We start from the raw sequence: 56071 nt of genomic DNA on the forward strand, positions 1-56071 counted from the left end.
GCCAACGCACAGGCTGCAATGGAAGCGTCGGGCGGACGACCGGAATTTCTCTTTCCGTTCTATCTGTTCCTTCTCTGTCTGTTCTTTGCGTACATCTATCCAATCGCACTTCTGACAAGGAAACTGGAGAAAAGATATGCTGCATAATGAGATTATCGATGCACCCCCTCTGGTTTCTCTAAAGGATGTGCACAAGGCGTATGGCGATCTGGAAGTTATTAAAGGGATAAGTCTTGATGTTCGCAAGGGCGAGGTGATCTGCATCATCGGTCCGTCGGGTTCGGGCAAATCGACTCTCATACGTTGTATCAATGGCCTAAGCCCAGTGCAGAAGGGCTCGATAATCGTCGCCGGGCAGGAGGTGAACGATCCCAAGCTCGACAAGCTCGCATTGAGGCGAAAGGTGGGAATAGTCTTTCAGCAGTACAATCTGTTTCCGCATAAGACGGTTTTGCAGAACGTCATGATGGCGCCGATCAAGGTCCTGCGTGAACCAAAACAGGAAGTTGAGGAACGGGCGCGTGCTCTGATTGCAAAAGTCAAACTTACTGGTAAGGAAAACCAGTATCCCGGCCAGCTGTCAGGTGGTCAGCAGCAGCGCGTTGCCATCGCGCGAAGCCTGGCCATGCGTCCTGACGTTATGCTTTTCGATGAAGTTACCGCAGCGCTCGATCCTGAAACCGTCAAGGAAGTATTGGCGACGATAAAGGAACTCGCGTCCGACGGGATGACCTGCATTCTGGTTACTCATGAAATGGGCTTCGCACGCGAAGTGGCCGACCACATCTACTTCACGGATCGAGGTGTGATCGTCGAGCATGCTCCACCGAAAGAATTCTTTACCTCAGCCAAGGATCCTCGGACCCAACAGTTCTTAAGTCAGATATTCTAGCCGAATTACGACACGACAATCATCAGTAGCATCAGGAACATGCCAGGCCGAGCGCCAGGTATGAACGGGTTTCTATAAACCAAAAGGAAAAGCTATGTACCAGCAAGCCACCAACGGTGTCAAAAATGACCCACTGCTGCAGCCGCTGAAAATCAAGCATCTTGAACTTCGCAATCGCATCATGAGCACCAGCCACGCGTGTGGTTTGGAGATCAGCGGGCTACCGCTTGAAGCCTATCAGCGGTATCATGAAGAAAAGGCCAAGGGTGGAATAGCCCTGTCGATGTTCGGTGGATCCTCCAATATCGATATCGACTCCCCGAATGTCTTTCGGCAACTGAATGTTGGAACAGATGACATCATCCCACATTTTCAGCAGTTTGCCGAGCGTATGCATCGCCACGGCGCTGCACTCATGTGTCAGATAACCCATCTCGGTCGACGCGGCGAAAGTTATGGTGGCGATAGGCTGGCGATGATTGCACCGTCCCCTCTCCGGGAGACGCTTCATCGCAACATCCCCAGAGAGATGGACGACCATGATATTAATCGCGTTGTGAAGGCATTTGCCGCTGCGGCGGTACGATGCAAGGAGGGAGGGCTGGATGGCATCGAGACGCATGCCGGCGGTCACATGATCGGGCAGTTCCTGTCACCGATTTCCAATCGCAGAACTGATCGCTTTGGCGGTTCGCTCGAAAACCGAATGCGGTTTCCGCTGATGGTGCATGAGGCAATCAGAAAGGCCGTCGGTGATGATTTTGTCGTTGGTATCCGCATGGCAGTGGATGAGGGGCCCGATGGCGGCATGGGTTTTGAGGAATCTCTGAAAGTTGCGCAAGCACTTCGCGATATTGGCGGCATTGATTTTTTCAATGCGATTTATGGCATGATGGACACGACCCGTGGTCTGGCTGAGGACGCTATGCCAGGAATGGGATCGCCACTTGCGCCCTGGGTCGAGCCGGTCGGACGCTTCCGGCAGGAGCTCGATATTCCGGTATTTCATGCCGCACGTATTTCCGACGCTGCTTCCGCCCGATACGCTATCCGTGAAGGCAAAATGGATATGTCGGGCATGACCAGAGCGCAGATCGCTGATCCATACCTTGCAAGTAAAATAGCATCGGGACGGGAAAACGAAATCCGGCCATGCGTAGGTGCTACACATTGCCAGTCGCCGCATCGTCCTGCGTGCCTCCATAATCCGGCAACGGGCAGAGAAACGGTCCTGCCTCAGGTCTTTACAAAAACCGACAGCGGCAAACGTAGGGTCATCGTGGTCGGCGGAGGGCCCGCAGGCCTTGAGGCAGCCAGAATATGTGCGGAACGGGGTCATGAGGTTTCGTTGTTTGAAGCGGCACCCGATTTCGGCGGTCAGCTTCTTCTTGGCGCGAAGGGATCGTGGCGCGGTGACCTCATCGGTATCGTCGAGTGGCGGGTGGCTGAACTCAATCGTCTTGGTGTGTCGCTACAAACGAATGCCTATCTTGATGAAAATGAAATCCTGGCACTGAATCCAGATGTCGTCTTGCTAGCAACGGGCGGCATGCCGCAAATTGATCTTCTGCATGGCGGTGATCTATGCGTTTCTACCTGGGATATCCTGGCTGGTCAGTCCAGACTATCAGGTGAAGTTCTTGTCGTTGATGGTACCGGACGACATCCAGCCCCCTTGGCGGTCGAGAAGGCCGTTGGTGCAGGAGCCAGGGTACAATTCGTAACGATTGATGCCCAAATCTGTGAAGAACTGACTTATGCCGAACGGGTACGCTGGAAAAAACTATTTTTGAAATTCGGCCTGTATCCCAAAACTGAAACACGTTTGACGGCAGTCGACCGCCAGGACAACCGCCTGATCGCAACTCTTGTGAACGACATTACCCGGGAAACAGAAACAGTTGTGGTCGATCATGTTGTTGTGGAGCAGGGGAGTATTCCGTCCAACGAAGTTTTTGAAGCGCTTCGATCCAGTTCTTCAAACGACGGTGTGACCGACCTGCAGGCCATGGTTGATGCCAGACCGCAGCCCAACCACGAAAGACCTGGATTTGAACTTCACAGAATAGGAGATGCTCTGGCCAGCAGAAACATTCACTCCGCGATGTTGGATGCAATTAGAATATGCAGCTCGCTTTGAAAACTTTGGGAGCACACTCAGCGTCCGAATTTATCCAGCAGCTGATACCATGCGGCTACTGTACGGACAGCCGGCGCTCTCATAGAGAAAAATGGGATGTCTTCCGGTTTCTGGCGCCGCATCAGCGCCAGATCGGGCTTTTGGCCTTGCAAAAGATCAATCACGTAGCGTCCGAGAAGACTCGACATCGCGATTCCTGTTCCATTGTAGCCAAGCGAGAACCCGATATCCTTGTCGATCAACCCAATCTGCGGAAGACTGTTCATCGTCATAGCGACAAGCCCCGACCATTCATTGGCGATCCTGCAGTCTTTCAGCTGCGGGAAGATTTCAAACATTGCTCTCTCAAGGGTCGCGTAGGCGGCTGCCGAGTCATTTCTGCCAAATGCGCCCCTGCCGCCGAAAAGCAAGCAGTCCCCGCCTCGTCGAAACCAACGCATCATTCTCCGCGTCTCGCTGTAGCTCCGATTCTTGCAAAGAATTTCATCAAAAACAGAACTGGGCAACGCTTCCGTCGAGATGATCGCACTCCGGAACGGTATGATCGTCTTACGCACATTGCTGGTAGCGGTCGTGATGTCGGAATAGGCATTCGTTGCGATCAGAATCTGTTTGCAACTGATCGATCCGGTTTTGGTACAAACGAGTTTTGTCGAACCGTGTTTCACAATGCGAAGAGCGGGACTATTCTCATAAATGAGGCCTCCGGCCAGAAGCACGGCATTGGCCAAACCCCGACAGTAACAAAGAGGATGAATGGTGCCAGCGTGAGAGTTCAAAACTCCTCCGTAAAAGCGCGTACTTCCGGTCTCTGTCGCAACTTCACTAGCTCCAAGCACTGCGATGCTCGTATCGCCGAACATGTCCCTGATCGTCTTCGCTTCTTCCACGAGCGCCGCGAATGCGGTCTCGTTATGCGCACAGCGAATGTTCCCGGTTTTCGTCAGTTTCGCTTCCCGGATCTGAAACCGCTCGACATAGCTTTCAACGCAATCCATCGCTTCGTGACCGAGCACGTTCATGCGTTGAGCGATTTGCCGACCGTGAGTTTGCGCCATGGCGCTTAACGATACACGATACTTCGTCGATACCACGCCGCCGTTTCTTCCAGAGGCGCCGAAGCCGACTTCTTCTGCTTCGAGAACAACTGGTTTCAAACCAAGTTCAATCGCTCTTATGGCTGCAGAAAGGCCGGTATACCCACCTCCGATGATGACGACATCGGCGGAAATGTCGTCCTCCAATGCTTTGCAGTTCAGAGGTGGCGTTGCGGTCTCGCGCCACAAAGATCGAGGCAGATTGAGTTTTCGCATCTGGAAAATACCTGAGTTTACCTACAAGTTATTTTCTCTCGCTTTCGACAGCATCGGCGAGTTCTCGCAAGGTCGAAAAATGGAAATCCGGCACCGTGACTTCTTTGGGAACGGGTGTTCCACCGAAGCCCTTGAGGCCCTTTCGACGCTCGATCCAGCAGACCTTGTACCCGAGCTCCTTAGCGACGCCAATATCGTGATACTGGCTCTGGGCAACATGCAGGATTTCATCTTGCTTGAAACCAAATGCCGATTGGCGCCCAAGATTGTAGGAAAAGAAGCGTGGATCCGGTTTTGGATACTTGGCGTCGTCAGCAGTGACGCTGTCGTGAAACGGGTTGCCGAGTTTGTTCGAATTGGCGCTGAAGCCGACACGATCATAGTTGGTCATCGCAACCAGTCTAAAATGCCTACGCAATCGTCTGAGCGCTTCAGCGGAATCCTCGAATGCGGGAAAATCAAAAAAGTGGCTGTGGAATTTGTCACCTGCGGCGCTGTCGCCGGACAGTCCAAGTTCCTTCGCAGCGTAGAGATAAACGTCGCGCATGACCTCACTTGCGCGGCCAGGAAATTTCTCTCTTGCTTTCAGATAGGGCTGGAAAATCTGATCATCACTCAGCCTCTTCGCGGCCTCTCCGCCTGCGACGCGGAAACCATCCAGAATACCCTTCTCGAAGTCGATGCAGGTTCCGACGATATCAAAAGTCAGAACTTTAAAATTTTCGAAGGCCATGAAAGTTGTCTCTCCTGTTCCGGGCAAAAGCCAGTTGTCGGGCTACAGTGGGATGCTTTTGGTCCTTCTATCAATTCCAATAATAATCACCTCTGGGGTTACATTTTCTAATGTCACATATTCGACGACTCCTTCCCTCGCTCAACGCACTCGTCGCCTTTGAAGCGGCAGTCCGATGCGGAACATTTGCAAACGCGGCACGTGAGCTTGGAGTTACAAGTCCCGCAGTCAGCCGCACCATCGGGCGTCTGGAGCTTCATCTTGGAATGCAGCTTTTCAAGCGTACGCCGACGGGAGCAGAACTAACGGAACATGGAGGTGATCTTTTTGCGGAAGTCTCGAAGAGCTTTTCAAACATTGAACGTGTTTTGGCTGGACTAAGACAAAATGCGCAAACGAAGCGACGTACAGTGCGAATATCAGTCTCGGGGGCTTTCGCTACGCATTGGTTTATGCCGCGGATGAACCAATTCCAGGCGCTGTTTCCTGATGTAGACATTCAGTGGCAACTGATCATTGGGCCGCTCGATTGTCCGGTTAACGACGCCGATATCGCGATGCGGTTCGACCCGAAAGTGGATGACCGGTATCGAATTTTTCCACTTATGCCAGAGTTTCTGTTGCCAGTGCGATCTCCGGTTTTCGATTTCAATTCGACACAGTCCCAATCGGGTTTGCATCAGGTGATTACTCTTAGTGGGTCTCAGTTCAGATGGGCAGATTTGTATTCCGTTGATGCGCTGAAAGAGATAGCCCGTGAACTTCAATTCTCGGATTACAATGTCGTTGTACAGGCCGCGCTGATGGGACAAGGCAACGCAATCGGCTGGTTAAGTGTGGTGTCGACCCTGCTAGCCAACGGCTCGCTTGTTCCATCGCATCCTGTTGTCGTTTCAACAGGCCGACGCTGTGATCTGGTGACTTCGATCAAGCCGGATGAATGGATCATTCGCGATATTTGCGACTGGATTATCGATGAATATCGACGGGATGTGAATGAGATAAATAAGACATATGAAGGGCTGATCGACGAATTCTGAGATTTGCTCCGGTAGCGGCAATCCTGATTTTGCTGTCAAATTGAGCAAAAAATCGCGGCGTGTTTCTATCCAAAGCGCGTATGATGTGATCTTGACTGCCAATCAGGTCAAGCCAAGCAGTTCTTTCTTCCAAACTTTTTTCGCATGTTTTCATCATTAACGATGACGGAATGAAGTAGGGATGCCAAATTCCTCCATGAATTTGTCGTTTCTAACAAGCTTTTGCTTTGCTCCCTAACTCTGATCAGAAGTCCCGCATGGTCTTACCACAACCGCGCTGTCCTGCAATAATTCAAGGCGTAGGAGCGCTGCCTTGCAGATTAGCCGCTTTGATTGGAGAGGAGCGACAATCAAATGCCCGGTCGCGGCGTGGCGCATGACTTCGATCGGCACGCCGTAAATCACCTGCACCCCGCTTGGGCTCCATCACACCGGCGGGTCTTGTTTGGGCAATGAGGAGCGACCACTGTGCAGCGCGAAGATGGAATCGCAGAAGCGCGCTGCCATGACGGTGCGATGCCGTTCAATTCAATGGCTTTCTCCACCTTCGCTCGGTCGGTTTCGCCAAAGCGGTTTCATGTCCGCTTGGAAAATGCTCCGGCGAACATTCTGTCACGGGTATCTCACTAATTCACGATTTTCGTGAGCCTGGGAAAAGCAAATCGACAACCTTGGCAGCCGTCGGTTGCGGTTCATGGTTGGTAAGGCCCGGACGCTCGTGGGCTCCGATGAAGACATAATCTGGCTTTCCGGGCTGCTTGACCATAAAATCGATCCCGATAACGGGGATGCCGATTGTCTTCGCTGCCTGGTGAACAGGAGCAGTCACGCAGTGGGACGTACCGACGCCATCTGTTAAAACGATTTAAACAGGCTGGAGAAGGCCACTCAGATGGAATGTCAGCCGAGAGCGCACCTGTTCCCAGCCGTCAAATTATACCGTTCAAAAGCCCCAGGTCGTCAACAGGGACCTATCACGCACTTTCATCGGAACGAGAGGGCTATCACTGCCATCCAAATGGATGGAGACAGTGGAGCACAAGGCTATGTGAACTAATCTTGCTCGTGGATGATCCAAAACTTCTGCAGATCGGTAGGATTGCTCCACGCGGCGATAGCGTCGGGACGAATAAGGAAAATGTCCCCTGCCGCAAACGTCACGCTTCCTTCGTCAGGGTTGGACAAGGTAACCTCGCCGTTGCGCAGCATCATCAGTTCGGAAAAGGAATAGGTGATAGGATGGCGAGCATAAGGCGTAGTAGCCCAAATCCCCCAGGAAAGTGGATCGTCACTCTGGAATTCGTGACGATGGGTCGTAGGAGCGGGCGTTGTGAGCAGCGTTGCATTGGGCGCGCCACCGGGGACCATGGGATGGTCAAGGTCGAGTTTGGTGAATGACACTGGCGCGGTCCCCTGATGAATCGTGAGGATTACGCAATCGGCCGCCTGTGCCTTCCATGCAAAACTGGACGCGGGTAGGCTCGCGGCCTCACCCTTGGCCAGCACGATTTCGAAACCGTTACTGTCCACGAGCGATAAAGAGCCCTTACGAACCATTACAATAGAGGGGAACAGGCTTTTTGTCCCTTTTCCTTCTCCTGAAAGAACAGCGCGTCCGACGCCGAAGGGTTCAGTAGACTGTCCATTCAAAGTGAGGGCTTGGAAAGCTGCTTCCAAATCCGCGGCGCAAGAGGGCGCAATTCCCAGATTGATTACGTTTTTCAACAAGTTCAGTGCTTTCTGCAGAGGGTTTATTTCGATGCGAATCCAAGACTGTCCTTGACCCAATACCAGCGGATGCCAACATCCATGACGGGTTTGCGGATCGCGTGCCAGGAAAGGCGCGGTATCTGCGTGGTGGGATAAACCATGGGGCGGCCTTCGGCGATGTATTCGGCATACATCTTGCCAAAAGCGGTCGCCATCGCTACGCCTCGGCCGTTATAGCCAAGCATTGCGTGCAAACCTGGAGCGGGATTGTGAAGATGAGGCAGGCCATCCATCGTTAGCGCCACATGACCGGACCAGTGATAGTCGATGCCAATGCCATCCAGTTGCGGAAACAGCCTCACCATTCCGGCCTTCAGCGCTTCCATGAGTGCCTTCTTTTCGTTCATTCCCACGGCGCCGCGTCCGCCAATGAGAAAACGCCCGTCTACTGATTGACGCATATAAAAAGCAATCTTGCGCGTTTCGGAAAGTACCACACCCCCCGGCATGATTTCCCCGCGTTGCTTTTCTGAAAGGGGCTCTGTCGCGATCAGCATGCTTTGCACAGGAAGAATGCTTTGGGCGAGACCCGGCACGAGTTTGTCGGTGTAGGCGTTGGTTGCGACGAGGGCCTCTCTCGCGCGAATTGCTCCACGCGCCGTCCGTGTGACCCAATCGCCGTTTTCGTGCGTGAGAGACGTGACGGACGAATCTTCAAAAATCTGAACGCCGCGTGCCGAAGCGGCCCGCGCCAGCCCTCGGGCATAATCCAGCGGTTGTAAGGCGCCGGCGCGTGGATCACGCCATCCACCGAAATAGCGCTCCGTGCCGGAAAGTCTGGCAATCTGCTCGCGGTCCAATATCTCGACTTCGACGCCTTGCGCCTGCCATTGTCGGGCACGCTTGTGAACGGCAGCGGTTGCAAGCTGAGAATGTGCGGCCTGAATCCATCCGGCGCGAACGGGCGAGCATAGGATAGCGTGTTCGCGCACAAGGCTAAAGACAAGATCGGCTGCGCCGCCTACAAGATCGATCATGCGCTTGCCATGTTCGAGCCCATAGGTCGCAATAAGATCTTCCGGATCGTGCTTCAAGCCGGGGATCACCTGTCCGCCATTACGTCCAGATGCACCGAAGCCGACATGACGCGCCTCAAGGACCACGACCGTCTTGCCACGCTCGGCAAGGAACAATGCGCTTGAAAGACCCGTAAAGCCGCCGCCGATAATAACGACGTCCGCATCGTGTACGCCGTTCAGTTTGGGATGGTTCGGCTTTGCTTCGCCAGCTGCGTTCCACCAGAGCGAGCGCGAGAAGCTCTCAGGACTGCTTGCCATTTTCATCTTTCTCCAGCGTTTTTTGGCCTGCCAGGTGATTTCACTCGGGTTTGTTCACCCAGAGAACGAAAGCTTCCGCTTCACTATTATTGAAGAATCTGTGGCGGGTCGTTGAAGGCAGGGCAAATCCGTCACCTGCCGAAAGCAGATATTGAGCATCTTCAATCTGCAACGTGAAACTGCCCGAAATGACGTACCCCAGCTCCTCGCCGGAATGGGTATAGCACTCCTCACCAGAACTCCCGCCCGGAACGATCCGCACCGCGAAGGATTTCATGGTTTCAATGAGTTCTGGCGAGGCGCGATGCTTGATGACACCGCCGCCGTTCAACACTTCGGGCTGTTCGCCCGCCCGCAACACATAGGGATTGGCGCGCGCGGCTGCTGCGAACCCCTGCGGGTCAATGAGCTGCGCCGGACTCATGGAGAGCACATCGGCAATCGTGTAAAGGGTGCGCACAGTTGGCGACACCAGGCCGCGTTCAATCTGAGACAGCGCCCCTGTCGACAGGCCAGACACTTCCGACAGATAGCCAAGAGTGAGGCCCAGTGCCTGCCTGCGCGTACGGATACGTACTCCGATATCCCCCGCATCGTTCGGTGTGGGTTCGCTGATAGGGGCGATCCGCGATATCTCTGCCTTGTTCACTTTTGGCATCTTTTAATGGCTCTCGCTACGAACTTGAATGAATCGGGGTTGATTAGTGTTTAGTATTCTGCTTCATAATCTCCAGGGATTCAATAAACTAAAAAGAAAATCCATCCAGAACATGGAGGGGACATGTCAGAAATGGCTCACAAGGATACGCCCTACTGGTGGGAGGCCGCCCCGCCGCGCAGCGTCGGACAGCGTGCCATCGAGCCGGACTGCGATGTAGCCATAGTTGGCGCCGGTTATGCGGGCCTTTGCGCTGCACTTTATCTGGCGAGAGCCGGGCGCAAGGTTCAGGTTTTCGAGCGGGAACAACTCGGCTTCGGAGCTTCCAGTCGCAATGGCGGGTTTACCAGCGGCAATATTCGTCCCGATGACAAAACACTGATCCGCAAATTCGGTATGGAACGGGCGGTAAAGATTGCTTCTGAAGGCCATGAAGCACGCCGCTTCATGATCGATTTCCTGGCAAAGGAAGGTGTTGATGCGGATTTCAGGCTTGTGGGCCGATTCAGCGGAGCGATGACGCGCGCAGAATATGACGCCATGGCTCGAAGCGCCGAAGCTATCCAGCGAGCAACCGGTGTCGAATCCTATGCGGTTCCTTTTAGCGAGGTTCACCAGCATATCGCGACCGACCTCTATGCAGGGGGTAGCGTGCGCATGGATATTGGCGGCCTCCATCCAGCAAAGTTTCATTCAGAACTGGTACGGCTGGCGATTGCTGAAGGGGTATTGATCCACAGCGAATGTCGCGTGGAAGGCATCGATCAAGGAACTGGTAGAAAAACCGTAATAACTGCACGCGGTCGTGCTCGGGCGCGCGATGTCCTTGTTTGTACAAACGGATATACCGATCATTCGGACCGCTGGCTGCGTCAGCGATTGGTGCCGTTGCGTTCGCGAATAATCGCAACCGAGGATCTGGGCGAGGAACGTGTAAGCGAGTTGGTGCCAGGATTGAAAATGCTCACCGACACCCGGGCGATGACCTACTATTTCCGCCCATCACCGGATGGGCGACGCATCTTGTTTGGTGGCCGGGATGTTACGAGCCGCGGCGATCCAGATAGCGCTACGCAACGCAACTATAAAGAAATGTGCAAGATTTTTCCGCAGCTGGAAGGTGTCGGTATTTCGCATAGCTGGTTCGGCTATGTGGCCATGAATCGAGACATGGTTCCACGAATTTTTCAGCGTAGGGCAGTGCATTATGCAACAGGCTTCTGTGGTTCGGGTGTTGTCTGGGCGCCATGGCTCGGCTTCAAGGTCGCACAGAAAATATTAGGCGTTCCCAATAGCGCAAGCAGTTTTGACTTCCGTGCGCCGCAGTTTGTGCCGACCTGGCGTGGAAAAGCCTGGTTCATGCCGCTGGTTTTTGCCAGCCTTGAACGAAAGGATCGCAAGTTGGAAGCAACAGCATCCAATGAACGGGTGTTGAGAAACAGTGCCGGCTTCCAGGGTAGACGCAAGTGAGCAACGCCAACGCTGCCTACAACGGACTTCACTTTAACAAACGCGGGCTCAAAACCGCCGTTACGAGTAACAGGCTTATCGCTGCATTTAGGAAGGAGAATGCCATGCGTCTCAAGAAAATTTTCGGTTTGGCAGCTTTGGCGGTCGTCATATGTGCCGCGACGTCTGCCTTTGCTCAGGAAACAGTCAAAGTAGGTTCTTCACCTACCGGTTTGCCTTTTACCTTTGTGAACACGGAAACTAAGGCTATGGATGGCGTGTTGATCGATGTTGTCAAGGCCATCGAACCAGATATCGGTATCAAGGCGGAATTCGAGGCCGTGCAGTTTTCAGCGCTCGTGCCGTCGCTCACCGCGAACAAGATCGATATGATTGCTTCGGCAATGTTCATCACTGAAGAGCGCGCAAAAGTCGTGGACTTTTCCGATCCGGTCTATGGCTATGGTGAGGGCGTTTTCGTGCCGGTTTCCGATGACACGACTTACAAGACCTATGCGGATCTCAAGGGTAAGACCGTAGGCGTGCAGGTGGGGACCACCTTCGTCGACCTGTTCAAGAAGAGCGGCCTGTTCAGTGAGGTAAAGGTCTACAAAGGCATTCCCGATATCATTGCCGACGTGAATGCCGGGCGCATCGACGCTGGTTTCGGGGATGGACCGATGGCTGCCTATTACCTCTCTCAAGGCCGGTACCCCAAGGTGAAGATGGTCGAGAGTTATGAGGCTTCGGCCGGTGGCGAATTCGGTCTGGCTCTGCGAAAAGGCGACGAACGTATGTCCAAAATCAATGCAGCTATCGCTCGCATCAAGTCGGACGGCACGCTTCAGAAAATTCTTGCGAAATACGGACTGAAATAATTCCGATGTGATCATGGGGATGATCCCCATGATCAAAATTTCAGGTGTGCTCCGCGCGCGTCCAAGCAAAAGCTCTCCACGCTTTTCGGTCTGCGCCCGAAACGGGGCTACCGGCCGTAGCGCCTCATCCCCGTCTGATCGCGCCAGTTAAACAGAGTTAAAGCTAATGCAAAATTTCCTTATGGACATTCGCGAGTTCTTCCCGATCTTGCTGGAAGGCGTGAAATATACACTCCTCGTGACCTTGGGCTCCCTTGTCCTTTCTACCCTTCTGGGGCTTGTCTGGGCGTTGATGCGGGTGTCGGGAATTCGCTGGCTGTCGACCATTGCCGGGGCTATCGTCAATGTAATCCGCGGCATTCCTATCCTGGTGCAGCTGTTCTATATCTACTTCGTTCTACCGGAATTCGGCATTGCGCTTTCCGCTCTTCAGGCCGGTATCATAGGTCTCGGAATTGCCTATTCTGCCTATCAGGCAGAGAATTTCCGTGCCGGCATCGAAGCTATCGACCATGGTCAGACGGAAGCTGCTCAGTCCATCGGTATGGGCTGGTTCATGACGATGCGCCGCGTGATCCTCCCGCAAGCCGTTCGAGTGATCCTCCCGCCTTACGGCAACATCATGGTCATGCTTTTGAAGGACAGCTCGCAGGCATCGGCCATAACGGTTGCCGAACTGACCCTGCAAGGTCAGCTACTCGCTTCTTCGACCTTCAAGAATATGAGTGTCTATACGCTAGTTGCCATGTTCTATCTCTGCCTAAGCTTGCCGCTGATGATGGCTGTCGGGCGTCTTGAAAAGCTCTTTAGTAAAAGAAACGGACATTGATCATGGCGATGATTGAAATAAAGAACGTCACCAAATCCTATGGTCCGCTTCAGGTCTTAAAAGGCATCAGTGCTGAGGTGCAGAAGGGCGAAGTCGTCTGTCTGATTGGCCCTTCCGGCTCTGGAAAGTCGACGATGCTGCGCTGCCTGAACGGGCTCGAAACCTATCAGGGTGGCGACATTTTGATCGTAGGTCAGCGGGTTGACGCGAAGGATCGATCGATCCGCAATCTCCGCACACGTATGGCGATGGTTTTCCAGCGGTTCAACCTGTTTCCCCATCGCACGGCCCTCGAAAATGTCATTGAAGGACCGGTTTACGTCAAAGGCGAAAACCCAAGTGAAGCTCGTAAATACGGCCAACACCTGCTTCAGCGCGTAGGTCTAGGAGACCGGGCCGACCATTATCCGGGCCAGCTTTCGGGCGGTCAGATGCAGCGTGTTGCGATTGCCCGCGCCTTGGCGATGCGACCGCAGGCGATCCTTTTCGATGAGCCGACGTCTGCGCTCGATCCTGAACTGGTGGGCGATGTGCTCGATGTCATGCGCAGCCTTGCTGACGAGGGGCTCACCATGCTGGTCGTAACGCACGAAATGGGCTTCGCCCGCGACGTGGCTGACCGAGTACTTTTCCTTGATGGCGGCGTCATCGTGGAACAGGGTAATGCAAAGCAAGTGCTCGGCGCGCCACAGCATCCGCGTACGCAGGACTTCCTGCGTCGCGTTCTCAATCATTGATTTATATGGATGCGCGACGCGGGCTGCGTGTCGCGCAAGGGGAGGCGTTATGGCTTTCTATTGTTCCCTCGACGCGACCCGCACCGGGGTGATCCGCGATGTATTTGCGCGCGAATTGCCGGAAGTGGAGTTCCTGTCCGGGGAGTTGGATGCCGATGCTTCGGCAAGGGTACGTCATTTGTTATGTTGGCAGGTTCCTGAAGGACTGCTGGATCGGTTCCCCGCGCTCGAGATTATTTTCTCGAGCGGGGCGGGTGTAGAGCAATTTCTGGAAGCAGGTATCCCTTCTCATATCCGCATTGTCCGCATGACTGAGCCGGGTCTTGCACGCATGATGCAGGAATATGTGACACTCGCGGTGCTGGCACTATTCCGACAGTTGCCCAGTTATTTGCAACAGTGTCGTAACGAGGTCTGGCAGACCTTGCCTCAGCCGAGCGCGCGTCACAGCCGTGTAGGTGTAATGGGGCTTGGATATCTTGGGCAAGCTGCGTTGACGGCACTCAAGCCTTTTGGTTTTCCACTGTCCGGCTGGAGCCGAAGCGAGAAGAATATTGATGGCGTGCAGTGTTTCTCCGGCGCGGAAGGACTTAAAGCATTCACTGCGCAAACAGATATACTCGTCTGCCTGCTGCCGCTCACGGCAGAAACGGAAGGCTTGATCAATGCCGAATTTTTTGGCTGTTTGCCCACGGGGGCAAGCGTGGTTCTGGTCGGTCGCGGGCCGCAGACGGATTATGACGCGCTTCTCGCGGCGCTCGATAGCGGCCAGCTTTCCTCCGCCTTCATTGATGTAACAGCACCGGAACCGCTCCCGTCCGGACATCCACTCTGGTCTCATCCAAAGGTGATCGTTACCCCGCATATCGCTTGCATGACTGACAGCCAAGGTGCGGCAGACGTACTCGTTGAAAACCTGGAACGACTGCGTAGGAGCGAAGCGCTGTTCGGCGAGATCAACCGCGAGCGAGGATATTGAAGCATAGGATGCAGTGGCGGAGTGGACTTGCTTCGGAAAAGTGGAGAGGTTTTCATGAGTTGAAAGGAAACCTTTATGACGAAGCGAGGGTTATGTCGCAAATTTTTCATCAGGTTAAAAGCGGCATGATCTTCAGACGCAATTATGCTGCAAGCTCCGCAAAGACCTCGAATGGCGAGCGGTTGTCATTTGCGAACTGCTTCTTGCGGATCATATGTGCCACTTCGATGCCCGCGATTGTCGCTGAAGCCGAATGAAATGCCTTGAAGCCCAACATGTGTTTGGCAATTCGCTTGATAAACCGGTGATCCTGCTCAAGGATGTTGTTGAGATATTTAACCTGCAGGATTTCAATCATCTTTCTTTGACCGGTGATTTTCAGGATTGTGTTTACAGCTTGTGCTCCGGCCAGATTGGCTCCGCTTTTATCAATGACAATTTTGTCTGGAACACCGTTGGCTGCAATGGCTTTCTTGAAGAAACGCCGTGCAGCACCGAGATTTCGGCGTTCGGCGAGCATGAAATCAAGCGTTTGTCCGTCACAATCAACGGCTCGGTACAGATAGGTCCATTGACCACGAACCTTGATATAGGTCTCGTCAACACGCCATGACGCAAGCGTTCGACGTTTACGCTTCTGTGCCTGATCTGCGATCTGTGGCGCGTAACGGACAACCCAACGGTTCAATGTTGCATGGTCAACGCTCACACCACGTTCGGCCATAATTTCCTGCAGGTCACGATAGGACCCGGGATAGCGCACGTAGAAGAAAACGACGTAAAAGATGACACTTTTAGGAAAATGAGCCCCTTTGAAATCGATTGCCATACCCTGTCACCTCACTCAATTATGCGCTCCGAAGGGACAGTAGCGCAGCAGAAGTGAAAATTTCGCGACAGAACCGTCATCCGACATGTTGCTGTTTGGGCGACGGGATAGAGCGGCTCCAACCTTCCTGTTTTAACCGGAAACGCTCTATATTTTTCGGCGTGGAATCGTGCTCGAATAGATGTTCAACGACTGCAGATAGCGGTCCGCATTTGTCAGGGCTTCCACAGATTGGGAGCGGTTGCGGTTGGCCAGAAGACCACAAAGCACTTCGGAAACGGCCAGCGCAGGGGTCAATGTATGAAAGAAGGTTTGGCTCTCGGTCGAAATCAGTACGCTCTGATTCGCGATTGAGACCAGCGGCGAAACCTCGCTGTCGGTGATGGCCACAATCGACATGCCTTTTTGCCGGGCTGCTGCGGCAAGTTCCAGGGTCTGCAAGGCGTAAGGATTGATCGAGATGACAAACAGGGCGTCGTCGGATGTCGCGCGCATGAGTGCGTCGCCGCCAGTTCCGGCGGGGCCGTCCAGATGGATGGTTTTGTCGCCAAGCAATGTCATCACGTAATGAAAGTTCCAGGCGACGGAATGGCAGGATCGCAGTCCGAGAACATAGACGCGACGCGCTTTCAAAAGGTAGTCGGCTGTGGCGTTCAGTTGTCTGAGAGATTGCGGCTCACAGAGCCGGGCGATCTGGTCTGACAGCCCATGAAGCATACGGCGAGCAAGATCGTTAGTGCCCGCGCTTGAGTCGTCAACGTTGTTTTGAAGCGCACGGGCGGCGAAACCGTCTGCGCTGATGCGGATGACTTGAGCATGGTGGGAGCGTATTTCCTCATAGCTGTTCAGGCCTAGGAATTTGGTCAGGCGCGTGATCGTCGAAGGCTGCACGCCTGCATTGCGGGCCAGCTCCCGCATGGACACGAATGCAACATCCTGTGGATGTTCCAGGATGTATCGTGCAGCCTGCTGGAGCTGATGTGACATTTCGTCAAAGCGTGCAATGATGCGTGCCCGCAGAGGGTCTTCTTGCAACATTTGTATCGTCTTTCGTCCGATAGGGTTCGACAGAATTCAATGGTGTCGAGAAAAAAGTCAAATAATTTCGGAAAGTTATGTCGCTTTTTTCGAAGCCGCCAGGACGAGCTGAATGTTTCATAAATGCATAAAAAATACGTTTGTGCCTACAAAACAGACAATAAAACAAATGTTGCAATCCCGGGCAAAGCCTGCAACAAATGTGTCGAAACGCAGACCGATGAAAGTCTTTTAAGAACAATCGAGAGATACATGACAAGAATTCTCCACCGTTCCATCAGCGCCAGTTTGCCAAGGGCTGTAGCCGGACAGGGCATCTATATCACGGACAGTGAAGGGCGCAGCTACATCGACGGGTCGGGCGGAGCTGCCGTCAGTTGTCTCGGTCACGGCAATGCGGAAGTCGCTGGTGCCATGAAGGCGCAGATCGATCGCATCAGCTATGCGCATACATCGTTCTTCACGACCGATGCGGCTGAATCTCTTGCTGATCGTCTTGTCGCTGCAACGCCGGGCGGGCTGGATCGTGTTTATTTTGTCTCGGGTGGGTCCGAAGCGGTCGAGGCTGCTTTGAAAATGGCCCGCCAGTATTTCGTCGAAACCGGACAGCCCCAGCGTCGCCATATCATCGCCCGGCGCCAGAGCTATCACGGCAACACGATCGGTGCGCTCGCGACGGGCGGCAATGCGTGGCGTCGCGCGCAGTTCCAGCCCATCCTGCCCGAGACCCACCACGTATCTCCCTGTTATTCCTATCGCGATCAGGGCGCGCAGGAAGATGGGGCGGATTATGCGACGCGTCTGGCAGCGGAACTCGAAGCCAAAATCATTGAACTCGGCGCAGATGAAGTCATTGCTTTCGTTGCCGAGCCGGTTGTGGGCGCAACGCTGGGTGCGGTTGGCCCGGTCGCCGATTATTTCAAGAAAATCCGCGCCGTTTGCGACAAATACGGTATCTTGCTCATCCTTGACGAAGTCATGTGCGGCATGGGGCGCACGGGTACGCTTTTCGCGTTTGAGCAGGAAGGCATTGTTCCCGATCTTGTCACGATCGCGAAAGGCCTGGGAGGCGGCTATCAGCCGATAGGCGCGGTTCTTCTGTCCGAGCGGATTTACCGGGCTTTCGCAGACGGGTCCGGCATGTTCCAGCACGGCCATACCTATATCGGCCATCCCGTGGCGGTCGCTGCCGCCGACAAGGTCGTCGAAATCCTTTCACAAACCGACATCATCGACAATGTCGTCCGTATGGGCGACCGGTTGCAGGCCGGTCTTGAAGCCGCACTCGGACAAAATGCAAATGTGGGCGACATTCGAGGGCGAGGGCTGTTCAGCGGAATTGAGATTGTGGCTGACAGAGACACCAAGGAACCGTTCGATCCCACGAGGAAGTTGCACGCTAAGATCAAGCGCGAGGCCATGGAACGTGGACTCTTATGCTACCCGATGGGCGGCACGATTGACGGTATTCGTGGCGACCATATCCTGCTGGCGCCGCCTTACATCATTCAGCCTGAAGAGGTCGATCTGATCGTTGATCGGGTATCGGCAGCAATCGACGCTTCGCTTCGGAGCTGAAGGATGTCCCACCGCATCGTATTTGCCGGTTTCAATCTTGAGTCCGTCACGGCCGTACCGCAGATCGTCGGAATGCAGGATTTCGAACGCGTATGCGTTCGCGGGTCAGCTCTGATCGAGCAGTTTCGCGGCACGAATACCGTTCCCGGTGGCGTCATCAAGATTTGTGAGAATAACGGTGTCGAACTGATACCGTTGTTCCACACATTGCTTGGCGCATTGGGACCGGCTGCCGATGAGGCGATTGAATTCTATAAGAACGAGATTCTGGCTGGGCTGGATCGATCCGGCGATATCGACGGCATCATTCTGTTCCTCCACGGTGCCTGCTGGGCACCCGGATATGAAGATGTCGAGCGCTTCATCATCGATGCCGTTCGCGACAAAGTGCCGAATATGCCCATTGCCGTCGCCCTCGACTATCATGGCAATATCGACCGGGCGACCTTGCGCAATGCCGATATCGCCGTCGCCTATGGGCACTCACCGCATATCGATATGGGTGAGACGGGAGAACGGGCCGCCACTGCCCTTGTGAGAACGATCAAGACCGGCCTTCGCCCCGGTCTTGCCGTCGCACGTCCTGACATTGTGATTCCGTCGATCATGTCGGCGACCTCGTTGCAGCCTCTGGCAGCCATTATTGCGCAAGCACGTGCCACAGAGGCTGAGAGCGATTGCGATATTTCCGTCATGGCGGGGTTCTCCTATGCCGACAGTCCGAATACTGGTATGTCGGTTATCTGCATGGATTGGTCCGGCGAGATGGTAGCCCAGCGCAAGGCGGACCGGTTGTCGTCGACGCTTCATGAAAACCGTCGGGCACTGCTGGCTGCGGTGCCGGTCTCAGGCGTGGAAGCGGCGATTGCGGATGTCGAAAAACGACCGGCTCAAGGACGGCCCATTATTCTGCTCGAACATGCAGACCGCATGAACGATTCCACGCATGTTCTGCGTGCCTTGATTGACAAGAATGTGGGGCGTGTTCATGTCCCCTTTCTCCTCGATCCGCAGACGGCGCAAGAAGCCCATGCGGCCGGAGCCGGTGCCGGGATTGTTGCCAATCTGGCCGGCAAGACGGACCCTGCCACGGGCGGACCATTGCAGGTCGCTGCCAAGGTCGTCTGGAGCGGCCAGAAATCTTACCGCGTTTCCGGCCGTTATCAGAAAGGCTCGTCGGTCGATCTTGGACTAACTGCCCTGATCGATGTCGGACCAATCCGGATATCGGTGGTTTCCCATTTCGCCTTCGCGGTCGATGGCGATCCATTCTACATTTTCGATGAGCGTCCTGAAGACTACGATGTCATTCTCTTGCGTTCGAAAACCCACTTCCGCGATTTCTATGAACCGATCGCCGACCGCATCATTGTGGTCGATACGCCCGATCTCGGTCCGGCGGATGTGCGCCTGATCCCCTATCGACAGCTCGATACCTTGGATGTCTTTCCGTGGAATGAAGCTTCTTCCAACCATAAAAATAATCTCTCCAGAGGTGTAAAATGACTATTTATCACAAAGGCCTGCCCGCCATCGGCCTTCTGGCGGCAAGCATGTTCGGTGCACCGGCATTTGCCGAAACCACATTGACTGCGGTCATGCAGGCGCCGCTGCGGACACTCGATCCGGCGATCAGCACGGCCCAGATCGTCCGGACACACGGCTTCATGGTCTTCGATACCCTGCTCGGGATGGATGCCAATTATCAGCCGCAGCCGCAGATGGCCGACTATACGGTCTCCGACGACAGGATGACCTACACGCTTACGCTGCGGGACGGCCTGAACTGGCACGACGGGTCGCCGGTCACCGCCGAGGATTGCGTTGCCTCGCTGAAACGCTGGGCCGAGAATGACGGGGCAGGCCGCACCTTGATGGCGCATGTCGCCTCGATCGATGCGGCTTCCGACAAGCAGATCGTCATCAAACTCGCCAAGCCATTCGGTCAGGTTCTGGAACTGCTCGCCAAGCCTTCGCCGATCCCGCCGTTCATGATGCCGAAGCGTCTGGCCGAGACCCCCAAGGGTCAGCAGATTTCCGAAATGGATGGATCGGGTCCCTTCAAGTTCGTCGCCAGTGAGTACCGACCGGGCGATCAGGCCGTTTATGTCAAAAACACCGACTATAAGCCTCGTTCCGAACCGATGAGCTGGACCGCGGGCGGCAAGATCGTCAATGTCGATCGGGTGGTCTGGAAAGCCATGCCCGACATGCAGACTTCGATCAATGCGTTGCAGTCCGGCGATGTCGATCTCATAGAACAGGTGACGACCGATCTCGTGCCGCTTCTGGAAGCCAACAGCGATGTGAAGGTCGGCGTCATCAATCCGCTCGGCAATCAGGTTACGGCGCGTCTCAATCATCTGTTGCCGCCTTTTGACAAGCCTGCCATCCGACAGGCGGCAATCTATGCTCTCGATCAGGAGCAGCTTATGCAGACGGCCATAGGCGATCCCAAATATTACAAGCTCTGTGCATCTGACTATGGATGCGATGTGCCGCTGGCATCGGATGCAGGTTCGGAATTCATTTCCGGTACGCCCGAAGAGCGGATGGCCAAGGCAAAGGAGCTTCTCAAAAGTTCCGGTTATGACGGCACGCCGGTGCTGATGATGCAGCCCACGGACTTAACCGTGTTGAGCACCCAGCCCATTGTTGCCGCCGAGCGGCTGCGCGAGGCCGGTTTCAAGGTCGATATTGCATCAATGGATTGGGCAACGCTCCAGTCCCGCAAGAACAGCACGGCTGCGGTGAAAGATGGCGGCTGGAACATGTTCTTCACCTATTGGGGTGTGACTGGCATCTGGAATCCGCTTGTCAATGTTCTGCTGGATGGTACCGGCAAGGACGGAACGTCCTGGTCCGGTTGGCCGAAGAGCGATGAAATCGAAAAACTCCGTGCCGATTACCTTGTAGCTCCGACACTTGAAGAGCAGAAGGCAATTGCCAGCAAAATCCAACAGATCGCCTATGAAGATGCCTTCTACTACAACGCTGGTGAGTTTCAGTCGGTGGCAGCGTGGCGTGCTGAGTTGAAAGATCTGCAGTCGGGTCCGATCACGCTCTTTTGGGGAGTCACCAAGTAACCCAACCAGAAGGCCGGTACTGAACAGGCATAAGAGCCAACGATAGGGCGATCGGATGATTTATTATTTTGTGCGAAGAGTTTTGATGGCGATACCCGTCATGTTCTTCGTCGCGCTGTTTGTATTCCTGCTGCTGCGACTTACGCCGGGCGATCCGGCGCAGGCGATTGCGGGCGATCACGCGACGCTCGCCCAGATCGACGCGGTCCGCCAGACCCTTGGTCTGGATGCGCCGCTTGTCGAACAGTTTTTCACCTGGTCCGGCAATCTCATTCGCGGCGATTTCGGTGTATCGCTGATCTCGCAGCGACCGACGCTGGAAATGATCGGCCAGCGCATTGGTCCGACGCTCTCTCTGGCCGTTGTCGCCATGCTTCTGACCGTGGTGATATCTCTTCCGCTCGGTGTTTTGGCTGCCTGGCGCCATGGCGGCATTATAGACCGCGCGGTCATGTCGATTTCGGTTCTTGGTTTCTCGTTGCCGATCTTCGTGATCGGTTACATTCTGATCGCGATTTTCGCGGTGCACCTGAAATGGTTTCCGGTGCAGGGCTATAAGTCGATTTCCGATGGTTTCGGACCGTTTCTCTATCGCATCTTCCTGCCGGGATTGGCGCTTTCGTCGATCTATATCGCCCTGGTTTCACGAATGACCCGAGCCTCAATGCTCGAGGTTTTAAAAGAGGACTATGTTCGGACAGCCCGCGCCAAGGGTTTGTCGGAAGTGGTGGTGCTTTTCCGACATGCACTGCGCAATGCGGCAATCCCTATTCTCACGGTCGTCGGTAGCGGTTTCGCGATGATGATATCCGGTGTGGTCGTAACGGAAACAGTGTTCAACATACCCGGCCTTGGACGACTGGTCGTGGATGCGGTGCTCTCGCGCGATTATCCGCTGATTCAGGCGATTATTTTGCTCACCGCAGGCACCTATGTTCTGATCAATCTGATCATCGACCTTTCCTATGCTGTGACCGATCCGAGAATCCGCTATCAATGAGTGAAACCTTGACCTTAAGCTCCCTGACACCTCGTCGTCGATTGATCGAGAACGTCCCGCATTGGACCACGATAGCGGCGTTGATCGTACTCGTTGCAATCGTCGCTATGGCGATATTTGCGCCATTGCTGGCAAATTTCGAGCCCACAAAACTCAACCCCGCCATGCGGCTCAAACCCGCCTCTGCCGAATATTGGCTGGGTACCGATAGTTTCGGGCGCGACCTCTATTCCCGCGTTGTCTATGGTGCCCAGGTTTCCCTGCTGGTTGGCGCCGGTGTGGCAATCGGTTCGTTGGTGATCGGCCTTCCACTCGGCTTGATTGCGGGCTGGTTCAGAGGCGTCGATGCGGTTCTGATGCGCATGATGGACGGTTTGATGGCCATACCCGGCATTCTTCTGGCAATCGCCATTGTTGCATTGACCCAGGCGGGGCTGGTGACGGTTATCCTCGCCATTATGCTGCCCGAGATTCCACAGGTCGTGCGTCTCGTGCGCTCGCGTGTCATCGCCGCGCGAACCGAAACCTTCGTGCAAGCCGCGACCCTTCTTGGCACCCCGACGCCAAGGCTTATCCTGCGCCACCTGTTGCCGACGACGATTGCTCCGCTTATCGTTCAGGGCACCTACATCTATGCTTCGGCAATCCTGACCGAGGCCGCACTTTCATTCCTCGGCGTGGGCATCGGTACGGAAATCCCGACCTGGGGTAATATCATGGCCGAAGGCCGCCTCTATTTCGCGCTCAATCCGTGGCTTGTGTTCTGGCCGGCAATCGTGCTGTCGCTTTGTATTCTGTCTATCAATCTGCTGGGCGATGCGCTGCGTGATCGTCTCGATCCTAAAATGAAGGGGAGGGCCGGTTGATGGCTGAAATAGCACATAAGGGCTCGCCCGTACTCGCGGTTCGCGGATTGAAGGTCGCGACCAAGGGCAAGCGACCTTCTCCAATCCTGCATGGTATCGATTTTGACGTCTATCCCGGAGAGACCGTGTGCCTCGTCGGAGAATCCGGATCGGGCAAGTCGGTCACGTCCCTGGTGACGATGGACCTGTTGCCCAAGGAGGAGTTGCAGGTCGTCGCAGCGAAGTTTTGCTGAACGGAGAGGACATTCTCAAATCGAATGCCGCCCGGACGAAGGCCCTGCGTGGCGCAGAGATGGCTATGATCTTTCAGGAGCCGATGACCGCGCTCAATCCCGTTTTGACCATCGGTTTGCAGATGGATGAAGTCTATCGTGCGCATCGCAAGATGTCGCCGAAGGATCGTAAAAAGGCGGCTCGCGATGTTTTCGAGTCCGTGCATCTGCCCGACCCTGCCAGAATTTACGACAGCTATCCGCATCAGCTTTCGGGCGGCCAACGTCAGCGCGTCATGATCGCGATGGCGCTGGCGTTGAAACCCAAGCTTCTTATCGCTGATGAGCCGACCACCGCACTGGACGTTACCACCCAGAAACAAATCCTGTCGCTTATCCGGGAACTGCAGGAGGAGCAGAATACGGCGGTTCTGTTCATTACGCATGATATGGGCGTGGTGGTTGATATTGCGGATCGCGTCTGTGTCATGTGTCGCGGCGAGATGGTTGAAACCGGCCCCGTCCATGACGTTCTCGCAAGCCCACAACAGACCTATACGCGTGAACTCTTGAGTGCCGTCCCATCTTTGACCCCGCGCCCGATGCGGGAAAAGCAGGATGCCGGTAATGTCGTGGATGTCAAAGGCCTGGAAAAAATCTACGAGACCGGCAGTTTTCTGGATCAGTTGCGCAGAAAGCCGCCGCTTCAGATCAAGGCCGTCGTCGATGTGAGCTTTTCCCTGTCGCCGGGGAGAACGCTGGGCATTGTCGGCGAGAGCGGATCGGGTAAATCGACGGTTGCGCGTTGCCTTCTCCGCCTGGAGAACCCGACAGACGGTGCCGTCATGGTCAATGGAGAGGACATCGTTCCGCTGCGCGGCGATCGGGCGTTGTCCCGGTCGAGGCGCGCCGTCCAGATGATCTTTCAGGACCCGAACCGTTCTCTCAATCCGCGGCTTCGTGTTGATGAAAGCCTGATAGAGGGGCCGTTGAATATGGGAGAGACAAGGCAGAGCGCAATGCAGCGGGCCGCCGATCTGCTGCAGGTTGTTGGTCTTCCGAGTACCAGTCTGGAGCGCTTTCCACATCAGTTTTCCGGCGGGCAAAGGCAGCGTATCGCTATTGCGCGCGCATTGATGATGGAGCCGGATGTCATCGTTGCCGACGAAGCTGTTTCGGCATTGGACGTTTCAGTACAGGCGCAGGTGCTCGACTTGCTGGCGGAAATACAGCAGCGCTGTAATCTTGCAATCCTGTTCATTACGCATGATCTACGCGTGGCTGCCCAGATTTGCGACGATGTCATGGTGATGCAACGTGGCAAAGTGGTCGAATATGGGGCCGCGAACGAAATCCTCGCCAATCCACGGGAAGACTATACGAGAGCGCTTATCGAGGCAGCTCCCGGCCGTGATTGGGACTTTGCCGCAGGGCGGCGCATTATGGAAGTTGCATGATGATATCAGCCAGTCTTATTCAATTTGATGTGGTGCCGCTTGCCGCTGAACGGAACATCGAACGGATGTGCACGTTCATCGAGACCGAGGCCGCACATGGGGCCAAGCTGGTGATTTTTCCGGAGCTTTCCAATACTGGCTATGTCGAGCCGTTGGTTCCCGGTGGGCCGATGGTGAGCGCCGTACCACATTACGGAAAGGCATTATACGACGCTTGCGCCGATCTCGACGGACCGCAGGTCCAAAAACTAAAAGATATGGCCGCGACTTATGATGTCATGCTGGTGGTCGGGCTTGGCATAAGGGACAGGCGTTTGGCCGGTGTCATGCACAATGCTTCACTTCTGATTACCCCGGCCGGTGTGGAAGGGGTCTATGTCAAGATCCACCAATGGCACAATGAGAAACTCTACTTCACCAGAGGTGATCGTATCTCGACCTATCCCGCGCTCGGCACGCGTCTGGGCATGCAAATATGCTATGATATCCGGTTTCCTGAGATCACACGGATCATGGCCTGCGAGGGCGCGGGCATCATAACATCCATCTGGGCATCGTTCGGCGCTACGTCGGAGCCTGTAGCAGACGAGGGTCTGTACATTCATCGCGCCTATACGCGAGCGGTTGAAAACGGAGTCTATTTTCTAAGCTGTAATCGAGCAGGATCGCATGGGGACCAGCGTTTCATGGGGCGCTCTTGCGTCATCGCTCCGGACGGTCGTGTTGTGGGCAATCTCGCGCATGACCGTGAGGATGTTCTAAGGGTTGAACTCGACCTTGACGACATTGCGCGTTATCGCGCCGCAACAGGCATCTGGACCGACCGAGCTCCGGAACTCTATGCGCAATACGCATCTTCATTTGACAAAACACGATAATAATGAGATCGCAATGACCGATACACCATGCCTTCCCATAAAGGATTCCGATTGGCCTGCAGCAATCGAGGACCTTCGGTCCGGCTTTGCCGGTGCTTTGAATGTCTATCGTACGATGGCGTACCATCCGGATCTCGTGCGGGCTTGGGCGCCTTTGCGCCAGCATATCGTGAAGGATAGTGCACTGGGTCTGGAGCGCTCAGAGCTGGTTATTCTGCGTTCAGCATATCGCATGGGGTCTGCTTACGAATGGGCGCATCATTTGAGCCGTGCGCGTGCGCTTGGAATGTCCGATGAGCGTATTGCTGCTATGCGATCCTCGCCTACCGGAGACGATGGTCTGATCGCAGAAGCGGTCGATTGTCTTTTCGATAAAAGGCGTCTGCCCCGCGATCTTGAAGAAAAGCTGGCCAGCCGAATTGGAAGAGCCGCGGTGTTCGATTTGCTCGCTACGGTTGGCTTTTACTCAGTTCTTGGTTACATCCTCATGACATATGAGACTCCGATTGATGAAGCCGTCGCCAGAGAAATTGAGATTGCACCACTTTAGGTAGATCTGATGGGATGGACGCCTCCGGCTACGTCAAGGCAGGCATAGTTCGAAAATGAAAAGGCATAGCACCGCGCCCGGCGTCGAGTTACGGAAATAGAAGACATGTTCCTGGTCAACCCACCGCGTTTCCAAGGTACCTGACATCTGTTTCCTCGGGTTTACCGTTCCAATCACGGCGTCGGTCCTGATTGATTTCAAGGGAGGGTTATTTTCCCTGAAAAAGAGCGCCCAGTGCCGGTAAAAGCGCGTAAATGTTCTTGACTGGCAATCAGGTGGGGGTGTCTGGGGAAAACGCCTGCTTCTCTAAATTACGACTAGTCCAAATTGTCTGTTTCCATTCCGGTCATTTAACGCTTTTCCTTAGCTTTACATCCAATCAGAGTGACGGCATTTTTGTCCTGATTGGGATCACTTGAACATGATATCGACGGGGGTCACGTTCTTGAGATCGATTTAGCTTCGGAATTGAGGCTGATTTGAATGTTCGTGCGTTAAATTCTAATCAGGTCTCGATTTCACAGCTGGGAGATATCATGGATGGTTGCGAAGGGCCGTCAGGAAATCCTGAACCGAAGCGCGCAACGGTTCGTTTCGCCGATGAAAGGCGACGATAGAGACCTCCGGCATATCGTTGATCGGCAGTGAAACCAGTCCCTGCATGGCGTAATCCTGCGCAGTCATCGCATCCACGACGCCGACTCCACCGCATGCACGAACCAGACTGCAAACAGTTCCGCAAAACGGCACAACGCATACAGGATCATAGTTTAGTCCTTGAGCGGCAAAGGCTGTGCGAATGGTGCCGCCCATGGGCGACCAGTCTGCATTGTAACAAACCAGCGGGTGTTTGGCGATAATCGCGCAGGTAAGTGACTTCAATCTAGCCAGTGGATGATCCGATTGAATGACTGCAACCAAAGGGGTCTGTCCGACAATATAGGAGTGAAATTCGGCCTTTGGCGGTAAAGCCATTTGTAAACCGATGTCAGCCTCCTCTTTGCGCAGGTCCTCTTCGGGTGTGTGAACCTTCAAAAGTAGGCGCTGTCTCCAGTCACGGTAACCTGCATTAAGAAGCACCGGTCCGATAAAACTTTCAACGAGTGCTGGCGTTGCAGAAATCGCCACTGGGCGGGACGCGCGATGACGCAAGGTGGATAATTCAGAGCGCACAAGGGTGTGCGTCGTGAAAATTGGCATCGAGAGCGCAAAAAGCTCATTTGCCTCGCGTGTCGGTTCAAGACGATTGCCGGTACGATGAAAAAGCGAGAAGCCGAGCCTGCTCTCCAGGCGCTTCAATTGTCCGCTCACACTGGGTTGAGATATTCCCAGCAAGCGCGCGGTTTCAATTGTCGTTCCAACGCGCATGAGCGTCCCGAACAGTTCCAGTTCACGCAAATCCATTATCAGCCTATTAATAAGAGATAGCAGATTTATTATTATCCATACGGGTGGTTGTTGTCTAATTTCTTTGTTGAAGAAGCGGTGGCTATAAAAAATAAGGGGATGCCGCTTCAATCACAGCAAATGGTGTAGGAGCACTTTCATGCTTTCCAGGCTCGGCCTAAAAGGCCTTTTTCTCGCCTCTGTCTTTTCGCTTTCCGCTCTCACGGCGCAAGCTGATCCACTGCGTGTCGCTATCGGTTTTGATCCCATCACACTTGATCCGATTGCAACCAGTGACAATGGTTCGATCTGGACCCAGCTGCTCATTTTCGACACGCTCGTTCGCCCGGACAAAACCGGCGAAAAGCTTGAGCCGGGCCTTGCAGAAAGCTGGACCGTTTCTCCGGATGGGCTGACGCTGAAGTTCAAGTTGCGGGATGCCAAGTTTTCTGACGGCACGCCGGTGACGGCCGAAGACGTGAAATTCTCTATTGAACGTGCTGCTTCCAAGGAATCCGGATGGGGTCGGTTCTATCGTCCGATCACAGGCTTTGAGATCGTCAGTCCGCATGAAATCACGATGAAGCTCGCCGAACCTTTTACGCCGGCCTTCAACAATCTGGGGCTTTTTGCCGCTGCGATTCTACCCAAGGCGCAGGTGGAAGCCAAGGGAGCGGCGTTCTTTGATGCGCCCGTTGGATCAGGTCCTTTCATGCTGAAGTCCTGGGTGCGGGGCTCGAAGGTGGAGCTGGCTAAGAATCCGCATTACTGGCAGCAGGGCAAGCCTTTCGTTGACGAGGCGCGTCTCGATGTCGTCACCGAACCATCTGCACGCGCCATCAAGCTTGAGGCGGGCGAAGTCGATGTGGCGCTCGATCCGCCCGTCAATCAACTAAAGGAGCTTGGCAATAAGGAAGGTATCAGTGTTGGCCAGACCATCCCTTATCGCGCCGACTTCGTGCAGCTCAACACCACACGCAAACCCTTTGATGATGAACGTGTGCGTCAGGCACTGAATTATGCGATTGACAAGAATGCACTGGTACAGGGCGTGCTTTATGGCGCTGGCAAGCCAGCTGCATCAGCCATGCCTGTCATGGCCTATGCCGATGCGAATCTAACGCCTTATCCTTATGACCTGGCCAAGGCAAAGGCGCTTTTGACTGATGCGGGTTACGCCGGCGGCTTTGAGGCCCAGCTTGTGGTCGACTCAGGCGCCGCAACCAGCCGCAATGCAGCTATTGCACTTCAGGCGATGCTGCAACAAATTGGTGTCAAGCTCAAGGTACAGATGCTGGAAGGCGGTACCCAGTGGGAAACGACCAAAGCGGGCAATTACGATATGTCGGTGTCCTACACCACCTCCGATACAATTGACCCCGATCAGATCATCGGTTTTGTCGCCGTTAATCCGGAACGCGCGAATGCCTACCACACCCAGTGGAAGAATGATCGTCTCAACGAGCTTTACGCGGAAGAGCGAAAGACCGCTGATGGGGAAAAGCGTGGTGCTATGTTTAAGGAAATGATCGGTATCCTGCATGACGGCGCACCGTATATTTTCCTCTATCATCCCGCGACAGCCTGGGCGGTGCGCAGCAACGTGAAGGGCTTTGAAGTGCTTCCCACTTCAAACTTCCGCCTTGAGGATGTGAAACTCGAAAAATGAGGTGAGCCATCGCCTCGCGATTCAGCGCCTGCGGGTCGATTAAGGATAGCAGGCGCGAATCCCGCCGCCTATCACGGTTACGGCATTTCCCAGAGCCATGCGGCCGGTCAATTCCGCAAGGTACGGCATTCTTAATGAAGTGAGCCATCGCCTTTTCGAGAGATACTTTCGAAGTCCGGGCGGTACGCCAAAATCGAACGCCAGCGAACGCAATGATTTTTTCCATTCTCAAACGTCTGCTGATGCTGATCCCGGTTCTGTTGGGGATTACACTGATCAGTTTTCTGCTTCTTCAGATAGTGCCGGGCGATCCGGCGTCCCATGCGATGGGAACCCGCGCCAGCCCTGAAGAATTGCAGGCCATGCGTGAACTCTGGGGACTCGATAAGCCGTTATGGGTCCAGTACATCTATTTTCTGCGTGATTGCCTGACGGGGAGTTTCGGGGTTTCGATCTTCCACAAGCAGCCAATCATCGCTCTGGTGATGGAGCGATTGCCCTTCACATTAGCAATCGTGGCTTATTCAACCATTATAGCGCTTCTGATCGCCCTCCCGTTCGCCATTGTCGCCGCGATTTATCGCGGCCGGTTCATCGACAACGTCATCCGTCAGGTGTTTGTGGCGCTCATTGCCATGCCGCCGTTTTGGCTTTGCTATATGCTGATTATCTGGCTAGCGCTTGGCATGGGCTGGTTCGCTACCGGTGGTGTCGGCACTGGCTTCTGGATCAACATAAACCGGCTTTTCCTGCCCTCTCTGGTTGTCGGTCTTTCAACCGCAGCCCTCATACAGCAGAGTCTGCGCGCTGCGCTCATAGACACGATGAAGGCTGATTATATCGACACGGCCCGCGCAAAAGGTCTTCGCCGTCCGGAAATCTTTCTGCGCCATGTGCTGCCAAACAGCCTTATCTCAACAATATCCATCATCGGCGTGCGGGTAAGCTGGATAGTCGGCGGCACCGTCGTGGTCGAGAAGATCTTCTCTGTACCCGGTCTTGGAAGCCTGTTGATCGATGCCATCGTTTCGCGCGATCTGCCCGTCATCCGCGGCCTGACCGTCTTCTTCGCAATCATGGTTGTGATTGTAAATTTGATTACTGACATCTGCTACGCGCTGGCCGATCCACGCGTCAGGATGGAGTAGACCATGTCCATTCCCGGCAAACTTCTGCACACCTGGTCCGGTGCAATTGGCCTGCTCATGCTGCTGATCACACTGGCCGCTACTGTCCTGACACCGATATTGTCACCTTACGATCCCTTCGCGCTCGATTTTGCGGGCGCGATGCAACCGCCGTCTGCGCTGCACTGGTTCGGCACCGATAATTTCGGGCGCGATATTTTTACCCGCATTCTGGCGGGCGCCGTATACGATCTGCGTCTGGCGCTGATCTGTGTCTTCGGTCCCATGATCATGGGTGTGATGATCGGTCTGATCGCAGGTTACTTCGGCGGGATTGTCGATGCGGTGCTGATGCGTATCACCGATATCGTCTGGGCTTTTCCATTCTATGTCCTCATCCTGGCTATAGTCGGGGTGCTTGGGCCCAGTGAAACCAATCTTTATATCGCCTTCTTCATCGTTAACTGGATCGGCTATGCGCGCATTGTGCGCGGTGAAACACTGCTTGTGTCGCGGCTGGAATATATCGACGCCACACGCGTTTTGCGATTTGGCAAGCTGCGTGTGATGCTGCGCCACATCATGCCCAATGTCGTCACGCCGGCGATTGTCTATTCAATGTCCGATGTCGTGCTCACCGTTCAGGCCGTGGCCGCCATGTCCTTTTTCGGCCTCGGTGTGCAGCCTCCCGCGCCGGAATGGGGCCTGCTGATCGTCGAAAGCATCGATTATATGCGCGAGGCGCCCTGGATGACCATTTTTCCGGGTCTCGCCATCGTCTGGATCGGCATTGCATTTTCGCTGCTTGGCGAAGGTCTGTCCACCACGCTGAAACCGAAGGGGTAAGTCATGAGCCTTCTTTCTGTCCGCGACCTCATGACCGAGTTTGGCAGCCCGTCGGGTGTCGTTCGTGCCGTCGATGGCATCAGCTTCGATGTCAATCCCGGTGAAATTTTTGGAATTGTGGGCGAATCCGGCTGTGGCAAGTCAGCCACCTGTCGCTCGATCCTGCGCCTTTTTGGTGGTGCCGCCGCGCGGGTCAGCGGCGGTCAGATACTGCTCGAGGGCGTCGGCGACCTCGTTCCGATGAAGGAAAGAGCACTCTCAAAGATCCGCGGAAGCGATGTCGCCTTCATTTTCCAGGATCCGCTGACGGCGCTCAATCCGACCATGCGTGTCGGCAAGCAGATCAGTGAAGTCATACGCCGCCACAGAAATGTCAGCAAAAAGGCAGCCCGCGAGGCGGCGCTGCAACTGTTGCGGGATGTCCATGTAACGTCGCCGGAGCGCCGACTTGACGCCTATCCGCACGAACTTTCAGGAGGCTTGCGTCAGCGGGTGGTTATCGCGATGGCTCTCGCGTTGCGCCCGCGTCTGATCATAGCCGATGAGCCTACCACTGCGCTCGATGTTACCGTACAGGATCAGATATTGCGGCTCCTCAAAGAACGTCGAGACAGCCTTGGTGCCTCAATCATCTTGGTCACCCACGATCTTGGGGTCGTCTCCCAGATCTGCGATCGTATGGCGGTGATGTATGCCGGGCGTATGGTGGAAACGGGCACGGTGCGCGACGTCCTGGACAAGCCTTCGCACCCCTATACGAAAGCGCTGCTCGCCGCGCTTCCGGGTCAAGCCGCTCGCGACCAGGAACTTGTTCCCATTCAGGGAGCTCCCCCAGGGCTCGTCAATCCGCCTGATGGTTGCCGCTTTGTGCCACGCTGTTTCCGTGCCCAACCTCGGTGCGCGATCGGACGCCCGCCGGCGCTGGAGTTACGTGGCGGCTCATCCTTCGGTCATCTCGATGCGTGCATTCTGAATGAGGTTGCCAATGTCAGTGCTTGATTTCCGGAAGATCGAAAAGAAGTTTCCCGTCAGGCGCAGCCTTCGCGATGTTATTGCCAACCGTCCGCCTGTCAGTCTGCATGCGGTGCGTGGCGTCGACCTTGGTATCGAGCAGGGAGAAATACTCGGCATCGTCGGAGAATCCGGATGTGGCAAGAGCACGCTCGCGCGCATAGGCGTCGGACTGCAGCCCGGCAGCGCAGGGGAGGTGGTGTTCAATGGCCGTCGGCTTGACGGGCCGGACCGTGATGGCCGTCTTCAGATGGTCTTTCAGGATCCCTATTCCTCGCTCAATCCACGCATGACAATTGGCGCGCAGCTGGAAGAAGTGATCTCCCATTATCACCGCAATATTCCTGCCGGCGAGCGTAGGCAGCGGGCGCTTGACGTACTCGGGGAAGTCAATCTGGTAGCCGAAACGGCGTTGAAATTTCCGCATGCTTTGTCCGGCGGACAAAGACAACGCGTCTCGGTGGCGCGGGCACTCTGCGCCAATCCGCAGGTTCTGTTTGCCGATGAACCGGTCTCGGCCCTTGATGCCTCTGTTCAGGCGCAGATCATCAATCTTATGAAACGGCTCAACAAAGATAAGGGTTTGACCATAGTCTTCATTTCCCATGACATGAATGTAATCCGCTATCTGTGTGATCGCGTTGCAGTCATGTATCTGGGTGAGATCGTTGAATTGCAGGACAGTGCCGCCCTATTTGCTTCTCCCCGTCATCCTTATACAAAGGCTTTGATTGCAGCTGTGCCCGATGTTCGCCGTCCGCAGGCAACAGGCGAGCCGGTCAGTGGTGAGATACCCGACCCCTTTGCCGTCCAGCCCGGTTGCCGTTTTGCGCCTCGTTGCCCGATTACCGAAGACATCTGCCACCAAAGCCAGCCCATGCAGCATCTTGTCAACGGCGGGCTGGTCCGCTGCTGGAAAGCTGAGCGCGCCTAAACCGTGAACGTCCTGATAGAAAGATCATCCAGTGTTCTTTGAAGATAATTCTGATTGGTCGCGCCGCTGTGAAGTCATCACCAGCTGCCTGACTGACACGTTTGCCGACCGCGGCCTGCGGGCCGACAATTTTGGTTTCGTCGCATTGCGTCAGAAAGGTCCCGGTGAAAAGCCGGATGGCTTTTCATATCGTGGCGACTGGCGCTGCTACCCCTGCAGTCTTGTCAAAGCATTTCATCTGGTCCATGTGCTCAACGCTATTGACCATGGCAATGTCGCCGATCATGAAGAACTGTCTCGCGCCATGCGTGACATGATCCTGTGGTCATCCAACACCGGAACCAATTATGTCATCGACATCATTACGGGTACGACCGGCGATACCATGTTGGAAGGCTCCCAGTTCAACGAATGGCGGGAAAAGCGCGAGCACCTCAACAGCTTCTTTTCCGGGCTCAACTGGCCAGAGTTCGAGGGTTGTAATATCACGCAGAAGCTGATGGACGATGTGCGCTATGGGCGTGAGGCTCAATATGCAGGGCTTGCGGGAGAAAATCTGAACGCGCTGACGCCGCTTGCCGCAGCGCGTCTGTTCAGCGCGCTTTTCTCCAGTCAGCTTCCGCTCTCAGCCGCTTCTGAAAACAGGGCAAAACAGACATTGCTACGTGACCGCAATAGTGCCGAAGCCAGACAGCCGCATTTTCAGGTTACCGAATTTCTTGGTGGCGGTATTCCTGCTGATGCGCAGATATGGAGTAAAGCGGGGAAGAATACCTGGACCGGTGATCCCAAAGCATCCTATTACAAACACGATCTGATCCGAATTGCCGTCACCGGAAAGTCTCCTGTCATCATCTGCCTGATGACACAGGGTAAAGAAATCTGCGAAGAATATCCGGAGGCATTTCCAGAGATTGGAGAGCTATTCTTTGAAACTCTCCTCAACGATTGACAGCCTCGACAACCTAGCGGAAAAATTTTTAACAGGCTATTGCTATGCTCAAAAAGCGAACAGTTTACCTCAATGGAAACTTCGTTCCCCAAGACGAGGCGAATATTTCTGTATTTGACCGCGGCTTCCTGTTTGCCGATGCTGTCTATGAAGTTGTGTCAGTCATTGATGGCAAAATTCTCGATTTTGACGGACATGCAGCCCGATTGGATCGCTCACTTTCCGAGCTGCGCATCCGTCAGCCGCTTCACCGCCAGACGCTTCTTGATATTTTGCGGCAACTGATCATAGAAAACCAGCTCGATCAGGGACTGGTCTATCTGCAGATATCCAGAGGAAACCCCGGCGACCGGGATTTTGCGTTTCCAGACGAAGCCGTTCAGCCGACAGTTGTGATGTTCACACAAGCGGTGTCCAATCTGATTGACGGGCCAAAGTCAAAGACAGGGGTCAAGGTGATTTCTGTGCCCGATCTACGGTGGGCGCGTCGTGATATCAAGACTGTGCAGCTGCTTTACCCCTCAATGGCAAAAATGTTGGCAAAGCAAGCAGGCGTAGATGATGCGTGGTTCGTTCAAGATGGTTTTGTTACCGAGGGCACTGCCAATAACGCGTATATCGTTAAGGACAACAAGGTGATTACCCGTGCACTGTCTAACGATATTCTGCATGGCATTACGCGAACCGCCCTTTTGCGCTATGTGGCTTGTACGACGCTGGAAATTGTTGAACGCAGTTTTACTATTAAGGAGGTGATGGAGGCTGACGAAGCGTTCATCACTGGCGCCTCGACATTTGTCACGCCCGTAATTGCAATCGATGGTGAATCGATTGGTACCGGGAAGCCAGGCCAAATTACACGCGACCTGCGCGCGCTTTATATTTCCGAGGCACGAAAAACCGCCATCTAGAAGGGATTTTGAGTCGGCCGCGATATCCAGAACCGTTGGACAAAGAATAGTATGTTCGGAACTAATGGCCACTACAAAGACGAAGGTTAATTCTATTTCTGACTGGCAATCAGTTCACCACCCCCAAGATTTGTACGAAATGATACCGTGTGAATCAAATCAATACCGATATATCGCTAACGCCCATGCCCTCACGGATGTGTCGAGAGAGTTCTTCAACAAATTTGTCCGGGTTTGTGGCAAGTGCAACTAACCGCGCGTGCCGGTCTGCTATTCCCGCAATATTCAGTTCATGTTTCTGGACATTCAGCATGGCCAGTTCAATCTGATCCTGTAATGCATGATACGACTCCAGAAGACGCCTGTGATCAGCGCATTCGATCAATATCTCATGAAAGCGACGGTCGGCCGCTGCCAGCGACTTGAGATCTCGGTTCTCGGCAGCCGATGCGATAGCAGGTATGGCCGCCGCTAAAGCGGAAGATGTATAACTTCTTTGAAGCGCTAAACGGGCTCCCATGACTTCAAGAGCCGTACGCAAGGTGGCCAGTTCGAAAATATCTCGTTCATTGAAGCTAACAACGATATAGGAACGGTTGGGTGATTTCTCGATCAATCCACCCCTCTCGATTAGCCTCAGGGCCTCACGCAGCGTTGCGCGGCTGACGCTGAGGTCTGATGCTATGCTCGATTCGCGTACCCTTTGTCCTGCTGGCAATTCCCCACTTAGAATTTTTCCTCGCAGACTGGTGGCTAAGATCTGCACCATGTCGCCGGTACGTCCTTGCGGATCGTTTTGCTCGTCTGAAGGCGTAAAATTATTAGACATGGCTCCATCTTTTCTATATGTGTCGACAATAAAATAAAAAGTGCCGACACTTTCATATCGGGAACTTAGAGGGAAATTGATTCCCATGGAGGGGAAATTATGGATGAACATACCGCTCGACAAGTGACACGCAACATAATGCCGCTGCTCGGGATTAGCTTTTTCGTATCAATTCTGGACCGCGTGAATGTTGGATTCGCGTCTCTAACAATGAACGCTGACATAGGCCTTTCGGCTGCAGCTTATGGTTTTGGCGCAGGTATCTTCTTTCTTGGCTACTTTGCATTCGAGATTCCTAGCAATCTCATTTTGCAGAAGGTCGGCGCGCGCCGATGGATAGCGCGTATCATGGTCACATGGGGCCTTCTTTCCATGTGCATGGCTTTGGTACAAGGCCCTTATTCCTTCTATGCGGTCCGTTTCCTTCTGGGTCTTGCCGAGGCCGGTTTTGTTCCCGGTGTCGTCTATTATATGAACCAGTGGTACACGAAACGTGAGATTGGCAGGGCAACCGCGATCTTTTTCGCGTTCGGGCCTATTGCGAATGCTGTTGGTGCACCGCTGTCAACAGCGTTGATCGAGGCCTTCGACTGGCGCTGGATGTTTATCATCGAGGGTATACCTGCCATCATCCTCGGTATTGTTGTCTTTCTGAGGTTACCTGATCGCGTTGAAGACGCAAAGTTTCTTAACAATAGCCAGAAAAGCGTACTGCGCGCACAGTTGCAGGCGGAAGGCAATTCTGCTGCAAAGCATGCCTCGCCACTGTCTGCATTAATGGATTTGCCTACACTTGCGCTCGCGCTCCAGTATTTCCTTATCCTGACAACTGGCTATGCGCTTAACATGTGGCTTCCGCAAATCGTTCGCGAACTGGGTGTTCAGACTTCGATGGTGGGCTGGGTGGTGGCTGTCCCCTATATAGCAGCCGCGCTCGCGATCTATTTCTGGAGCCGGTACACGAAATATACGGATGATCGCCTGTTTTACGTGCTCATCCCTTGTGCTCTTGGGGCATTGGGGTTTGTGATAGGTGCTCTGACGACAAATCCGCTGATTTCGATGTTCGCGTTCTGTTGTGTTGCGGCGGGCATTTATGCCGGCGGGAGTGCCTATTGGGCGCTGCCGCGGCCTGCTGTATCAGGCGCTGCGGCGGCGGCCGCGATCGCACTGGCGAACTCACTTGGAAATCTCGGCGGATTCACCGGTCCCTACCTGTTCGGGATCATTCGCGATACGACCGGTAATTATGAATATGCGCTTTTCGTCGCGGCTGCTTTTCTTCTGTCGGGAGGGCTCATGAGTTTCGTGAACATCCGGCTTGCACGGCGGCGTGAGGCGCTAATTGTTGCTGCCCGCTAAAACTGTGTGGAAGGAAAGAAATTTCAGTCTTCTAACGCTTTTAAAAGGAATGGATTCATGGAAAGTTTTCGTGCTCGCTGCAAGGCACGCTCACCGCTGATAGGAACGTTTTCCGCTATCCCCCATCCTGTCGCGGTCGAAGTGACGGCTGCCACCGGGCTTGATTTCGTCTGCATAGACTGGGAACATTCGCAGATCAGTCGTGAGCGTATTGAGGATCTGATCCGGGCTTGCGATGTTCACTCTGTGCCGGCTATGGTCCGGGTACCGGGTCATACACCGGAAGCGATTGCGGCTGTGCTTGATGCCGGTGCGCAAGGTGTTCTTGTGCCGCGCGTATCAACGGCTCACCAAGCACGGGCCGCAGTTCAGGCAACGCGCTATCCGCCGATCGGCGCTCGAGGGGTTGGACCTGGTCGCGCCGCGGCCTATGGCTATCGTATTCCAGACTATCTAACCGCAGCAAACGATGCCATCGCTTTGGCGATCCAGGTCGAAACGGCTGAAGGTCTGGCCAATATCGAAGAGATCTCAGAAGTTGATGGTGTCGATGTGATTTTCATAGGCCCCGGAGACCTGTCCGTTTCCATCGATGCGATGGGACCGAATGGTCGCGAAAAGCTTGTTGCTGCGATTGAAAAGATCACAAGAACAGCAATTTCTACGAACAAAGCCGTAGGCATTTTCCGCCCGGATACAAGCGACATAGCCGCTTGGTACGGGAAAGGAATCTCGTTCTATCTGCTCGCAAGCGATACGATGTTTCTCGGCGCTGCAATGGCTGGAGGCATATCGCAAACGCGAGCCGCGCTCACTGAAACGGAAAGGAAATCTGCATGAAGATCGTCAAGTGTGATGGCGTTCTCGCCGTTGAGCCGGAACAACATGCCTATCTTGCGGAGCTCGATGCGGCCTTCATAGAAAAGACACTTCTCAATGAAGAGGAGCTGATTGAGGAATGCTACGACGCAGATGCGTTGATGATCTTGCGGGAACCGGTGACTGAGCGTGTTTTGAAGGCGCTGCCAAAACTCAAAGTCATCGGTCGTTTTGGTGTAGGACTCGATTCCATTGATGTCGAGGCCTGTACACGGGCAGGAGTGCAGGTCACTTATGTGCCAGACTCCAATCTGGACGAGGTCAGCACTCACGCCGTGGCAATGATGTTGGCTCTCGCTCGTCGGCTGAAGCGCTACGACACTGCAGTGCGTGAAGGCCGATGGCAAGCTATGGTTGACGGCGAGGGGATTATTCGGCCATCGCATCAAACGCTCGGTTTGATCGGTTTTGGTCAAATCGGTCGTATGACGGCACGCAAGGCCTCAGCATTCGGGTATAAGATCATCGCTTACGATCCCTATATGGCTGCGGACCGCATTGCTGCGACCGGTGTGGAAGCAGCCACGTTCGAGGAAGTGATAACTCAATCCGATATTGTTTCGCTTCATGTTCCCGCCACGCCTGAAACACAGAATATCATCTCACGAGACGTGCTTGCACGAATGAAGAAGGGTGCGATCCTAGTCAACGTTTCCCGCGGCGGCCTTGTGGATGAAGGAGCGTTGGCTGACGCACTCCAATCGGCACACCTGTCTGGCGCCGGCATTGATACGCTGGTTCAGGAACCGGTAGGGATGGACAACCCGCTTCTGAGCGTGGAAAACCTCCTTCTTTCTCCACATGCTGCACATTATTCCAAGCAGTCTTATTCAGAGGTGAGAAACAAGGTATTCGCAGACGTAGTAGCCGTGTTGCGCAATCGGGCACCAAGGTACGGATTTAATTCAGTCCTTAAGAGGGATTGATCTCCTGGTCATGCTGCTTTCAGTAATGACGAGAACAATGGCCTTGGCGCCAACTATATCAGGTGGCAAGACATAGAGCCTCTTCCGCCTTGTGTGCGGAAGAGCATCTTGTTCTTATTTAACTATCAGCGGATCGCCCATTACGGGGGCAGCGGTTCATACCTTTTCAAGGCGTAGCGAATGCTTTAACGACAGTTGGTTTCTTGGCTGGATATCAGGTGACTGTCCGCTTGTCGTTTTATGCGGTCAAGCTGAGTCAGGCGCCCCGTTGCTGCGGGCAGCAAAATAATACCAATTAACCTTAAGTTTGCGGCGAAGGGCGGCGGGTATTGAGCCTGTTTGTGCACCGGGCTGCGTGCCCAGTGCATATCAATCTGTGTTCTGAAATCTGCCACACAAAGAATCAACAAACGCGGCTATCCCACAAGCCGTTATCGTCGCAATCGGCAGAAGGCTCGTAACCACCGCCTCCTCCGTGGCTTATGGAGGCATCAAAAAACGTTATAGATAAAGTTGCTGCGCTGGAGTTTAGTCTAGCTAATTATAATAGCTGGTTCAGTGCTACAGCGGCATCACCATCGATAATGAGGCCGTTGACGATGCCACTTTTCAGAAGCGCTTTGGCCGCAAGCGCTTTCTCCTGCCCGGCGATGAGCAGCACGACTTGAACCTTCTTCAGTTCGGCAAAGCTGAGAGCGATGGTGCGCTGATTCATCTCGTGCTCGACCTGCTGCCCGTCCTTGTCGTAGAAAATGCCATTGGTGTCACCAATTGCACCGGCGGCACGCAGGCTTTCCAGTTCGGACTTGCTGAGCATGTTCTGGCGGCGCAGCAGTGAGTCCTCCGTCAACTCGCCAGCGCTAATGAAGCAGACGGAGGCTGTGCGGGCAATCTCCAGCGCACGCGCCACAGAACGTTGCGAGATGAGGACTTTTCGATCTTCTGCGGAATCAGCAATGAACGGAACTGGCAGGAAAAAGCCTTGCCCGCCCGTGGACCAGAATGGCCGCTGCGACGAGAGCCTGAGTCGAGAATGCCACGAGAATAAGTACAAAACCTTTGCGCCGTTGATGGGCAGGCAGATCACCTGAACAGGCGGTGGTGACTGCTCCATTCGTTGATCGTTTCCGACCACTCTTTGCAATAGAACGCGTAAGCAAAAGGTGTACCGGCACGCAGAGAAACAAATGGAGGCAAGCGAACAGCAAATAGGTCTGTTGCCAGGTAATCCAGTGCTGAAGCGTTGTTGTGATGGGCCAGAAAATTGTCGAGGCAAAGCCTGCAATCAGTGTCAGATAGGTAATGCTACGCTGGGCAACATTTGGCGCTAATTGCACCAATAATGCAAAAGCTGCTCCATACTGGACGAGATTAGCGGCGATTTCGATGATCGTCAGCGCGCCTGCAAACGCCAAGGCATTTGGAGAAAACGAACACAGTACGAGAGAGATGGCGGCCAGTATCGAGCCTGTCGTCATCATGCGACCTGCGCCGTAACGATCAATCCATTTGCCTAACCAGGGAGCCAGAAAGCCCCCGGCTAGCAGAGCAACCGACAGCGCTCCGAAAATCCATTCGTTGGAAACGGAGAAGTCCCGCGCCATGGATGGCGCGAGAATACTGAAGGAATAATATAAAGTGCCGTAACCGATATTCTGGGTCAGTCCGAGACCGGCAATGGCCGCAATGGGAAACCGTTCAGCGCTCATATTGATTTCAACGAAACACGCTTTTCGAGTTTGACCGCTTCTTCCTGGCGCTCGCTATATCGGTCTGTGAGGTGATCCGAGATGCCCCGTGTCAGAAGTGTAAACTTCATTAGTTCTTCCATCACATCGATCACGCGATCATAGAACGATGAAGGTTTCATCCGTCCAGCGTCGTCAAATTCCTGCCATGCCTTTGCGACGGATGACTGGTTTGGAATGGTGATCATTCGCATCCAACGCCCAAGAATGCGCATCTGATTGACAGCGTTGAAGCTCTGCGATCCCCCTGAAACCTGCATCAATGCCAGAGTTCGGCCCTGCGTCGGACGAATTGCTCCGCCCGGCAAAGGAATCCAGTCGATCTGCGATTTCATGACGGCGCTCATGGCTCCATGACGTTCTGGACTGGTCCAGACTTGCCCTTCTGACCAAAGCATTGCCTCACGCAATTCCTGAACCTTCGGATGCTCTGCCGAACCGTCGTCTGGCAAGGGAAGACCATTGGCATGAAAGAGACGCGTTTCAGCGCCCATCGCATCGAGCAGACGCTGCGCTTCCAGCGTCAGAAACCGACTATAGGAACGATCACGAAGTGAGCCATAGAGCAAAAGGATACGAGGCTTATGCTTTGGAAAGTCGGCGCGTAGTGCATCCAGGTTGGGCAATGCGAAGGAATTCTGATAGAGGTTCGGCAGGTCCATGTCAGCGCGACTTTCTTTCATAGGTGATGACTTCTCCGTCCTCTTTGGTGAATGACGACACCGGGTTTTCCAGAATGTCGAGAACCAGTTCTGACGGACGGCACAGTTTGGTGCCAAGCGGCGCTTCCACGATTGGACGATTGATCAGGATAGGATGCGTCATCATGAAGTTGACCAGTTCGTCATCGGTCCAGTTGGGATCGGACAATCCCAACTCGGCATACGGTGTGCCTTTCTCGCGAAGGAGTTGGCGAGGCGACATCTGCATTGCAGTGAGCAGTTCGACCAGTCGTTCTCGCGATGGCGGATTTTGCACATATTCAATGACGACAGGCTCTTCGCCGCTGGCGCGGATTATCGCCAATGTGTTGCGAGAGGTCCCACAGTTCGGATTGTGATAAATCGTAACAGACATCAGAGTTTTCCTGTTTCGGTGACTGGCTTTTGATTGGCACCGCGTTCGTACCACCCCTTTGAGCGGTTCACGATCCAGACGACCGAGAGCATGACGGGCACTTCAACAAGAACGCCAACCACTGTTGCGAGCGCCGCGCCAGATGAGAAGCCGAATAGGCTGATTGCTGCTGCTACTGCCAGCTCGAAGAAGTTGGATGCGCCAATCAAAGCTGACGGACCAGCAACGCAATGTTGCTCGCCTGAAATTCGATTCAACAGATAGGCGAGGCCAGAGTTGAAATAGACCTGGATGAGGATCGGGACGGCCAGCATCGCAATGATCATGGGCTGTGCGATGATCTGCTCTCCTTGAAATCCGAAGAGCAGAACAAGTGTCGCCAACAGCGCAATCAGGGACAGCGGCTGTAGTGTTCTGAGCATTGCATCGAAAGCTCGTTGTCCACCGCTGGCGAGAATACTTCTGCGCAGGATTTGCGCGATAATCACCGGAATGACGATATAGAGGACAACCGACAGAACGAGCGTGTCCCACGGGACAGTAATTGCCGACAGTCCGAGCAGTAGCCCGACGATAGGGGCAAATGCCACAACCATGATCGCGTCGTTCAAGGCGACCTGGGATAGCGTGAAATGCGGCTCGCCCTTGGTCAAGTTGGACCAGACGAACACCATTGCTGTGCAAGGGGCGGCCGCCAGAATAATCAGACCAGCAATGTAGGAATCGATCTGGTCTGCAGGCAGATAAGGGCGAAACAGCCAGCCGATAAATAGCCAACCGAGAAGTGCCATAGAGAATGGTTTGACGGCCCAATTGATAAAGAGCGTGACGCCAATGCCACGCCAGTGCTCAGTGACCTGTCTCAATGCGTTGAAATCGATCTTCAGCAACATGGGGATGATCATAAGCCAGATGAGAATAGCAACCGGAATATTGACCCTGGCGACTTCAGCAGATCCGATTGCATGGAATACTGTCGGAAAGAAGTGCCCCAGAGCTACGCCAGCGACAATGCAAAGAGCCACCCAGACAGTCAGATATCGTTCGAATATGGACATCAGTTATTCTCCACATTCCAGGTTGCCTTGCTCAAAATTGAACGCACGACGTTACCCGTGCTCAAGCTGAGCACGCTATAAACCCTAGCTGTCATTGTATCAGTCCGTTTGGTGGAAGGCCGAATTCGTCGGTCTCGTGTTATTGTGTAGTCGCTTTCGGTTCGCAACAGGGTGTTAGGCTTTGTATGAGAGGTTCGCAGAGTTCAGCACTACCGCCGCAACAGTCTTTGATCATGAAAAGGGTCAGTTCGCGAAAACGGTCGAGGTCGGCGCGATAGATAATCGAACGGCTCTGACGTTCACCTTTTATAAGTCCAGCGCGAGATAATATCGCCAGATGTGCAGACATCGTATTCTGCGGTACATCCAGCATGCGCGCCAGTTCACCAGCAGGAATACCCGTAGGTTCGTGTTGCACCAACCTCCGGAATGTATCCAGTCGTGTCGGTTGGGCCAGGGCAGCGAAAGCTGTTATTGCTTCTTCATTTTCCATATATCCAGAATAATGGATATAAAGAGACTGTCAATAGGCAAAGCTGTTTCGAAACGTTGTCGCCAGTTCGTAAAATTGTCCGGCTGTCCAGCCCCTAAGCCGCCCGGAGGCGTATTGCGCAGGAGTTGGGGAAGTCACAACAATAGTTGGTACAGCAGTATTCACACATTGGCAGCATTATTGATATGGATAGCCGCGGATCGCTGTTGAGAACCGCAGCTTATATGACCAAGGAAGCATTTTTAGCGACGCAGCCAGTCTGAGTTAACGGCGATGGAACTGCAGCCATATTTGCTTTCTCCTTACATGAAGCGCATGATGCTCAAAACGGCAGTAAGTGAAACGGGTGCTGTCGTTCAGGTTTCAAATACCTGGCCCGCAACAAAGGAGGACAAAATGTCTTCCATCGCGTTGAATTCCAGAAACATCACTATGATTTCGCGACTTCTAAGGGAGGCTCGTAAAACCGGCGACACACAAGATTTGCGCACTGATGCTGCACGTTATCTGACACGTCGATTTCAGGAGGGAACACGTGACGAAGGTCGACTACAGATCGCCCTGACACAATTTATCAAGAAACATCGAAGAATGGCAAATGCCGTCCATCGTTGCGATGACGAAGGCGACGCAGTAAAAAGCGAAACGTAATGGCCCTTTCATTTCCAAACCCCAGCAGAAGTTTCGATGATCTTGAGATGGGCGTGCGATTTGTCGGCTACGATGGAATGACCTCCGTCCCATTTCTAATCGATAAGCCCGCCCTGGAGAATAATGGCGTCATTGCAGCGACGGAATCATCGCTTCTTGCCGCCTTCGACGTCTCACGGAAACTGATCTACGATGCTGCTCGCGAGGTCTATTCACAGGCTCGGCAAACTTCCTATCGCATCACCGTGGAGGACATGAAGTAGCTTTTTATGCAATGATTGACCCGATCTGCCGTCGCAATTCAGCCTCAGTTGCTTTGCTCAAATTTAAAGCGCATGGTGCATGTCTCGACAGCTTTTGAAACGGGCGCTGTCGGTTGCGAGTGCATACTCCAGCCCCAATACAAGGAGGACGAAATGTCTTCCAAAATTATCAAGCCCTACTTTGGACCTACCGACTTTCGAATGATGCGTGAAATACTGCGACGCGCCGGCTATCGGCTTTACGATACCGCAGAAAACCGTGCCGCTCACATATCCGCAGCAAGGCTACTCATTCAGGAATTTCAATCTGGGCACCCACCATCGCGAGCGATGTCGCAGCTTTCTCGGCAACATCCCTGTAAGAATGTGGAAGTATCTCCAGCGGTGATTTGAACCATCACTGGATTGGTCCGGTATGAAAGAATTAGTTAATTCCTCAGAGCCTGAATCATAATGAACGTAACGATATCAGGCTCTTGCGACGCGCCGGGTAAGCAGGCGGATGTTTGCGATGTAGACCCATGCTTCAGCAGACACGATGGTTTTCTCGAAATCTTTAGCCAGTCTGCGGCAACGTCCCAACCATGCAAAGGTCCTCTCGACCACCCATCGGCGTGGTAAGAGTTTGAAGCCCGCAGCGTGATCGGATCGTTTGACGATTTCCAGCGTAAACTTTCCGACCTTTTCCAGCCTGCCTTTGAGCTTGGGTCCTGCGTATCCACCATCAGCAAAGATATGCCGTAACCACGGCCAGCGTTTGAGGATGGTTTTCAAGACATCAGGTGCACCATCTCGGTCCTGAATGCCTGCAGAATGGATCACCAGACCAACCATCAAGCCGAGTGTATCGACCACAATATGACGCTTGCGACCGTTGATCTTTTTTCCCGCGTCAAAGCCCCGTATTCCGCCACTTTCCGTGGTTTTTACTGACTGGCTATCGATCACGCCAGCGGTAGGGCTGGGCTGCTTTCCAGTCAACTCGCGTGCTGCCATCACGAGCGCGTTGTTGATCATGCGCAGCATCCCTTCATCTCGCCATCGATAGAAATATTTTTGAACCGTGGAAAATGGTGGGAAGTCCGTTGGCAAAAGCCGCCATGCACCACCTGATGAAGCAATATAAAGCAGCGCATTTACCACCTCACGCAAATCTGTCTTGCGAGGCCGCCCAAGACGGCTCGGTGCAGGCATCATCGGTTCGATGACAGTCCATTCCGCATCCGTTAAATCGCTTGCATAGCGCGCGTTGCGTCGTCCATATTGTTGCCGAGCGGTTGCAGTCCAGGTCATCATGATCTCCATCGAATGTAAGCAATCCGATTGAATCATAACCGACTGAAATCGCTCAATCCTTTTTGGAACAGGCTCTCAAAAACAGGAAGTTTTCAAAATGCCCCGTGGTCAGAAAAGAAGTAACCGAGAAATAAGAGAGCCAAAGAAAGATAAGGTCAAGGAGAAAACTGCGTCAACAGATGTCGTTTCAGGTCGCTTTCCTACTCCTGCCAATGACTTGATCAAAACCAAACGGCATTAGTTATAGCTGTGTCTCCCACTTTTCTTGGTGAGGAGACACAGCCCCTATCGGGGGTACAATCATGCCAACGTCTACATTTAGTTCAATAGGCAATTTGTATTGCGAAGGAAAGAACCTCGGTTCTGTTAGCTACAGTATTTCCATACTCACGGAAGGCGAGAAGACGTTTACAAAGGGCGTCTTGTGGGCAAGCATGGACATACTCCGGCAGGCCTATCTAGGAGATCTTGTTCAATTATCATCGGAAAAAGGCAACGGTTTGCTGAACGTGGATGTAAAGAACGTCGGAATACATGGAAACTCTGACTTCATTATAGTTGGAAAGCAGACGTTTTAGGATATCGCATACCAGTACTTAATAGACGTAGGAACCGAGCACCCACGCGACCAATCCGATGTCGATGCATATGATGAGAAATGCGATCAGATACACGCTCAATTTACGATCCAAAGATTTTTGGGCTGACATTCTATCCTCGCCAGATTGATCACGTGTCATTGAAACGATGCCAGCCCGGTAAGTTCCTCGTGAAACAGGCCTCTCGATCCCCACTCGAAGTCGCCGTATTAAGCCCGACGTCACGAAACGCGGATTATCAGCCATGGGCCAACCTCAATCGGAGCCGCTTTCGAGGAGGCCATCGCAAGACCAAGGATTTTGCAGTGACTTGCGGGGCCGTATAGCCCCCCTCATTCTCCCAGGCTTCCAGTTCTCTTTGATTAGATTGTGATAGCCGTTGGGCGCGAATTGCCAAAAGCATGTCCAGCATCTGCACAGGATTATGGCTTCCGTCGCTGAAAATTTCACAAAGGTGTTTGGCGGCTTCCATGCGAGTCTCTGGCTTTTCGCAACCCTCCAGCGAATATCCGGAACGTTGCAGGAAAGCACGTAGCGAAGGGAAATCTTCTGGGCCAAAGTAGGATAGACGTGAAGCGGAAGACATCGCATGTCCCCTTCATTTTGGGGCAGGAGATTGTTCTCTCCCAACGACAGCGCCCGTTTCAATTGCTGTGCATAATAAACAGTGCGCCTTTTCGAATTAAAGCGCAAGCAGACATGTAATATTTATTTATTTAAAAATAATCGGCTTAGAATTTTTATCAGATAATCATGAGACGGAGAAAATCAACGCGTTGCATTATACTTTTGCATCTTCTCAATTTCATGAATGAATTTTTCCGCATACTGCGCTGTATTAACGTAGTTCAGCTCATTGGAGCCAAGAATATGATGATGCGTGAATACTGCTTTAAGTCGATCCAGAAATTTGGGTTCGGTCTCGGCTAGATGCCCGATGAGAACCTGAAGTATCTGCTCATGTGCAAGAACCTTTCGTTCTAGAGCTGTGGTGTCATTAGCCATTGCGTTTGCTCCTCGGTAAAGAATGACGTGGCGACCTGGTACGTGAGAAACCGCCGCAAGAACGCCGGAGAATATTCGCAAGCTGCGACCAATCTTTAGATGGAGAAGTCATTTGTTCATGAGCATTTCTGAGATCGCTTCTGCTGGCCGTCGTGTCCTCATCATGCCGTGGACGTACAGAAACAGTTTCCAAATTAATGCTATGGGTAAGTTGTTTATTCATTATAGCCTCCTCGTTCGGTTTCCCGGCCACATTAAAGCGCCTTGGCGAGTTCGTTGCCGCACGCAGTAGCGAGCGCGGTATTGGGTTGCTGTGCTCCCAACGGTGTCGCCCACCCTGTCTTCTCGATAAAGGTACCGCGGGAGTAAGCTGGTGCGGCCTTAAAGTCAGCCAGTATGTTTACAACGGCCGGATCGTTTTTCGATTTTTCAAGACAGTAAGGCGTTAGAGCGAGTGCTACCCCGTCGGTCATGTTGGATGCAATCAGGCGCTCAGAAGTGCCTTGTGTTACCCACCCACCTACGGAGAACCCGACAGCAATTGCCGCAATGGCACCAACCGATGCGCCGCCGAGTGCGGGCTTTAACCAATCAAACTTGTTCATGATGGTATCCGATCTTCAGTGATCGAACGCACATAATTATGCGTTGGATTTTGATTATAGCACCAATGTAATCAACTTTTGCGAGAATTCTATATAAATTTTAATTTTAAGTTGTCTTGCGGCGCCGAGTTGAATTTTTGTGCTTACATAATTTTTCCGAACCGAGAAAACTCCCACTGCTAGTGCACCACCTTTTCCAAGCGTGGCCTTACTGGTTGCGAGATTTCACGGGCTTTTGCAGAATACAGTGTGCTCGTTATTGGAACATAGCCACCACCCGTTTGTTGTGCTGAAAATGATAAAGACATTGGGCACATGACAGATCTTAAAAAACCATACCATTCGTCGAGACAGTTTGCTGCGGGCGTGAGACTTTGTGATCTCCCGTCGCAAGTTATAGCAGAGGCGTTGAAAGACGGTTTGAGAGTGAGGTTCTCCAACAATAATGCAGACACGTTTTCGCAGCTTTTGGCGCGCCTCGACGCTGCAGAGAAAAAATATCGCGAGTGAGCCGTCGCTTGATTTTCTCGATTCTAAAAATAAAATTTGTTTGCCAATGACATATGACTTCCAGCCTCGCACGTTTTCGCTACGGGGTTCTTTTTACCGCGCCAAGATCACGTTTTAATAAAAAGAAAGTCAAGACCTTGTAAAAATGCTTGGTTAGCGCTAGATGATACGCATCGAATTTGTTATCGAACGACGTGGCTGAAATTTAAAGCCCTTCTTTTTCTCTCAAATCGTAAAACTCGCAGCGAATTAATTTTCGTTATTATTTAACCGTTCGATTTGAAGGATATTCAATATGACCAACGGAACAGTAAAATTCTTTAATGGCACAAAAGGCTTTGGATTTATTCAACCTGATGATGGCTCTCCGGATGTATTCGTTCATGTTTCGGCTGTTGAGCGTGCAGGTTTGCATGCACTCAATGAAGGCCAGAAAGTAAGCTTCGAACTCGTAGCGGATCGCCGCTCGGGCAAGAAGGCTGCCGATAATCTTCAGGCTATTTGATTGGAGCAATGATATTGTCTCGGGTCTTTGACCACGGATGTACTGGCATTGCTCGTTGAGACAATTGGAAGGTCGGGTCTGCCCGACCTTTTTTATTTGGTCCTTTTTTTCTGACCCGAATGCGGATCCAACAGCCGGAGGGACAGTATAAGATGGGCGAGCCTACCAAAGAAACGATCTTCAAGCAGCCTCGCACACGTATGGAAACAAAAAACGCTGTGACCGACAAGACTGCCAAGGGCATTCTGGAAAACGAAAGAGCAGCAGTTAACGCAAAAACCGCCCGGCTCCGAGCTGCACGTTTGGAGCGCGAGCGCACCAAATTTTCAAAAGAGTAGGATAGAAATTGCAGGTACTCGTTAGAGATAACAATGTCGACCAGGCACTCCGTGTACTGAAAAAGAAATTGCAGCGCGAAGGTGTCTTTCGTGAAATCAGAGAACGTCGCGCTTATGAGAAGCCGTCAGAAAAACGCATCCGCGAGAAAGACGAAGCCATCCGTCGCGCTCGCAAAGATGCAAAAAAGAGAGCGCAACGCGAGGGCCTTTTGCCAAAGCCGAAACGAAAGGCCGCGCCGATGCGGCCACGAAATGCGGCGGCCCCAATTCTTAATAGCCACTGAGTTGCTTTGTTGACTCTCAATTAGCGCGCAATATTAACCCCTTATCGGGGTCCAATCTTCACCCCATTGTAGACGATTAGCGCTTGGCCGGCCCGGCGCTGGCCGGGGTTGCAGAGGGTAGGCCAAGCGCGGGTGATGTGTATCTTCGCTATAGCTTTGAGAGCGGTTTTTGAAGCGCCAGGACTCATTTCCGGTTTCCACGATCTCGCAGTGATGGGTCAGGCGGTCGAGAAGTGCTGTTGTCATCTTGGCGTCACTGAACACCGACGGCCATTCACCGAATGCCAGGTTCGTCGACGATGATCGAGGTACGCTCGTAGAGCCTGCTGATGAGGTGGAACAGGAACTGACCTCCGGCCTGCGCGAACGGCAGATAGCCAAGTTCGCCGAAGATGATAAAGTCGAGGCGTGTGAGATAATCGGCTATTCGACCCTGCTTGCCGTTGCGCGTTTCCGTTTCAAGTCGATCGACCAGATCAACGACGTTGAACAAGCGGTCGCGGGCGCTGTTGCGTATGAGTGCCCGAGCAATCGCGATAGCTAGATGGCTCTTGTCCGGTCCCGTGCCGCCGACGAGAGCAACGTTGCGCTGATCGGCAACGAAGGTGCCGGTGGCCAGTTCCCGCACCAGGATTTCATTGACGGGCGTGTCGGCGAAGTCGATGTCTTTTGCCAATGGCAGCTTGGCAATTCTGAGCTGGTAGCGAATGGACCGGGCCTGTTTCTCGTCGATCCAATTGCAGGAGGTCGCCTACGACGCGCGATGGTTCGTGCTGCCTCCTGATGCCATTGCCCATGACCTCGTCGTAGGCGCTGCGTATTCTGTAGAGCTTCAGCGTGCTCATCAATTCTAGAACTTGCGTGCGTTCCATCAACTTATCCTCCTGAGCCTGTCGTAACGGGCGCAGTCGGCGACCGGCTCATTGGCGAAGCGCATTCAGGATTTGCAAGATCGCAACGGGCAGAACCCATGCGCGGAACGGAGCGCCGTTGCGCAGAGAAGTTGCCTGGCGGGTCTCTTCTCAACATAATGGAGCGATTGGCAGCCAGCCATAAACGTCTTCCAACTCTTTCGGCTTCGCGAAATAGGGAAATACACTATCCGAGAACGGAGTTGATGGCTGCTGCAATAGCAGCATCGCTAACGGGCTTGCGCACGATGGTTATGTCACAAAGCTTTTCGGGAATGAGCACCCTGTCGCTATAACCTGTGGTGAACAGAAAAGGAATCTTCAGTCTGAGAAGTAATTCGGCGATATTCTCCGAAGTACGGTCCCCCAGATTAAAATCAAGGATCACTAGATTGGGTTTCGATCTTTCAATAATCTCAAATGCCTCTGGAGCGTTAGAGGCAAGATTAATATCTTCCGCACCAAATCTCCGCAACGTGTTTTCCATATCAAGAGCGATCAGGCTCTGGTCTTCGACAACCAAAATCTTCATTCCGTTCATATGAACTTTCTCAACAACTCCTTTTTGAAGATCTGGCGTAATTAACTCATCGGTCAATTTCGTCACATATAAGGATGGAACAGAAAACTGTGCCCGAAGTCCATCCCGGTGGTATTCGATCTTGGCTTTTCCGCGGAGGTCGTACTCAAAAGAATTTCGAATTAGCTTGCTACCGAATCCGGTCTGTGAGGGCCAAGTAACGGATGGCCCTTCGGTCTCGCTCCAGAAAATCTCGCAGTCGCCGGAGGCTTGCTGTTTCCACCTGATAGTCAGGCGTCCTTGTGGAATTGAAAGCGCGCCATACTTCGCCGCATTTGTTATCATCTCGTGAAAGACCATGGCGATAACGCTGAATGCGCGTTGATCGAGATGAACCGGTGGACCTTCCAGAGTTATGCGACCAGGGGCATCACCATAAAGGTTGACCTCGGTTTTGAGCAAATCTGCTAGCGAACCGCCGTTTTTGCCGTCCAAAGACAGGTCGTGTGCCGATGCGAGCGCACGTAATCGTCCTTCAAGCGTTTGAGCGTAATCAGCAACATTTGTCGCGTTAGCTCCCGTCTGAAGCGCGATTGACTTCACCAGAGAAAGAATATTTTTCACACGATGATTGAGTTCGGCGTTTAACACCTGGCGTCGCTGTTCGGTTTTCGCTCTTTCCTGTTCAGACAACTCATTTTGCCGGAGTATAACGTCACGCAAATAGGTGCCAATCGACTGAGCTACCGAAAGGTCTGTTGCTGTCCAGGGCGTTGAACGCCCGCGAACTTCTTCCCGCCAGGTATCAAAGCTGCCTCTCGGCGTTAATCTGGGGCCGAAAGGCGTTTCAACGGTGGTTTTCACCGGCTCGCCCGCCCACTCGATAGCGTGCGCCTCTTCGTTGCGGAACAAAACAAGATAATCATTGAACGCCATCGAAAGTGGTATTGCCAGCAGGCCTGCAACGCTTCCGGCATAATCGGCCAAGTGGGCCCTGATTTCCTGACTTGCCCAAAGCTCGCGTCGTGATTGACGGCTTGCGGTTTCGAGCACTTGGCGAGTTTGATGTTCGTTGAGTACGTCGCCACTTTGAAGCCATTGCCCATTCATCCATAATGCAGCTCCGTTGCCGCCAACCAATTCGGAAAACCGGCTGAGTTGTGCCCCCAGACTCTCGCGAATTTCGTCACTGATGCTTAATTGGGATACGATCGCGTCGAGCTTTTCTCGTGCGTCCGCGGTGAGTTGCAATGTTTTGCGTCTTTCACAATCGGCAATATGTAACGAAAAATACTGCCCGAACAGTTCAGCGCCTATGCGTAGGGGAAGAGGGGTGACTTTAGGGCTGTCGTGATGACAAGATATCAGGCCCCATAATGCTCCATCAACGACAATCGAAATCGACAACGAAGCGGAGACACCCATATTCTGCAGGTACTGGCAATGGATCGGGGAAACACTACGCAACTGTGCAAAGGACATGTCGACAGCGGGTTCGTCTGCCGCCAGTGAGGGACAAAGTGCGATCGGCTGATAGGACGTGTCGGAAATCATCCTTATTGTATTGATAAGATAAAGACGCCGGGCTTGAACCGGTATATCCGACGCCGGAAAATGTTGTCCCATAAAGCTGCAAAGCATGGGAGACTTTGCCTCTGCGATGACGCGACCGGCTCCATTATGGAGAAATCGATAAACCATCACGCGGTCGTAACCCAGCATTGCTCTTACAAGGCGCACGCCCGTTGCTGCAGCTTTGTCTACCGTTTCCTCGCGACCAATGCGATGAATGACGCTGCGTGTGAGATCAAGCGCCTGACGGGCACTTTGCCCACGATCCGCGCAGGGCTCTATTTCGACGAATGTTCTTCCCTTGTGTGTATGGATCACAGCGTCAAAGAGCAGGGATTTGCCTGGAAAGCGCAGGCCAAGTACGACAGATGACAAGCCCGGCTCTCTCGCTTTTGCGGCTGCATTACGGAAATCATGGGCATTTTTCTCGCCAACAATCAAAGAAATGGCGATGCCAGGGATCAAATCCCCTCTATAGCCCGTTATGCATGGAATATTGGCAGAAGCAAAAAGGAGATTTTGGCCAGACTGATCCATAACCAGCATTGCGCCGTGCGGTTGGATCGAACCTGGAATGTGGATTGGTTCGCGGTCACAATTAGTGAGATTGACAGGTTCGGACACATCCATTGCGGCAGAACTTTCCCGGACTTAACCGTTCGTGAGCGCACCTTTTCCAGGATTGCTAAATTATCTGAGAGCTGAAAACGGCAAGACGTTGTGACCGCTGACAAACGAAAACATCCATTGAGATTGTATTATTAATGATGGAGCACACAAACAAACACGTCTTTTCAATGGGTTACGTTAAGTACGTCTAAAAGTAACATAGACCGAAAGGATCGTCCGTCCACTATTGGACACAACGGTCGCGAAAAGAGGAACTCGACTGTATGAATTTAACATCGACCCACGAGATGTCGGGCAATTTGCTTCTGATGATGCTCAATGAGGAGGACCGACAAAAGCTGCTGCCGCATACGGTCTTCTACGAACTTGAAGCGGAGGCTGTTTTGCAGAAGGCGGGAGATGACGTTGTTCACACATGGTTTCCGTGCGGGGCAGCGCTCGCGAGTTTTCAGCGCTGGGTCGATGAAGACAATAGCGCCGTCGAAATCGCGCTGATAGGAAGGGAAGGGGCTGTGGGGGGGATTGTGTCGAACGGAAGTCTGCCCGCCTATGCCACTGCCATCGTTCGTAACTCGGGAAGTTTTGTCAGGATCAAAACGGCCGCACTCGAACAGTTGAAGCTGGATTCCATTTCGCTTCGGCACTGGTTTTCCCGCTATTCTGATTGCCTGATGGCTCAGGTATTTCAAACGGCTGCGTGTAACGCGACCCATACCATAACCCAGCGAACTGCCAAATGGCTGCTAGCAGCAGCAGAACGAACCGGCACAGATCAATTTGAGATGACGCACGATCAGTTGTCAGAAATGCTGGGAGTTGGCAGGACTTTTGTAACGCGCATTATTGGTCAATTGCGTAACGAGGGCATTATTGCCACCAGACGCGGATTGTTCATCATAAATGATAAAAGCGCTTTGAAGCGCAAATCCTGCAGATGTACGCAGGAAATCGAGGAGCATTACGACGCCGTAATGCACGGAATTTATTCATGACGTTTTCCTCGTTCACTGCTTGAACTGCTCACCATCTAGAAAGCCTATCTGGCAATGTCGGCAAAACGATATTACGTAGTCTTCACGAGCCTAACGAACGATGGAAATTTTTTCTAATGACCCAACACACTGTCCCGCAACGCCGTTGGGATTTGAAAGCCGCTACCGCGCCCCACCACGACCGAATTGACAGACTTGGTTCGTTATATGGCATGTTCGATTCATTGAATGCCTACAGGAAATATCTAAAGGCCACCTGGCACAGCAGATTGATTCTGGAAACATTGCTGGATGAAAGTGAACTGAAAAGAATATTCTCAGATTGGGATAAACATAAAATTCAATCTGACCTTCAACAGGATTACGCGGACCTGTCCGACGGGGAAGAACTGAAGAGACCGGAATTGAAGTTCCCCGTTGGAACGCGTGTTGATTTGCCTGCCGCGATTGGCACGCTATACGTGCTCGAAGGTTCCGCATTGGGGGCGACATTTCTCATCCAAAAGACTCGATTGCTTGGTCTTGGCGACGAGTATGGTGCGCGTCATTTAGCAAAACAGGTCGGAAATTTAGCTGGATGGAAGAAGACCGTTTCTTTGCTGGAATCCGTACCGCTCGACAAACAGGATGAAAAGCGGTGCATCGAGGCGGCGATTTACAGCTTTCGTACGTTTGAGATCAATTACGAGAAAGCATTTGGTGAGCCATAAGATCGCGAGTAAAATAAGAGCTTGTTCAGCTGTTATGAATTCACTTAGCTAATGCATGATTTATTGCTAAAAAGTCAGAGTTCGAGAGTGCTGCTTGCGATGACGCCCTACATTTGAAATCTGGTGTGATCCAGATTAAATCTGTTTGCGTATAATGCTGATGAACACAAAAGTTTCATTCCTCTCGCAACAGTGGCACATGGAAGCTCAGCATAATTTACAGGTTCTGGCTTCGCTACTTCTGAGCGGATGGGGTTTAATACGGATGAATGGACAGACCGCACCTGAAGACCAGCCCTCAATGGAGGAATTGATGCTGGCGGTCAGTTCCCGACGCGATGTGGACGCTTTCGAGGTGATTTTCAAGCATTTCGCACCCCGGGTGAAGGCTTATATGGCCAAACTGTCTGCTGATACGCAAACAGCGGAAGAATTAATGCAAGAGACTATGATTGCGGTCTGGAACAAGGCAGATCAGTTCGATGTTGCCAAAGGAGCCTTGTCCACCTGGATTTTCACCATTGCACGAAACCAACGCATCGATGCAGTGCGACGCGCCCGGCGCCCGGAGTTCGACCCAACCGATCCGGCCTTTGTGCCCGATGAGGAACAGCCCGCTGACCTGAGGATTGCCGAGCGGCAATCCGCCAGCCAGTTGCGCGCTGCAATGGCCGACTTGCCGAAGGAGCAATCCGCCTTGCTTGAACTCGCTTATTTCGAGGAACGCACGCATAGCGCCATCGCAAAGAAGCTGAACCTCCCGCTTGGTACGGTTAAATCCCGCCTGCGGCTGGCATTCAACAAATTGCGCGCAGCGCTCGATAATTCGGGAGCGCATTGATGGATATCAAGCATCATTTGAGCGACGAACTCCTTTCAGGCTATGCTGCGGGCACGTTGGCCGAGGGTTGGAGCATCGCAGTCGCCACGCATCTTGCGCTCTGCCCGGCCTGCCGTTCAAGGTTCAAGCAGTTTGAACAGATTGGCGGTCAGCTTCTTGACGCGGTTGAGCCGCAGAAACTCGAAGCATCCACATGGGATAGTTTCAAAGACAGGTTGCAGAAGACACCGCAATCAAGGGAACCTTCTGCACCGCGCTTCGAGATAAAGCAGCCTGCCGTGATACCGGAACCACTGCGATCCTACGTCGATGGCGATTTGCCGGACCTGAAATGGAAATCTCTTGGCCGGGGTGCCTATCAGGTGCCAATTGAAACTCGAGACAGCGAAACGCAGGTTCGACTTTTGCGAATTCCCGCAGGAAAGCCGGTGCCAGAACATGG

The 56071-nt window shown here is 53.3% G+C and carries 54 protein-coding genes and 3 pseudogenes (1 of these 57 cut by a window edge); 36 read left to right on the forward strand and 21 right to left on the reverse strand.

The window, feature by feature from the left end:
- Positions 1 to 136 precede the first annotated feature (136 nt).
- The gene (locus tag HWD97_RS19085) at positions 137 to 892 is read left to right on the forward strand and encodes an amino acid ABC transporter ATP-binding protein (protein ID WP_319080262.1); all 756 of its coding nucleotides are present in this window, start codon (positions 137 to 139) and stop codon (positions 890 to 892) included.
- Positions 893 to 986: 94 nt separating this feature from the next.
- Positions 987 to 3032 (forward strand): NADH:flavin oxidoreductase, encoded by a 2046-nt coding sequence (locus HWD97_RS19090; protein WP_319080263.1) that lies wholly within the window; start codon positions 987 to 989, stop codon positions 3030 to 3032.
- A gap of 17 nt (positions 3033 to 3049) precedes the next feature.
- Here the strand turns inward: HWD97_RS19090 and HWD97_RS19095 are convergent, their stop codons facing one another.
- Positions 3050 to 4345 (reverse strand): NAD(P)/FAD-dependent oxidoreductase, encoded by a 1296-nt coding sequence (locus HWD97_RS19095; protein ID WP_371835453.1) that lies wholly within the window; start codon positions 4343 to 4345, stop codon positions 3050 to 3052.
- Between the two features lie 28 nt (positions 4346 to 4373).
- Positions 4374 to 5078: an HAD-IA family hydrolase gene (locus HWD97_RS19100; protein WP_319080265.1), complete on the reverse strand. Its 705-nt coding sequence runs from the start codon at positions 5076 to 5078 to the stop codon at positions 4374 to 4376.
- A gap of 110 nt (positions 5079 to 5188) precedes the next feature.
- Here HWD97_RS19100 and HWD97_RS19105 point away from each other — a divergent pair, with 110 nt between their 5' ends.
- On the forward strand, positions 5189 to 6118 hold the full coding sequence (locus HWD97_RS19105; RefSeq protein WP_371835454.1) for a LysR family transcriptional regulator: 930 nt from the start codon (positions 5189 to 5191) through the stop codon (positions 6116 to 6118).
- A gap of 631 nt (positions 6119 to 6749) precedes the next feature.
- Here HWD97_RS19105 and HWD97_RS19110 read toward each other — a convergent pair.
- From HWD97_RS19110 to HWD97_RS19125, 4 genes and pseudogenes are all read right to left on the reverse strand, one after another.
- A pseudogene (locus HWD97_RS19110) lies at positions 6750 to 6962 on the reverse strand (N-acetylglutaminylglutamine synthetase); the annotation flags it as partial.
- Between the two features lie 209 nt (positions 6963 to 7171).
- Complete coding sequence (locus HWD97_RS19115) at positions 7172 to 7846, reverse strand: cupin domain-containing protein (RefSeq protein ID WP_371835455.1); 675 nt, start codon at positions 7844 to 7846, stop codon at positions 7172 to 7174.
- Positions 7847 to 7869: 23 nt separating this feature from the next.
- Positions 7870 to 9165 (reverse strand): FAD-binding oxidoreductase, encoded by a 1296-nt coding sequence (locus HWD97_RS19120; RefSeq protein ID WP_319080268.1) that lies wholly within the window; start codon positions 9163 to 9165, stop codon positions 7870 to 7872.
- A gap of 40 nt (positions 9166 to 9205) precedes the next feature.
- Positions 9206 to 9823, reverse strand: a complete 618-nt coding sequence (locus HWD97_RS19125) for a cupin domain-containing protein (protein ID WP_319080269.1) — start codon at positions 9821 to 9823, stop codon at positions 9206 to 9208.
- Between the two features lie 132 nt (positions 9824 to 9955).
- Between HWD97_RS19125 and HWD97_RS19130 the strand changes: the two genes are divergently transcribed.
- The 5 genes from HWD97_RS19130 (at position 9956) to HWD97_RS19150 (ending at position 14695) form a co-directional block, all read left to right on the forward strand.
- Entirely contained in the window at positions 9956 to 11293 is a 1338-nt protein-coding gene (locus HWD97_RS19130; protein ID WP_319080290.1) for an FAD-binding oxidoreductase, read from the forward strand.
- Between the two features lie 104 nt (positions 11294 to 11397).
- Positions 11398 to 12150: an ABC transporter substrate-binding protein gene (locus HWD97_RS19135; RefSeq protein WP_319080291.1), complete on the forward strand. Its 753-nt coding sequence runs from the start codon at positions 11398 to 11400 to the stop codon at positions 12148 to 12150.
- Between the two features lie 166 nt (positions 12151 to 12316).
- Positions 12317 to 12979, forward strand: a complete 663-nt coding sequence (locus tag HWD97_RS19140; RefSeq protein WP_319080270.1) for an amino acid ABC transporter permease — start codon at positions 12317 to 12319, stop codon at positions 12977 to 12979.
- A gap of 8 nt (positions 12980 to 12987) precedes the next feature.
- Entirely contained in the window at positions 12988 to 13716 is a 729-nt protein-coding gene (locus HWD97_RS19145; protein ID WP_319080292.1) for an amino acid ABC transporter ATP-binding protein, read from the forward strand.
- A 49-nt stretch (positions 13717 to 13765) separates the two neighbouring features.
- A complete protein-coding gene (locus HWD97_RS19150; protein WP_319080271.1) occupies positions 13766 to 14695 on the forward strand; it encodes a glyoxylate/hydroxypyruvate reductase A in 930 nt (309 codons plus the stop codon).
- 142 nt (positions 14696 to 14837) lie between these two features.
- Here the strand turns inward: HWD97_RS19150 and HWD97_RS19155 are convergent, their stop codons facing one another.
- Together HWD97_RS19155 and HWD97_RS19160 are read right to left on the reverse strand one after the other, a co-directional pair.
- The gene (locus tag HWD97_RS19155) at positions 14838 to 15524 is read right to left on the reverse strand and encodes an IS6 family transposase (RefSeq protein WP_319080272.1); all 687 of its coding nucleotides are present in this window, start codon (positions 15522 to 15524) and stop codon (positions 14838 to 14840) included.
- Positions 15525 to 15671: 147 nt separating this feature from the next.
- The gene (locus tag HWD97_RS19160; protein WP_319080273.1) at positions 15672 to 16562 is read right to left on the reverse strand and encodes a MurR/RpiR family transcriptional regulator; all 891 of its coding nucleotides are present in this window, start codon (positions 16560 to 16562) and stop codon (positions 15672 to 15674) included.
- 252 nt (positions 16563 to 16814) lie between these two features.
- On the opposite strand from HWD97_RS19160, the gene HWD97_RS19165 reads away from it, so the two are divergent.
- From HWD97_RS19165 to HWD97_RS19200, 8 genes and pseudogenes are all read left to right on the forward strand, one after another.
- Entirely contained in the window at positions 16815 to 18140 is a 1326-nt protein-coding gene (locus tag HWD97_RS19165) for an aspartate aminotransferase family protein (protein ID WP_371835456.1), read from the forward strand.
- A 3-nt stretch (positions 18141 to 18143) separates the two neighbouring features.
- Entirely contained in the window at positions 18144 to 19646 is a 1503-nt protein-coding gene (locus tag HWD97_RS19170) for a M81 family metallopeptidase (RefSeq protein WP_109365753.1), read from the forward strand.
- Positions 19643 to 21226 carry an ABC transporter substrate-binding protein gene (locus HWD97_RS19175; protein ID WP_109365754.1) on the forward strand — a complete coding sequence of 528 codons (1584 nt, stop codon included), beginning with the start codon at positions 19643 to 19645 and terminating at the stop codon, positions 21224 to 21226. The genes HWD97_RS19170 and HWD97_RS19175 overlap by 4 nt, the downstream gene beginning before the upstream one ends.
- Positions 21227 to 21281: 55 nt before the next feature.
- Positions 21282 to 22226 (forward strand): ABC transporter permease, encoded by a 945-nt coding sequence (locus HWD97_RS19180; RefSeq protein ID WP_078341195.1) that lies wholly within the window; start codon positions 21282 to 21284, stop codon positions 22224 to 22226.
- Positions 22223 to 23092 (forward strand): ABC transporter permease, encoded by an 870-nt coding sequence (locus HWD97_RS19185; protein ID WP_109365755.1) that lies wholly within the window; start codon positions 22223 to 22225, stop codon positions 23090 to 23092. The genes HWD97_RS19180 and HWD97_RS19185 overlap by 4 nt, the downstream gene beginning before the upstream one ends.
- A pseudogene (locus tag HWD97_RS19190) lies at positions 23092 to 24761 on the forward strand (ABC transporter ATP-binding protein). The gene HWD97_RS19185 and the pseudogene HWD97_RS19190 overlap by 1 nt, the downstream one beginning before the upstream one ends.
- Complete coding sequence (locus tag HWD97_RS19195) at positions 24758 to 25639, forward strand: carbon-nitrogen hydrolase family protein (RefSeq protein ID WP_244597022.1); 882 nt, start codon at positions 24758 to 24760, stop codon at positions 25637 to 25639. Before HWD97_RS19190 ends, HWD97_RS19195 begins: the two are co-directional and overlap by 4 nt.
- A gap of 13 nt (positions 25640 to 25652) precedes the next feature.
- Entirely contained in the window at positions 25653 to 26189 is a 537-nt protein-coding gene (locus HWD97_RS19200) for a carboxymuconolactone decarboxylase family protein (RefSeq protein WP_109365757.1), read from the forward strand.
- Positions 26190 to 26723: 534 nt separating this feature from the next.
- Here HWD97_RS19200 and HWD97_RS19205 read toward each other — a convergent pair.
- The gene (locus HWD97_RS19205) at positions 26724 to 27593 is read right to left on the reverse strand and encodes a LysR family transcriptional regulator (protein ID WP_078340278.1); all 870 of its coding nucleotides are present in this window, start codon (positions 27591 to 27593) and stop codon (positions 26724 to 26726) included.
- Positions 27594 to 27735: 142 nt separating this feature from the next.
- Here HWD97_RS19205 and HWD97_RS19210 point away from each other — a divergent pair, with 142 nt between their 5' ends.
- The 7 genes from HWD97_RS19210 to HWD97_RS19240 all read left to right on the forward strand — a co-directional run bounded on the left by HWD97_RS19210 (position 27736) and on the right by HWD97_RS19240 (position 35025).
- The gene (locus HWD97_RS19210; protein ID WP_371835457.1) at positions 27736 to 29244 is read left to right on the forward strand and encodes an ABC transporter substrate-binding protein; all 1509 of its coding nucleotides are present in this window, start codon (positions 27736 to 27738) and stop codon (positions 29242 to 29244) included.
- 212 nt (positions 29245 to 29456) lie between these two features.
- The gene (locus HWD97_RS19215; protein ID WP_109365759.1) at positions 29457 to 30392 is read left to right on the forward strand and encodes an ABC transporter permease; all 936 of its coding nucleotides are present in this window, start codon (positions 29457 to 29459) and stop codon (positions 30390 to 30392) included.
- Between the two features lie 3 nt (positions 30393 to 30395).
- Positions 30396 to 31217, forward strand: a complete 822-nt coding sequence (locus HWD97_RS19220; RefSeq protein WP_011982799.1) for an ABC transporter permease — start codon at positions 30396 to 30398, stop codon at positions 31215 to 31217.
- A gap of 3 nt (positions 31218 to 31220) precedes the next feature.
- The gene (locus HWD97_RS19225; RefSeq protein ID WP_109365760.1) at positions 31221 to 32216 is read left to right on the forward strand and encodes an ABC transporter ATP-binding protein; all 996 of its coding nucleotides are present in this window, start codon (positions 31221 to 31223) and stop codon (positions 32214 to 32216) included.
- Positions 32203 to 33162 carry an ABC transporter ATP-binding protein gene (locus tag HWD97_RS19230; RefSeq protein ID WP_371835458.1) on the forward strand — a complete coding sequence of 320 codons (960 nt, stop codon included), beginning with the start codon at positions 32203 to 32205 and terminating at the stop codon, positions 33160 to 33162. The genes HWD97_RS19225 and HWD97_RS19230 overlap by 14 nt, the downstream gene beginning before the upstream one ends.
- Positions 33163 to 33193: 31 nt before the next feature.
- Positions 33194 to 34114, forward strand: a complete 921-nt coding sequence (locus HWD97_RS19235; protein WP_109365761.1) for a serine hydrolase — start codon at positions 33194 to 33196, stop codon at positions 34112 to 34114.
- Between the two features lie 44 nt (positions 34115 to 34158).
- Positions 34159 to 35025 (forward strand): D-amino-acid transaminase, encoded by an 867-nt coding sequence (locus tag HWD97_RS19240; RefSeq protein WP_109365762.1) that lies wholly within the window; start codon positions 34159 to 34161, stop codon positions 35023 to 35025.
- Positions 35026 to 35179: 154 nt separating this feature from the next.
- Here HWD97_RS19240 and HWD97_RS19245 read toward each other — a convergent pair whose 3' ends face one another.
- Positions 35180 to 35854, reverse strand: coding sequence for a GntR family transcriptional regulator (locus HWD97_RS19245; protein WP_181375961.1), 675 nt, complete (start codon positions 35852 to 35854; stop codon positions 35180 to 35182).
- 99 nt (positions 35855 to 35953) lie between these two features.
- Here HWD97_RS19245 and HWD97_RS19250 point away from each other — a divergent pair, with 99 nt between their 5' ends.
- From HWD97_RS19250 to HWD97_RS19260, 3 genes are read left to right on the forward strand one after another with little or no spacing between them, the layout of a single operon-like run.
- A complete protein-coding gene (locus HWD97_RS19250; RefSeq protein WP_109365763.1) occupies positions 35954 to 37216 on the forward strand; it encodes an MFS transporter in 1263 nt (420 codons plus the stop codon).
- Between the two features lie 57 nt (positions 37217 to 37273).
- Positions 37274 to 38056 (forward strand): HpcH/HpaI aldolase/citrate lyase family protein, encoded by a 783-nt coding sequence (locus HWD97_RS19255; RefSeq protein WP_109365764.1) that lies wholly within the window; start codon positions 37274 to 37276, stop codon positions 38054 to 38056.
- Entirely contained in the window at positions 38053 to 39021 is a 969-nt protein-coding gene (locus HWD97_RS19260) for a C-terminal binding protein (RefSeq protein WP_109365765.1), read from the forward strand. The genes HWD97_RS19255 and HWD97_RS19260 overlap by 4 nt, the downstream gene beginning before the upstream one ends.
- 541 nt (positions 39022 to 39562) lie before the next feature.
- Here HWD97_RS19260 and HWD97_RS19265 read toward each other — a convergent pair.
- The 6 genes from HWD97_RS19265 to HWD97_RS19290 form a co-directional block, all read right to left on the reverse strand.
- Positions 39563 to 40075: a sugar-binding domain-containing protein gene (locus HWD97_RS19265; protein WP_319080276.1), complete on the reverse strand. Its 513-nt coding sequence runs from the start codon at positions 40073 to 40075 to the stop codon at positions 39563 to 39565.
- Positions 39972 to 40730 (reverse strand): MFS transporter, encoded by a 759-nt coding sequence (locus tag HWD97_RS19270; RefSeq protein ID WP_342210476.1) that lies wholly within the window; start codon positions 40728 to 40730, stop codon positions 39972 to 39974. The genes HWD97_RS19265 and HWD97_RS19270 overlap by 104 nt, the downstream gene beginning before the upstream one ends.
- The gene (arsH, locus tag HWD97_RS19275; protein ID WP_109365766.1) at positions 40727 to 41452 is read right to left on the reverse strand and encodes an arsenical resistance protein ArsH; all 726 of its coding nucleotides are present in this window, start codon (positions 41450 to 41452) and stop codon (positions 40727 to 40729) included. The genes HWD97_RS19270 and arsH overlap by 4 nt, the downstream gene beginning before the upstream one ends.
- Positions 41433 to 41846: an arsenate reductase (glutaredoxin) gene (gene arsC, locus HWD97_RS19280; protein WP_100651581.1), complete on the reverse strand. Its 414-nt coding sequence runs from the start codon at positions 41844 to 41846 to the stop codon at positions 41433 to 41435. Before arsC ends, arsH begins: the two co-directional genes overlap by 20 nt.
- Positions 41846 to 42904 carry an ACR3 family arsenite efflux transporter gene (gene arsB / locus HWD97_RS19285; RefSeq protein WP_109365767.1) on the reverse strand — a complete coding sequence of 353 codons (1059 nt, stop codon included), beginning with the start codon at positions 42902 to 42904 and terminating at the stop codon, positions 41846 to 41848. Before arsB ends, arsC begins: the two co-directional genes overlap by 1 nt.
- A gap of 139 nt (positions 42905 to 43043) precedes the next feature.
- Positions 43044 to 43397 carry a helix-turn-helix transcriptional regulator gene (locus tag HWD97_RS19290; protein ID WP_109365768.1) on the reverse strand — a complete coding sequence of 118 codons (354 nt, stop codon included), beginning with the start codon at positions 43395 to 43397 and terminating at the stop codon, positions 43044 to 43046.
- Between the two features lie 273 nt (positions 43398 to 43670).
- On the opposite strand from HWD97_RS19290, the gene HWD97_RS19295 reads away from it, so the two are divergent.
- The 3 genes from HWD97_RS19295 (at position 43671) to HWD97_RS19305 (ending at position 44704) form a co-directional block, all read left to right on the forward strand.
- Entirely contained in the window at positions 43671 to 44048 is a 378-nt protein-coding gene (locus HWD97_RS19295) for a hypothetical protein (protein ID WP_109365769.1), read from the forward strand.
- Positions 44048 to 44311 (forward strand): DUF1488 domain-containing protein, encoded by a 264-nt coding sequence (locus tag HWD97_RS19300; protein WP_109365770.1) that lies wholly within the window; start codon positions 44048 to 44050, stop codon positions 44309 to 44311. The genes HWD97_RS19295 and HWD97_RS19300 overlap by 1 nt, the downstream gene beginning before the upstream one ends.
- A 153-nt stretch (positions 44312 to 44464) precedes the next feature.
- Positions 44465 to 44704: a hypothetical protein gene (locus HWD97_RS19305; protein ID WP_124916094.1), complete on the forward strand. Its 240-nt coding sequence runs from the start codon at positions 44465 to 44467 to the stop codon at positions 44702 to 44704.
- 75 nt (positions 44705 to 44779) lie between these two features.
- Here the strand turns inward: HWD97_RS19305 and HWD97_RS19310 are convergent, their stop codons facing one another.
- From HWD97_RS19310 to HWD97_RS19320, 3 genes are all read right to left on the reverse strand, one after another.
- Positions 44780 to 45604, reverse strand: a complete 825-nt coding sequence (locus HWD97_RS19310) for an IS5 family transposase (protein WP_371835467.1) — start codon at positions 45602 to 45604, stop codon at positions 44780 to 44782.
- Between the two features lie 1370 nt (positions 45605 to 46974).
- Positions 46975 to 47211, reverse strand: coding sequence for a hypothetical protein (locus HWD97_RS19315; protein WP_109365772.1), 237 nt, complete (start codon positions 47209 to 47211; stop codon positions 46975 to 46977).
- Positions 47212 to 47465: 254 nt separating this feature from the next.
- Positions 47466 to 47816: a hypothetical protein gene (locus tag HWD97_RS19320; protein WP_319080278.1), complete on the reverse strand. Its 351-nt coding sequence runs from the start codon at positions 47814 to 47816 to the stop codon at positions 47466 to 47468.
- A gap of 805 nt (positions 47817 to 48621) precedes the next feature.
- Here HWD97_RS19320 and HWD97_RS19325 point away from each other — a divergent pair.
- The 3 genes from HWD97_RS19325 (at position 48622) to rpsU (ending at position 49453) form a co-directional block, all read left to right on the forward strand.
- Positions 48622 to 48831 carry a cold-shock protein gene (locus HWD97_RS19325; protein WP_109365776.1) on the forward strand — a complete coding sequence of 70 codons (210 nt, stop codon included), beginning with the start codon at positions 48622 to 48624 and terminating at the stop codon, positions 48829 to 48831.
- Positions 48832 to 48983: 152 nt separating this feature from the next.
- Positions 48984 to 49169, forward strand: coding sequence for a hypothetical protein (locus tag HWD97_RS19330; protein WP_109365777.1), 186 nt, complete (start codon positions 48984 to 48986; stop codon positions 49167 to 49169).
- Between the two features lie 8 nt (positions 49170 to 49177).
- On the forward strand, positions 49178 to 49453 hold the full coding sequence (rpsU, locus tag HWD97_RS19335) for a 30S ribosomal protein S21 (protein WP_121539629.1): 276 nt from the start codon (positions 49178 to 49180) through the stop codon (positions 49451 to 49453).
- Between the two features lie 159 nt (positions 49454 to 49612).
- On the opposite strand, the pseudogene istB reads toward rpsU, so the two are convergent.
- Positions 49613 to 50325, reverse strand: a pseudogene (istB, locus tag HWD97_RS19340) (IS21-like element helper ATPase IstB); the annotation flags it as partial.
- Positions 50326 to 50551: 226 nt separating this feature from the next.
- The gene (locus HWD97_RS19345) at positions 50552 to 53086 is read right to left on the reverse strand and encodes an HWE histidine kinase domain-containing protein (protein ID WP_109365779.1); all 2535 of its coding nucleotides are present in this window, start codon (positions 53084 to 53086) and stop codon (positions 50552 to 50554) included.
- 263 nt (positions 53087 to 53349) lie between these two features.
- Here HWD97_RS19345 and HWD97_RS19350 point away from each other — a divergent pair, with 263 nt between their 5' ends.
- From HWD97_RS19350 to HWD97_RS19365, 4 genes are all read left to right on the forward strand, one after another.
- The gene (locus tag HWD97_RS19350) at positions 53350 to 54078 is read left to right on the forward strand and encodes a Crp/Fnr family transcriptional regulator (protein WP_109365780.1); all 729 of its coding nucleotides are present in this window, start codon (positions 53350 to 53352) and stop codon (positions 54076 to 54078) included.
- A 116-nt stretch (positions 54079 to 54194) separates the two neighbouring features.
- Entirely contained in the window at positions 54195 to 54788 is a 594-nt protein-coding gene (locus HWD97_RS19355) for a biliverdin-producing heme oxygenase (RefSeq protein ID WP_109365781.1), read from the forward strand.
- Between the two features lie 301 nt (positions 54789 to 55089).
- Complete coding sequence (locus tag HWD97_RS19360) at positions 55090 to 55629, forward strand: sigma-70 family RNA polymerase sigma factor (protein WP_109365782.1); 540 nt, start codon at positions 55090 to 55092, stop codon at positions 55627 to 55629.
- A protein-coding gene (locus tag HWD97_RS19365; protein WP_109365783.1) for a ChrR family anti-sigma-E factor crosses the window boundary here: on the forward strand, positions 55629 to 56071 show its 5' portion. Its footprint extends 217 nt past the window's final position; only the first 443 of its 660 coding nucleotides appear in the window; its start codon is at positions 55629 to 55631; the stop codon falls past the right edge of the window. Before HWD97_RS19360 ends, HWD97_RS19365 begins: the two co-directional genes overlap by 1 nt.

The sequence above is a fragment of the Ochrobactrum sp. C6C9 genome (assembly GCF_022627935.1).
Lineage (GTDB): Bacteria > Pseudomonadota > Alphaproteobacteria > Rhizobiales > Rhizobiaceae > Brucella > Brucella teleogrylli.

What these genes read in the sequence shown, in the direction of transcription:
- HWD97_RS19215 (WP_109365759.1), top strand. Translation starts at nt 29,457, where the DNA reads ATGATTTTTTCCATTCTCAAACGTCTGCTGATGCTGATCCCGGTTCTG.
- HWD97_RS19225 (WP_109365760.1), top strand. Translation starts at nt 31,221, where the DNA reads ATGAGCCTTCTTTCTGTCCGCGACCTCATGACCGAGTTTGGCAGCCCG.
- HWD97_RS19355 (WP_109365781.1), top strand. Translation starts at nt 54,195, where the DNA reads ATGACCCAACACACTGTCCCGCAACGCCGTTGGGATTTGAAAGCCGCT.
- HWD97_RS19120 (WP_319080268.1), bottom strand. Translation starts at nt 9,165, where the DNA reads ATGGCAAGCAGTCCTGAGAGCTTCTCGCGCTCGCTCTGGTGGAACGCA.
- HWD97_RS19100 (WP_319080265.1), bottom strand. Translation starts at nt 5,078, where the DNA reads ATGGCCTTCGAAAATTTTAAAGTTCTGACTTTTGATATCGTCGGAACC.
- HWD97_RS19105 (WP_371835454.1), top strand. Translation starts at nt 5,189, where the DNA reads ATGTCACATATTCGACGACTCCTTCCCTCGCTCAACGCACTCGTCGCC.
- HWD97_RS19360 (WP_109365782.1), top strand. Translation starts at nt 55,090, where the DNA reads ATGGAGGAATTGATGCTGGCGGTCAGTTCCCGACGCGATGTGGACGCT.
- HWD97_RS19295 (WP_109365769.1), top strand. Translation starts at nt 43,671, where the DNA reads ATGGAACTGCAGCCATATTTGCTTTCTCCTTACATGAAGCGCATGATG.
- HWD97_RS19350 (WP_109365780.1), top strand. Translation starts at nt 53,350, where the DNA reads ATGAATTTAACATCGACCCACGAGATGTCGGGCAATTTGCTTCTGATG.
- HWD97_RS19150 (WP_319080271.1), top strand. Translation starts at nt 13,766, where the DNA reads ATGGCTTTCTATTGTTCCCTCGACGCGACCCGCACCGGGGTGATCCGC.
- HWD97_RS19245 (WP_181375961.1), bottom strand. Translation starts at nt 35,854, where the DNA reads ATGTCTAATAATTTTACGCCTTCAGACGAGCAAAACGATCCGCAAGGA.
- HWD97_RS19320 (WP_319080278.1), bottom strand. Translation starts at nt 47,816, where the DNA reads ATGAACAAGTTTGATTGGTTAAAGCCCGCACTCGGCGGCGCATCGGTT.
- HWD97_RS19205 (WP_078340278.1), bottom strand. Translation starts at nt 27,593, where the DNA reads ATGGATTTGCGTGAACTGGAACTGTTCGGGACGCTCATGCGCGTTGGA.
- HWD97_RS19085 (WP_319080262.1), top strand. Translation starts at nt 137, where the DNA reads ATGCTGCATAATGAGATTATCGATGCACCCCCTCTGGTTTCTCTAAAG.
- HWD97_RS19345 (WP_109365779.1), bottom strand. Translation starts at nt 53,086, where the DNA reads ATGGATGTGTCCGAACCTGTCAATCTCACTAATTGTGACCGCGAACCA.
- HWD97_RS19290 (WP_109365768.1), bottom strand. Translation starts at nt 43,397, where the DNA reads ATGGAAAATGAAGAAGCAATAACAGCTTTCGCTGCCCTGGCCCAACCG.
- HWD97_RS19145 (WP_319080292.1), top strand. Translation starts at nt 12,988, where the DNA reads ATGATTGAAATAAAGAACGTCACCAAATCCTATGGTCCGCTTCAGGTC.
- HWD97_RS19090 (WP_319080263.1), top strand. Translation starts at nt 987, where the DNA reads ATGTACCAGCAAGCCACCAACGGTGTCAAAAATGACCCACTGCTGCAG.
- arsH (WP_109365766.1), bottom strand. Translation starts at nt 41,452, where the DNA reads ATGAAAGAAAGTCGCGCTGACATGGACCTGCCGAACCTCTATCAGAAT.
- HWD97_RS19175 (WP_109365754.1), top strand. Translation starts at nt 19,643, where the DNA reads ATGACTATTTATCACAAAGGCCTGCCCGCCATCGGCCTTCTGGCGGCA.
- arsC (WP_100651581.1), bottom strand. Translation starts at nt 41,846, where the DNA reads ATGTCTGTTACGATTTATCACAATCCGAACTGTGGGACCTCTCGCAAC.
- HWD97_RS19095 (WP_371835453.1), bottom strand. Translation starts at nt 4,345, where the DNA reads ATGCGAAAACTCAATCTGCCTCGATCTTTGTGGCGCGAGACCGCAACG.
- HWD97_RS19305 (WP_124916094.1), top strand. Translation starts at nt 44,465, where the DNA reads ATGTCTTCCAAAATTATCAAGCCCTACTTTGGACCTACCGACTTTCGA.
- HWD97_RS19140 (WP_319080270.1), top strand. Translation starts at nt 12,317, where the DNA reads ATGCAAAATTTCCTTATGGACATTCGCGAGTTCTTCCCGATCTTGCTG.
- HWD97_RS19160 (WP_319080273.1), bottom strand. Translation starts at nt 16,562, where the DNA reads ATGTTGCAAGAAGACCCTCTGCGGGCACGCATCATTGCACGCTTTGAC.
- HWD97_RS19315 (WP_109365772.1), bottom strand. Translation starts at nt 47,211, where the DNA reads ATGGCTAATGACACCACAGCTCTAGAACGAAAGGTTCTTGCACATGAG.
- HWD97_RS19325 (WP_109365776.1), top strand. Translation starts at nt 48,622, where the DNA reads ATGACCAACGGAACAGTAAAATTCTTTAATGGCACAAAAGGCTTTGGA.
- HWD97_RS19195 (WP_244597022.1), top strand. Translation starts at nt 24,758, where the DNA reads ATGATGATATCAGCCAGTCTTATTCAATTTGATGTGGTGCCGCTTGCC.
- HWD97_RS19240 (WP_109365762.1), top strand. Translation starts at nt 34,159, where the DNA reads ATGCTCAAAAAGCGAACAGTTTACCTCAATGGAAACTTCGTTCCCCAA.
- HWD97_RS19200 (WP_109365757.1), top strand. Translation starts at nt 25,653, where the DNA reads ATGACCGATACACCATGCCTTCCCATAAAGGATTCCGATTGGCCTGCA.
- HWD97_RS19210 (WP_371835457.1), top strand. Translation starts at nt 27,736, where the DNA reads ATGCTTTCCAGGCTCGGCCTAAAAGGCCTTTTTCTCGCCTCTGTCTTT.
- HWD97_RS19130 (WP_319080290.1), top strand. Translation starts at nt 9,956, where the DNA reads ATGGCTCACAAGGATACGCCCTACTGGTGGGAGGCCGCCCCGCCGCGC.
- HWD97_RS19255 (WP_109365764.1), top strand. Translation starts at nt 37,274, where the DNA reads ATGGAAAGTTTTCGTGCTCGCTGCAAGGCACGCTCACCGCTGATAGGA.
- HWD97_RS19220 (WP_011982799.1), top strand. Translation starts at nt 30,396, where the DNA reads ATGTCCATTCCCGGCAAACTTCTGCACACCTGGTCCGGTGCAATTGGC.
- HWD97_RS19135 (WP_319080291.1), top strand. Translation starts at nt 11,398, where the DNA reads ATGCGTCTCAAGAAAATTTTCGGTTTGGCAGCTTTGGCGGTCGTCATA.
- HWD97_RS19125 (WP_319080269.1), bottom strand. Translation starts at nt 9,823, where the DNA reads ATGCCAAAAGTGAACAAGGCAGAGATATCGCGGATCGCCCCTATCAGC.
- HWD97_RS19270 (WP_342210476.1), bottom strand. Translation starts at nt 40,730, where the DNA reads ATGAGCGCTGAACGGTTTCCCATTGCGGCCATTGCCGGTCTCGGACTG.
- HWD97_RS19230 (WP_371835458.1), top strand. Translation starts at nt 32,203, where the DNA reads ATGTCAGTGCTTGATTTCCGGAAGATCGAAAAGAAGTTTCCCGTCAGG.
- HWD97_RS19185 (WP_109365755.1), top strand. Translation starts at nt 22,223, where the DNA reads ATGAGTGAAACCTTGACCTTAAGCTCCCTGACACCTCGTCGTCGATTG.
- HWD97_RS19170 (WP_109365753.1), top strand. Translation starts at nt 18,144, where the DNA reads ATGTCCCACCGCATCGTATTTGCCGGTTTCAATCTTGAGTCCGTCACG.
- arsB (WP_109365767.1), bottom strand. Translation starts at nt 42,904, where the DNA reads ATGTCCATATTCGAACGATATCTGACTGTCTGGGTGGCTCTTTGCATT.
- HWD97_RS19330 (WP_109365777.1), top strand. Translation starts at nt 48,984, where the DNA reads ATGGGCGAGCCTACCAAAGAAACGATCTTCAAGCAGCCTCGCACACGT.
- HWD97_RS19165 (WP_371835456.1), top strand. Translation starts at nt 16,815, where the DNA reads ATGACAAGAATTCTCCACCGTTCCATCAGCGCCAGTTTGCCAAGGGCT.
- HWD97_RS19180 (WP_078341195.1), top strand. Translation starts at nt 21,282, where the DNA reads ATGATTTATTATTTTGTGCGAAGAGTTTTGATGGCGATACCCGTCATG.
- HWD97_RS19250 (WP_109365763.1), top strand. Translation starts at nt 35,954, where the DNA reads ATGGATGAACATACCGCTCGACAAGTGACACGCAACATAATGCCGCTG.
- HWD97_RS19310 (WP_371835467.1), bottom strand. Translation starts at nt 45,604, where the DNA reads ATGACCTGGACTGCAACCGCTCGGCAACAATATGGACGACGCAACGCG.
- HWD97_RS19300 (WP_109365770.1), top strand. Translation starts at nt 44,048, where the DNA reads ATGGCCCTTTCATTTCCAAACCCCAGCAGAAGTTTCGATGATCTTGAG.
- HWD97_RS19155 (WP_319080272.1), bottom strand. Translation starts at nt 15,524, where the DNA reads ATGGCAATCGATTTCAAAGGGGCTCATTTTCCTAAAAGTGTCATCTTT.
- HWD97_RS19260 (WP_109365765.1), top strand. Translation starts at nt 38,053, where the DNA reads ATGAAGATCGTCAAGTGTGATGGCGTTCTCGCCGTTGAGCCGGAACAA.